Raw genomic sequence first — 56,871 nt, forward strand, 5'->3', positions numbered from 1 at the left:
AACCGGACAGAACCTCAGTTGCGGTACCGGTTGTGTCACCGGAAACAACAGTGAGTTTGCCTTTCTGTCCTTTAATTGCGGCGAGTTTATCAGAGAGCAGCTTTTCAGCTTCATCCCAGGAGATAGACTCGTATTTGCCTTCCGCGGTTTTCTTCATAGGACCGTTAATGCGGGAAGGACTGTACATGAGCTGAGGGCCGCTGGCGCTGACAGGGTCAACCCCGCCCTTGCTCATTTCGTTTTCAGCATTTCCTCTGGTGAGATAGGGGCTTCCACCCACGGATTTTACAATCTCCGCGCAGGGAGCTGTGCCGAATTTGGCAACAGAAGCCTGCTCAGTAATTGCACCATATTTCAATCTGGGAATCCAGGGCCAGTTCTGGGACCAGATGGAAGCGTCATCCAGAGATTTCCAAATTACAGGGGTGAAGAGCGAACCAACAACACCACCTGTTACCAATTGAATAAAAGTTCTGCGATCAATACCCATTGCAGTCCCTCACTTACTTATGGCAGACGTAACATGCGTTGCTGGTACCAACTTCCGCATGACAGCGTTCACACTGCCACATCTTCATGGTCTGCTTGCTGTAACCGCTGATTCTGTTTTCGTAATACGTAGGCAGCGTGTCGCTATTGCCTACGTCGGGATGGCAATCCGTACACTCGAAGCCTTGGTGTGCCATGTGCGAAAAGTAAACATTATCAGGCTGATACTGATAAACCAGCCAGGGAACTTCCACACCCTTCTGCAGATACTCGGTCACGAAAACTTCTTCTGCTTCGGAATCACCGAGAACGTCTTCGTGACACTCAGCACACTGCTCGTTGGAAGGCAGCCCCGCAAAGGAACCATCTTCCAAAAACATGTGACATGACTCACAGTCCATACCTTCGCCTTCAACATGAACCTTGTGACTGAATTCGATCGGCTGAGTCTTCTGGCTATAAATAACCTGCGGGAAAACCCACCAGCCGACGATCAGGCTTGCAAGGACACCGATGAAGAAAGGAAGAACTCCTCCACACTGCTTCGATGTTCTTTTTTCCTCCATAACCTCGCCCCACTACTCCTTAAGTTTTGTGAAACATAAACTAACCAATTAACGCCACTTCTTCTAAAATAGAGTATCTTTCTATGTCAAGAGAATATGAAACTTTTCACAAACTCCGCATAGCTGAGATGTGCTCTATTATCCCGAAAAAAGGGGTACGGAAAATATTATTCTGTATACTTTCCGTTATTCATCTTAAAACTCGAATGGCGAGTCAAACCCGGCCAGAGACGGAAGTTTTTGGTCCTTGTCAGAAAGCACCGCTTCTTTTGTCTTCCAGTCGATACCAAGCTCTGGATCATCCCACCTGATCCCGGCTTCGCTACCGGGAGCATATTCGCAATCGACTTTGTACATGAACTCGTTTTCCTCGGTCAGGGTTTCATATCCATGGGCAAACCCTTTAGGGATGAACAGCCTTAGAAAATTTTCTGCAGATAGTTCAATTTTGAACGATCTCCGATATGTCGGGGAACCTTTACGAAGATCCACCACCACATCGTTAACCGCCCCCCTTATAACCCATACAAGCTTAGCCTGAGCATACGGAGGCATCTGCAGATGCAGACCTCGAATGACGCCAAGGCCGGATGAATAAGCATGATTATCCTGAACGAAATCAGTTGGTAATCCGTTTTCAGAAAAGACTTTTTTATTAAAGCTTTCCAGAAAAAAACCCCGTCTATCCCTAAAAACCTTAGGCTCAACAACCACAAGTCCGGGAAACCCCGTCTCAATCAATTTCATGCATATACTCCAAAGCCGGGTAATCCAGTTCCTGACTTTAAAAACTATTTCCCCAAAAATTAAATGAGAATTACCTGAGATCGCCAAATGACACAACCTCATTCTTCACATGATTGCCATATTTTTTATTATTTTTGAGTAGGTTCATGATATTCACTTTTCTTTTGCGGTCTGATACTCTTGGAACTTATATTTTCGTGGTTAGGCTACATGCGGAGTTCGCGCATTTTTTCACAAACATCAATATCAACGGAATTCAGTATGCAAACATCTGGAATAGCCCTTAACGCGCTGGATATAATTTTGATTGTAATTGCGGGGGGCCTGATCTTCAGGGGCCTGCTACGTGGAATAGTCCGTGAGGCTATTTCCGTTTTTTCATTAATTTTAGGATTTTATCTAGCAGCCAAATATCACTACAAACTGGCACCATACTTTGAAACCTTCTTTGACGGTCCAGGAACAGTTAAAGCTTTCAGCTACCTTTCCATAATTGTAGCTACCCTCTTTGTGGCTTTCCTGGTCGGAGTCACCATTAAAAAGATTTTGACAGTAAGCATGCTTAGCTGGGCAGATCAGGTCCTCGGCGGAATTCTCGGTTTTGTCGAGGCAATTATTGTCGGCGGCATCATTATAGTTGTACTGAACAGCTTCACTCCCAACACTGAGTTCCTGACCAAATCAAGACTGGCCCCGAAAGTGATGGCGACCGCGAGTTTCTTCATCAGTTTTGCTCCGGACGATGTGCTTGATTCACTGGACATTAAATCTATGTTTCCCGACCGCTCAGAACTCACCAACCCTCTAAATGACACCATCTAAAAATGAGCTCTAAATCTATTGAAAAGTTAAAAAATGTTATTGCAGCCTTAATCGCCCCGGACGGCTGTCCGTGGGATAAAGAACAAACCCCTGAATCACTGTGCGATTCCGTCATCGAGGAAGCGTTTGAGCTGGTTGAAGCCATTCGCGCTGATGACCGCCAGGAAGCCATGGAAGAGCTGGGCGACGTTATGTTCCTGCTGCTGTTCATCGCTAAGCGCTACGAAGAACAAGGCGCTTTTACTTTTGCCGATGCAGTGGACTCCAGCGCCGCAAAAATGATCCGCCGTCATCCCCACGTATTCGCTGACAGTAAAGTTGAAGATCAGGAAGAATTACTGCGCAACTGGGAAAAAATTAAAAGAAGCGAAAAGAAAGGCGACAAAAAGATTTTTGATTCTCTGCCTGAAGGCTTGCCGCCGATGCTCAAAGCATACCGCATCAACTCAAAAGCAGCACGTAGCGGATTCACCTATGAGTCCGATGAACAGTGTCTCGGTCAACTCGACAGTGAATGGAAAGAATGGCAGGAAGCACTTGAATCAGGTGACAAAGAAGCCATTACCGAAGAATTCGGTGATTACCTGTTCACCCTTATTGAGCTTGGACGCCGCAATGGAATAAAAGCTAACAGCGCTCTGGCAATGACCAACCACAAATTTCTGGAACGCTTTGCCAAGATGGAAGACCTCGCCAAAGAACAAGGTAAGGATATTTCCGATATGAGCCTGATTGAACAAAACGAGCTCTGGGAACAAGTAAAAAAATAGCCCTCTTCTCAAAAATTGATAATCCCCGCCTTCATTAACTGAGGGCGGGGATTTTTTTATTCATCATTAATAACATTTGAATAACCGGCCACGAATATTTTCAGTTTTACCCTAAAGAATTTCAGCTTTCGACCGATTAAACTGATAGGCGCGTATTTTACCCTTTTTCGGGAGGGGTTTTTATGGACGTAACAGGAATCAGTTCAACAATGGATGCCGCACCTGCGGTAAGTGACAAGCAATTGTTCGGGGCTCAGGTTGTAACCAAAACACTTGATTACATGAATTCCGATCAATTCAGTTCTTCAACCAATAGCGACTATGATTTCCAGAAAAGCGTTCTCAGTGCCGCATACTCCGGCGTTGGGACAATCGCCAACACTATAGCCTAAAAGGGTAGTCCGTGCGCCTGACATATAAAACCCGGCCATGATAGCCGGGTTTTATAACGTAATTTATCCGATGCACAAAAACGGGAATATCTATTCTAGAGTAAATCCAAATTCACTCTGCCCTTTGTCTTTCTTTGCGGACTGTCCGTTGCACCCCTTGCCTTTGATTTTACCGTAAGCACTCATGGCTGTACCGACCATGGAAGCTACATCCCCGGCTTCGGCCGGTAGGATGAGTGTTGTGGATTCACGGGCCAAACCCTCAAAAGCCTCTACGTAGCGCTCGGCAATCCTAAGAGAAGCCGCATCTGCCCCACCGGTTGTATTGATGGCTCCACCTACTGTGTTCAAAGCCTTGGCTGTAGCATCCGCTACAGTTGTGATGGCTTCCGCTTTACCGCGGGCCTCGTTCATTAATCTTTGCCGTTCCCCCTCACTCTTAAGGACTTCATCAAGTTTGGCAGCTTCAGCTTTATTGATTGTGGCCTGCTTTTCTCCTTCACTGCGAGCAATGTCCGCGCGCTTCTGACGTTCGGCAATCATCTGAGTTTCCATGGCCGCTTTCACGCTTTCCGGCGGGGTGATATCCTTAATTTCATAGCGCAGCACTTTTATTCCCCACGAAGCAGCGGCAGCATCTATGGCCTCAACCACCTGTGCATTTATGGAGTCGCGCTCCTCAAAAGTCTTATCCAATGCAAGCTTACCCACGCATGAGCGAAGCGCAGTCTGGGCCAGCTGTGATGCAGCATACCTGTAGTTATCTATTCCGTAAGCTGCGGCTTTGGCATCCTGCACTTCTATAAATATAAGTCCGTCCACCACAACACTTACATTATCACTGGTAATACAGGTCTGGGGCGACGTATCAAGAGCCTCTTCCTTCAGGGAAAATTGATAGGCAACCCGGTCAATAAACGGAAAAAGGAAATGAAATCCCGCTCCGAGGGTCACCCGGTATTTGCCCAGTCTTTCCACGATAACTTCTGTCTTCTGCGGAACAATACGTATTGACTTTATAATAATTAAAACCAGAACCAGCGCAGCAAAAATCACAGCAATCAATCCGGGAGTCATAGCCCCTCCTCACATGTCATATTTTTTTTACTAAAAATGTTGTCTTACTTTTGTCGGTCCAATCAATGATACGGACCTTATCACCTGCGGCAAGAATATAACCTGAATCTGAAACAGCTTTCCAGTAAGAGCCCCGGTACTTGATCTGACCATACCCATCAGCGGAAAAATCTTTACAGGCTTCAGCCAGCGCACCTTTTGGACCGTCTTCGTACCCGTCACTTTCGGTCTCGGAAATCTGCCCCTGAAACCAGCTTATGAATAATCTGCGTAAAACAAGCAAAGAGATAACCGACGCCACGCAAAAAGTTACAACCTGCAGGGTAAGCGCCTCGCTAAAAAAATAAGCGACAGAAGCGGCGAGCAAACAACCGAAACTGAAAAAAATCAAAATCATTCCAGGCGCCGCAAGCTCAAGTAACGCAAGAGCAAGACCGGCTCCCAGCCAGATCAGCCAGAGCGGAAATCCATTCACACGCAACTCCTTGGATTCAACGTAATTCACACATTAAAACAATACCGGCCAACACAAAATTAATATCATAATTTGAACATTTAATTCAATATAATTAACTCTTACAGCAACGTATATACAGATCAACATCATTAATTGGAATGTAATTTGCTTATTTAGTACAAATATGCCACTTGTTTGGCATGGTGGCAATCATTCATGCTCGAAAAAACAGTAAACCGGAATCCCCGTATGAAAAATATCATCTGGATTGTAATTGATACCCTCAGGTCGGATATGCTGGCCTCCTGCCTTTCCCCAAAAGCCGTCCCTAATGAAATTGATGACGTTATGGAGCAGGGTTATTTATTCACAGACGTTATGACCACCGGCGGCTCCACTCGAAACAGCGCCCCGGCATATTTTTCCGCCATGCGGCCCGGTTTAACGGGGATGGCCTCCTCCTCAGTCCAATCCATCCGGTATTTTAAAGATGATGTCCTCACCGTCACCGAACATTTTAAACATCACGGCTACCGGACTTTCCGCTGGTCGGACAGCAGCCTCGACTCCTGCCAGCCTAAACGAGGATTTGATGTTTTCGAGGCAGGATACCCGAACATCAACTTAACTCCCGACAAGAGCTATGACAATGAAAAACGTAATAATTTCATTAATATGGTACGCAAAAGTACGAAGCCTTTTTTCGCATATTTCCACCTTTATTATATCCATGACTTCGGCGGCAAAAAGAAATCCAGTTGGACCACCGATGATTACCTCTATATAATTTCTCAACAAGCCAAAGACTTCAAATCACTTTGGGATAAAGTCGCCCCCGGTCAGAATGATATTGCAGTAGTGACCTCTGACCACGGCTGTATTCTTAACGAGAATTATGTCGAGTACGACAAAGTTAAACCTTGGAGATTTGCAAATAATAAAACCCGTGTGCCCGCATCTTTTATAGCTGAAGGACTTACGCCGCAAAAAAATCATGACCTGATCAGGTCAATTGATATCGCGCCGACTCTTCTCGATTTGGCTGTAGGCGGGGAAATGAAGGCGCAGGGAGTCAGCTTAAAATCTACCTTGCTGGGTGGCCCTACCCCCGAATTAATAGGAATAGCCGAACGCAACCACTATCAGAATTTTGACATCATAACTGATTTCGCATGTGTACGAAAAAAAGACTGGGCCCTGTATTTGGATAAAGGTGTTCCCAAAGCCCTTTATGATTATTCCGAGGGAGAATTTGCCACCGATCATTTAGGTGATGGACTTAAAATTGAGCATGAATTGAATGAATTTTACAGACAGACAGCCATCGATGGTCCAAAGACTGCCCAGAAACTATACGAGCAAAACGGTCTGTCCATTGATGAAATCAGGGGCAATATCGAAGTAAGCATACTGCTTCCGGTTTTTAATTGGTCGGAGGACAGTAGACTGGCAATTGAAGCGCTGCTGGACCAGCTGTTATTGACAGAACTGATCCTTCTTGACGCTGACGAGAGCGGCGAAACGGCTGAAATGCTCAAAGAAAAATACAGTGACCGGCTTTTACTTAATTACATCAATGCCAAAGGAATGAATCTCCAGCAGATGCTGAACCTCGGCCTTGATCAGGCAAAAGGAGCGTATACGGTCACTGCCACGCCGAACAGCCAGTACACAGAAAACTTCTGCTACTCACTGCGCGAACATTTTCTTGAAAATTCTGCCACTGTGCTCAGCTATCCGAACATGAAACGTATGATCGCCGACAGACGGGACATGGAATACATCGGCAGTGACAGCTGCTTTGATGAAATCATGTTTTCAAGACTTGGAAGTTTATTTGACCACAAGGCCGGGACAGCAGCAATTTCTCTCCCCCAATTCAACGAAATCGGAGCCTGCGCAATGTTCGAAACAGAAACACTGCGTAGCGAAGGCGGCTTTAGCGAGAGCGTGAATGATGTGTTGGGCAAGACATGGTTCAAACTCAATAAAAAAGGAAAGGTCTCCCACGTAAACAAGGGGCTGGTAATATCAAAAGAGAAAAATACCCTCAGGCCGCGCATGCCAGAATCACCGAGAGGAGAGAAGCTGAAAATCAGCATCCTCGTTCCTATGGAAAGCATTGCGGAACACAGGAAGCTTCCTGTGTTTCTAAATATGATCTCCAAACAAACTGAAAAATCATTTGAAATCATACTCCTCAACTCTTCAGAGCAAAACGACCTGATTACCGCAGTTTCACGTGACTTTCCCGAATTGAAAATAAAATTACTCAGCCCTCAGAAAAATATAAGCGAATTATACAATACCGGACTTTTTGCATCCCAAGGCGAGTTTTTATTCTGGGCTGACATATCCGATAAACTTCTGCCGCATACACTTTCTGAGCTGCTGAAAAAAATCGAAGAGGAAGATGACGCTATCGCAATAAAATGCGGACATGTTTTATACGGGGCGGAAAACACAGCACAGGAAGTAAAGCCATTAGCGCAGGCCCGTGAAATGATCTGCGAGATTTGCGACCTTAGGGGGCTGCTATATAAACGCAGGTTGCACAATGAAGTGGGGACATTCAGGTCCACTGCCGAGCAGGAAATGGGGTGGGACATGTGTGTACGCCTGGGTCTGGTCCGATCGTTCAAGGTCATTGAAGAACCTCTGGTCATAGCGCAGAAGCCCTATCAATTCACCATGAATCCTGACATAACATCTTATCACCGGATACTGCGCAGCACTATCAATTCCATGGGCAATACTATTGATCTCGTAAGACTTTACGAAGACGATTTCCGCAGACATCAGGCCGACCGGGCCAGATACATTCTTGAGGATGAAATGATGGTGACCCTTGAACTTATCAACAAGAGCGGCATAAATTCCGCAGCACTGCTCAGGGTTCCTAAAACGCACTACATTAATTAAAACAACTGAATATCCGCAGTCCAACAAGTCAGAATTCATACACCCAACCTGATTACCGCACACTTAGCAAATTTAAAGGTAAACACATTCTACACCGGTCCCTTGCGGGACCGGTGCTCTTTTTAGATCGACAGCTAAAAACTAGCGCGGAATTTCCTTACCATCCTTATAAACAGGATACACATATCCCCCCTTGAGAAAATCAACTTTGCTCTTAAGCAACTCTTTATATAGATCCGGTCTGCGGTCTTTCAGATAATAGTAATCCTGTTCCGGGTGAGTCGCTCCGTAATATTCCGGCACAATGTCGGCGATCAACATAGTATCCTGCTGATGCCCGGCCTTAACAATCACGTCGCCATGGGGGCCTATAATTATGCTGTTTCCCCGGTAATGCCACTCACCGGTTTCCCGTCTCTCATACCCGGCCCGGTTGCTGTAAGCGTAAAAGACATTATTGGCATAGGCGAAAGCCGGCAGCAGTAATGTTGAGATATCAGGATACGGAACGTCGCTGCGTTTACCATTAGGCATGGTGTAATAACAATCCGCAGCAGTGGGCCCTACGATGAGCTTTGCACCCTGCAAGGCAAGAGAACGCACAAGTTCCGGAAATTCATTTTCATAACAATTCAGTACGCCCACGGGAAATCCGAAAACTTTGAACATCTTAGGGGCGACATCTCCGAAAGACCAGTTATCCCTCTCCTGACCCGCGTAAAGCTGAACTTTGCGATAACTGTCCAAAAGCTTACCATGTTCATTGATGATGGCGATTGAATCAAAATACCGTAATCCGGACTTGGTTTCAGCTTTTTCAGCATAGGGTACAATCAAGGCCATTTCCATTTTCTTAGCTATGGAGCAGGCACGTGTGATGCTGGGACCGTCTTTAAACTCAGCTACTTTTCGGGCCTGTTCAGGACTCAAAGTGTATCCGGTAACATACAGTTCTGGAAAGGAAAGTAACTGAACACCGCGCTTTTTGGCCACCCCTGCCACACTTTCCAAGCGATCCATGTTCTTAGCTGAAGCTCCCGGCCCGCAATCGGCCTGAGCCTGATATACCCCAAGTCTTATGCCCTTACCCATTTCAGGGATATTGCCATAAACAGAATCCTTGAACATAAGCTTTCGATAACTATTCATAACCGTATTATCATATTCCGGACTGCAACAGTCAGGACACGGAGGACCGGCCCAAACCGAGGAACACAGCACACACAGGATCAACAGACTGAAACCGATAGATCTTCTCATCATATTCTCCCTTTAAAAGAAGCCCGCTCCCGCAAGACAATTAGAACAAAACTAAGAGGACAGTAACAGATCACCGCATTGGAAGCACTACCTAATATTGTCTGGAATTAAATGATCGAAGCGTAGAAAAGAAAGATATAAAATACACTAAAAGTAGGATGCCAAAAATATTTGATTATGCTCTTATCATCAGAGCCTTTAGCTGCTTGCATGAAACTAATATGACTCAAATGGAGAAAGATATGCTTTGGAACAACCCTCCTGTTATGACCACAGCCAATGGTGACAAGCGACATGTTGGTTTTGAGTTGGAATTCACTGGTATTGATCTTGAATCAATCGGAAATATAATCTGCGAACTTTATGGCGGAGAATTAGAGACTGCATCTCCTTTCCAGCACAAAGTTGTGAACACAGAATTCGGTGATTTTATACTGGAAGTTGATTCACAGCAGCTAAAAGAAAAGCGTTACCTTGATTTTATCAACAAGCTAGGGATCACAATCGACGAGAATGAAGAACAGCTATTAGATAATGCTATGTATGACTTATCTAAAATAGCAGTCCCTTTTGAGCTGGTCACACCTCCCATACCGATCGACCGAATACCCGAGCTATCCACACTTAATGAAGAACTTTTTAAGATGCAGGCGAAAGGAACCAGAGCTTCTTTTCTGTATGGATTCGGTATGCAGTTCAACCCGGAACTGCCAGCACTGGATGCTGAGACGATTTTAAATTACCTGCGCTCTTTCTTCCTGCTTCAGCCTTGGCTCAAAGAGGAAATCAATGTTGATGTAACAAGACGCATAATGCCCTTCATCAACAATTTCGATCATGAATACATAGCGAAAGTCCTCCATCCAGAATATGCACCGGCCATTAAACAGCTCATTGACGACTATCTGGAATACAACCCCACCAGAAACCGCCCACTGGATATGACTTGTCTATTCGCATACATTGATAAAGAACGTACTTTCAAAAAGCTTAATGACAGCGCTCTGGTCAAGCCCCGCCCCACTTTCCACTATCGCCTTCCTGATTGCCGCATTGACGAAAAAGAATGGTCTATTGCTCTTGAATGGAACCGGTGGGTCAAAATTGAAGAATTGGCATATAATAAAAAAGAGATTGAAAAACTCAGCAATAAATTCTTGAGGGAAAACAAAAACTATTTGGACAGAATATTCTCATAAGGCGATCAACCCATGGACAAACCGGTAATCGGAGTTTGCACTGCGCACAAAGGAGGGACCATCCCCTGGTTTTTCTTCCGGCTTAATATTTTCCTAGCCGGGGGAACTCCTTTGCGCATTACCCCGGAAAAGCCTTCCGCAATCGAAGCCGTGGACGGTTTAATCGTTTCCGGGGGCGCGGACATTTCAGCGGAATTATATGCCGAAAACGCAGCCACTGAAATCATTAAAAAATCGAAAGAGAACAGTCCCGATAAAAATTTATTTGAAATTATTTTCAACTCTGTCCTAGGTATCACAGCCTATCTCTTGAGAAGCATATTCGGGCTGAAGCAAGCCCCGCATGAAGCAGCCCAAAGAGATAAACTTGAGTCGCTTCTTCTTCGCGAAGCCATTGAGCATGATATTCCGGTTCTTGGCATTTGCAGAGGAATGCAGATGCTCAACGTAATTAAAGGCGGAACTTTATACCAAGAGGTGGCCGACGTTTATGAAGATGTCCACCACCCGTACACGGTACTACCCCATAAAAGAATTCTCGTTAAAGAAGGAAGCAAACTACAGGAGATATTGAAGGCCACAAACGTTCAAGTAAATGCTCTCCACCATCAGGCTGTAAATATTTTAGGAGAGGATCTGAGCATCTCAGCAACTGATGAAAACGATATGGTTGAAGCAATCGAAGCCGAAACAGGATTTATCCTCGGTGTTCAATGGCATCCTGAATTTTTGATTTCCTCAAAGCAGCAGCGCAACCTTTTCAAAAGCCTTGTCACTGCCTCTAAAAAGAGTATCGGCTCGCACTGACATGTACCTCTTTCGAGGCAGCTCTCCTCCACTCACGACATAATTACATCATGATTTTTTGATAAGCTAAAAAATATATTTCGCATTATTGACAGGCCAAAAATCTGCTTTACTAATTTATTGATGACCCTAACTTTAAACACTTTCAAGGAGGATGCTATGAGCATTTCTAAGCTGAATCCCTGGAACTGGTTCAAGAAGGAAAGCGAACACGAAAGGACCCTTCCGATTAAACAAACGGGACTGGGCGTAAGTGGTTACGCTTCTCCGATTGACCGTTTCCACGCGGACTTTGATCGTATGGTAGATTCAATGTTCTCAGACTTCGGCATGCCATCGCCAAGGCAATTCTTTGACAAAGTTGAACCGGGCTTTGGTAAGACGAGCATTAAACCCAAAGTAGATGTTTACGGAACAGATAACGAGTATGTAATTGAAGCCGAGCTTCCCGGCATTGAGGAAAAAGACTTATCTATTGATCTTAAAGATGATGTTCTGGTTCTCTCTGCCGAGATGAAGCATGAAGAAAAAACTGAAGAAAAAGGCTACTACAGAGTCGAGCGTTCATATGGCTCATTCAAAAGAGTCCTGAATGTTCCTGAAGATGCAGACAAAGAAAATATAACTGCGAAATTAAACAAGGGCATACTTCGCGTTACCATGCCCAGAACAAAACTTGTTGAAAGCAATTCGAGAAAAATCGCAATCGAAAGTTCTACTTCTCAATAACCCCCTTAATACTGTTATATGGCCCCAGTTCCGGCTGGGGTCTAAACTCATGCTACAAGGAGGACTTATGGTCCATAAATGTTTGAATTGTGGTTGGACTGGGCACTGGTATGAACTGATACACGAAACCATGTGCCCAAAATGCAGATGCAGTACTATGCGCGTAAGTGAAACTAAAGCCAGCATGCATCAAACTGAGCAAGCAGCTTTTTCCTATAAGACAGCAGGATCTCCTCCCAAAACTGCATAATAAGCTCAATACATAGCGCACATTTAAAGACACATTATTCAGCATTGCACCAGTATAACAGTGCAGAAATAAATATCAAAAGCCCTCGACCCTCTAGGAACCGAGGGCTTAATTATGGTCTGATAGAATTTTTCCGCAAAACTCAAAAGTGAAAATGATCACATAGTTCAAGTGATTTGATTCATAAATTACACCCAAACCAATCTCCGTTTGTGAATTTTGTAGAGAATAGCCGCAAAATATAAAAATGTTGTTTCAAGTCTTCGCGGGTGATATGCTAAATTGCTTACAATTTCACAACCGGAGAAAAAAAATGAAACTAAACACCAAACTTATCCTGCCGCAACTTATCGTTGTTGTTTTGCTGGGATGCATAAGTTTTTATATTATTGACCAATCATTCACAGAACTAAAAAGAATGTATGTTGAATCAAAAGTTAACAATGCATTCATATCAGTTAAGAACAGTATAAACGACTCCGCCAAGGCCGCTCAACATCTTGCCGCTTTGTTTTCGCAAAGACCGGATGTGGTTGAAGCATTCAAAATAGCCCATTCCGGAAACATCGACAACGAACGCTCACCCGAAACTCAGAGAGCTCGCGAAAACATCAGGCAAGAACTGAAATCAGAACTGAAAGGCTATCAGGCATTAGGAGAAGGAAAGATACGGCTGCATTTCCACTTGCCCAATGGCAGGAGCCTTGTACGTCTTTGGCGCGATAAACAGGCGAAAAGAAACGGCAAATGGGTAGATATTTCCGATGACATATCAAGTTTCCGCCAGACAGTTCTGGACGTCAATCAAACAGGAAAAGCCGTTGGCGGGATTGAATTGGGACGAGGCGGGTTCGCCATCAGAGGACTCATTCCGGTAAAAGATGCTTCCGGCAACACGCTAGGATCAGTGGAAGTCTTAAAGAGTTTCAAACCGGTTTTGCAGAGTGTTGAGAATGCGGGGATATCCACAATGCTCTTCATGAACAAAGATCTACTGAGCACGTCTACTTCTTTGCAAGATGAATCTAAATACCCGGTAATCAACGACTACGTACTGGTAAGCGCTACCGACAAAAATAAATATACCGGTCTTCTGAGCAAACAACTGCTGGATGAAGGAAGAACCAAGAGAATCATCCAAAACATGGACAATATAGCATTAGCTACATTGCCCATAACTGACTATCGCGGCAAACAGGTTGGTGTCCTAATCGGCGTTTTAAACATCGAGAAACTGGCTGTACTTTCAAGTACCGCCAATACATGGTTGCTGATTTGCCTCGCCGCCATTTTGATTATCCCATTAATTTTCATATACCTGAGCCTCTCAATTCAAATACTTAAACCGGTCCGGGCCATCTCAGAGAAAATAAGGGATATTAATGAAGACCGGGCCGATCTCGATAGTACAATGGAAATCAGGTTTGATGACGAGATCGGGAATCTGTGCAAACTATTCAACGACATGCTCGGTAAATTGTCAGAAATGGTTACCAGTATGCAAGTGTACGTAGATGTCGTGAATGCTGTTCCGGATCCTATTTTTGTGGTTGATAAAAAATTCAACCTGCTTCTGACAAACAAAGCTGTAGCGGATTTCTCCGGCTTAAGTGACGAGAGAATAAGCGAAAGTAAATGCTCGAACATTTTTAAAACAAAAATATGTTCCACAGAAAGATGCCCTATCGAAAAAAGCATGCGGACCGGCCGGGAAAACAAAGCTGAAATTCTATTACTCCAGGACAGTCATGGTAATGATATCCATATACAGCCAGTTGCTACTCCGCTCAAAAACTCAAAAGGTGAAACTTTCGGTTATCTTGAGGTAGCCCGAAATGTCAGTGACCTTGTAGAGAAAGAGAATGCAATTAATATCCAACTGGACAAAATTAACGAGGTTAACAACTCTACAAAAATAGCTTCAGCAAAAGTATCCGGTAGTTGTATTGACCTTGAGCAGGAAATGAAAGCAGTTGATGACTCAGTTTTCAGTCAGCAAAGGCTGCTATCCGAAACTGTCTCAGCTATGGGGCAAATGAACGCAAGCGTACTTGATGTTGCCGAAAATGCAGGCCGGGCATCCGAAAAATCTCATGAAACCCGTGACCGCGCCGAGACCGGAGCTGCGATAGTACTTAATGCAACAACCGCTATCACAGAAGTAAAGCACCAAACAGAACTCATGAGCGAGATAATGGGCAAAATGGAAGACCGAGCGGAAAGCATAGGTACAGTTCTCAACGTAATTAACGACATAGCAGATCAAACCAATCTCCTTGCCCTTAATGCCGCGATTGAAGCAGCCAGAGCAGGTGAGGCTGGCCGCGGATTTGCCGTTGTTGCAGATGAAGTTAGAAAGCTTGCAGAAAAAACCGTGGATGCCACTAAAGAGGTCGAAACTGTTATCACCGAGTTACGCGACCAGACAAGTAAATCTAAAAACATTACTGACGAGACACAAACGCTCGCAGTAAGGGCAGCTGAATATGCAGAAAAATCAGGGAGTCAATTAAAAGAGATCGTTGCCTTTATTCAAGAGTCTACCACGGACATAACAAACATTGCTGCCGCTGTTGAAGAACAATCAGCCAGCTCAGAAGAAATCAATCGCTCGATAGGCGAGGTAGACGAACTAGCCGCTGCAATTAGTGAAAGAGTCAAAGTTTCAACAGAATCTTTAAAGACCCTCGTCCAACTGTCGGAGGAGCTTGAAGACATCTCCAGTAAATAAGCCTTCTTTAGACCATCGAAAGGAGTCAGCCGATACCACGGTTGGCTCCTTTTTTATAAAAAAAGTTCTAAGAATAAAACCATAGACTAAAGAGATTCTTAACTGCCCCGATAATCCTGACTATGCCGCAACACTCGCAAAATCTCGACATCTTCATTGCAGCAGTACGCCACAAGATAGGCCCCTTTAAGCACAATCAACTCACGAGTTCCCGGCACTCTGCCAGCTCGTCCTATTTGGGGATGCTGCTCCAAACTCTTCACATTCTTTAATATGGCTGAGACTACTTTTCTAGCTGACCTTGGATCATCCTGACTTATGTATTCGGAAATTGAATCCAAATCCTGAACGGCCCGTTCAAGCCATTTAATCCTCGGCATACTTTGCCTCTAAATCTTCCTGAGAGGTCCACTTAGCTTCTGGACTTCTAGCTTCATCCAGCCCTTCCTGAATCGCTTTGACCTGCCATTCATTAACATCAAGATAACTGGAAATAGCTTCGCCAAACAAAAAGGCCTTCGATCTATTCGTTGCCTGAGCCAGCTTTTCAACACGCTCTTTCATTTCAGAAGTCATTCGAATTGTTACTACTTCGCTCTTCGGTTCTTTGCTTATCATTTTTCATGTCCTCCATTTGTATTACAACATATTACACTGTAATACGAAAGCCAAGTCTTTGTTTTTGAGATTTTCATAGAAAAGATGAAAACGGAGTCGAGAGGAATAGAAACATTTCAAACAACTCCAGCAAAAATCATTTTGCTATTCTTCGGACACTGGACTGAACGTTGACAGTTGGAAAAAGGAAGTGGCCCGGATGTTTCGTTACGGCAAAAGCAACGGAACAACTGAAGGATCTCATCGCAAAATGAAGCTCATCCAGAGGTCGGCATAGGGGTTTAGCTACTTAGAAAATTACCGTCTAGGTGTGCGGATTTTGTGCGGGTAGTCGGGAAAAAATCACGGCGGAAAATCTGATTAATCGGGCTTGCGCCCCTTTGTTTAGTGTAGACCCGTTAAGGCTTGAGTAACTTTCTAACAAAAAAACTGGTTACTCAAACTCTTACTCAATAAAAAGGTCTGTATCAACCTACCCCATGAAATCTCGTGGAACTTAGAAAACAAAAAAGCCCTGCTATTGCAGGGCTTTCGCCACTCTATGCTATCGAGTGGAATTATTAACTGGCGGAGAGGGAGGGATTCGAACCCCCGGAAGGCTCGCACCTTCAATAGTTTTCAAGACTACCGCGTTCAACCGGACTCTGCCACCTCTCCAAAAGGTGAGACAAGAATTTTCCCGAACTTGCCTCAAATGTCAACCTTTTTTTGAAAATAATTTATATATATCTTTAAAGAAAAATACCTCGGTTTTTCAACTCTTCGCCATAGGCCATGAGCTCTGCCTTTGAACGCATCCCGAGCTTCTTCATCAGATTAGAACGGTGCTTTTCCACGGTCTTGATGCTGATAACAAGCAGGTCGGCAATTTCCCGATTCTTGTATCCCGCAAGAATCTGCTTTAAAATTTCACGCTCACGCTCGGTAAGGGAATCCAGACTATCACTGCTCCTGCTTCGTTCCTTTTGTAAAAAACCTTTTGCCACCTCGGCTGATATATCCGGTGCGAGATAGACTTTGCCCTCCATCACCGTTTCTATCGCCATGACCAGTTCTTTACTGGATGAAGTCTTCAGCACGTAGCCACAGGCCCCTGCATCAAGGGCGGAATAAATATGATCAGGCTCCACATGAGCGGTCAATGCCAGAAACTTTGTCCTGACATCTCCGGTGAGTTCCTGAATGGCCTGCACTCCGCTTTTGACGGGCATAGACAAATCCATCAGTGCCACATCCGGATTCAATCTCCTGCAAAGCCGCACAGCCTCTTCCCCGTTTTCAGCCATACCAAGTACACTGATTCCGGGCTGGGACTTAAGGATCGTACTCAACCCCTCCCTGACAAGAGCATGATCATCAGCAATAACAACTTTAATCAGATTTATCATTAAGCACCTGAAGGCAGCACATAAAAGGATTTCAGTTACAAACAATAACGTAAATACTTAGCAGAAAAGCATCGTATCTTGCAACTGAGGAGGACACATAACAAGAGCAAAATTGCGGCACCGTAAAAAAAAGGCAGCCGGATACTTCCAGCTGCCTAGTACTTTCATGTGGCGGAGAGGGAGGGATTTGAACCCTCGATAGAGTTTTAAGCCCTATACTCGCTTAGCAGGCGAGCGCCTTCAGCCGTGCTCGGCCACCTCTCCGTATATGTAGTGAGAAACGCGAAGCGCTTCACTCACTCAGGAAGCGTTGTAATATCTCCGCAGGTCCTAATTGTCAACAGTATTTTAAATATTTCTACAATTATTTATGAACTATGTCTTCTTTGGCTCTGAAGGTAGACCGGAAAACAACGTTTAGCGGTGCAATCTTCACGTTCAATATCTTCCTGAGCCTGTTTTCCAGAAAACGCTGATAGGTCGGCTTAATCAGCTTCTCGTCATTGATAAAGAAAATAAACGTAGGTGGTTCTTCGTCCGCTTGTGTGACGTACTTAAACTTCGCCCTTCTGCGTTTGACCACCGGAGGCTGATGCTTTTCGACGATTTCCTTCATGATGCGGTTCAGCTGCCCAGTCGAAATACGGATCGAACACTCAGCCTTAAGCTTGCTGGCAAGAGCAAGAATCCCGCCCAGTCCGGATTTGGATATGCATGATGTATACACAACAGGGACATGATGCGCGATACGCAGGGCTCTTTCAAAGCCTTCACGCAGAGCGGTACGCTCCTGCTTGGAAACAAGATCAATCTTGTTGACGGTGATGATAAAGGGAACGGCCTCGCGCAGCAGATATTCCAGCAGACGTTTATCCTGCTTGGTAATTCCGGCAAGAGCATCCACAACCATGATGGTTACATCTGCCTTGGCACTGCTTCTTAAAGCACGCACAACGCTGAACCGTTCGATAGTATCAGTTATGTTTGTCCGACGGCGCACCCCGGCTGTGTCCACAAAAGTATACATTTTGCCGCCGCTGGCAAAAGTAACATCCACGCTGTCACGGGTGGTTCCGGCCACGTCACTTACGATGACACGCTCTTCACCGGTCAATGCATTGACCATGGAGGACTTACCGGCATTGGGTCGACCGAGCATTGCGATCTTGAGACCTTTGGCCTCCTCATCTTCTTCGTATTCAATCCCGGTGGCAAGGGCCATATCCGCGACTTTTTCACGAAGTTCCAGAAGATTGAAGCCGTGCTCAGCGGAAACAGGCATTATTTCAAAACCGAGAGAATGGAAATCAGCAGTGGCCTGTGCTTCCATCTCGGCACCGTCAACCTTATTAACCAGCAGCAGAATAGGTTTGTTGCTCTGGCGAATATATGCGGCAACCTGCTCATCAAGCGGAGTGAGACCGATACGCCCGTCAACAACAAGAATAAGGGAATGCGCAGACTCAATAGCTTCACGGGCCTGTTCAAAAATATCACTCTGAAACTCTTCAGAATCATTATCACTTTCCATGACCAGACCGCCGGTATCGATCAGGGCGTAATGAGTGCCGTTGTAGTGGCCCTCAGCGTAAATACGGTCACGGGTGATACCGGGCATATCATGTGTGATAGCCCTTTTTTTTCTCAACAACCTGTTGAATAATGTGGACTTTCCTACATTAGGTCGTCCGATAAGTGCGATGGTTGGCAGCATGGCCGTCCTCCGAAAAATGAACGTGAACAAGCCGAAAAATTATAATATCCGCACTGCTCACTATATATCAAAAAAAGCGGGAAGACATCTGCTTCCCGCTATTAAAATCTTCCTAAAAAAGTCATATGGCACAAGGAGTATAGAACTGTAAAGGTTTATTGTCGTCCTGAATGCTAAGATTAAGATCAGGACTGAATTCAGAGCTGATCTATACAGTATATACAACCGCGTTCCAGCAGCTAATCCTCTTCAAAAAGTTTTTTGATCGCCTCAGTGTATGGAGGTCTCAATACACCTTTTTCGGTGATGATCCCGGCAATGAGTTCATTGGGAGTCGGGTCAAATGCGAAGTTAAAGACTTCCACGCCTTCTGGAGTGATGCGATGATCGCCGATGTGAGTTACTTCGGTTGGTGTACGGTCCTCGATAGGGACGTCATCACCGGTGGGAGTTTCGGGATCAATGGTGTAAACCGGGGCCGCAACGTAGAACGGAATTCCAAATTCACGGGCAAGCAGAGCTACTCCGTAGGTTCCGATTTTATTCACGGCATCGCCGTTGGCTGCGACACGGTCAGCACCGACCACAACTTTCTGGACAAGACCTTTTTTCATGAGCAATGCACAGGCGTTATCGCAGGCAACCTTTACCGGAATTCCGTCACGGTGCAGTTCGTAAGCGGTCAGCCGTGCGCCCTGAAGAAAGGGACGGGTTTCGTTTGCGATTACGGAAACTTTCTTTCCCTGATCAACCGCGCCGCGCACAACTCCCAGTGCGGTGCCGTAACCGGCGGTAGCCAGTGCACCGGCGTTACAGTGAGTCATAATGGTATCGCCATCGTCCATCAATTCGCCGCCGAACTTACCGATGTCTTCACACATGCGGATGTCGTCCGCGTGAATTTCTTTTGCCCGCTTCAGCCAGATATCACAGAGAGCATCAAGGGAAACATCACCAGATTCTGCCCAGACCCGTTTCATTTCAAGCACGGCCCAACGCAGGTTAACTGCTGTGGGGCGCGCATTTTCAATCTTATCAAGGTTCTTTTCCAGCTCAGCTTTCCAGTCCGCGCTTCCGGCTACCTCGCGACCGGCGAGATAACATCCGTACGCGGCAGTCACACCGATTGCCGGAGCGCCGCGAACAACCATAACCACGAGAGCTTCTACGATATCGTCAGTGGTCTTGCAGTCGAACCAGTCCTCACGATTTGGCAGGTAACGCTGATCCAAAAGTACAAGGGCATCTTTCTCAGCTGAAAACTGAATATGCTCGGTCATTATCTATCTCGCTTAATTTAGGAAAGTTTTTCGGAAATCATTTTGCTGACCATGCCGGGGTTGGCTTTACCTTTGGTCTCACGCATAATCTGCCCCATAAAGAAACTCATAAGTTTCTTCTTGCCGCCTTTAAAGGCTTCGACTTCGTCCGGGTTGTCCGCAAGCACTTTATCGACCACGGCTTCAAGTGAAGAACTGTCCGAAATCTGGACCAGTCCCTTGTCTTTTACGTATTTTTCAGGATCAAGTCCTTCGGCAAAAACATCACTGAAGATATCCTTACCAATTTTGATGCTGATTACGTCTTTATCGACAAGCTGTATCAACTTGGCCATCATTTCAGGCTTAAATTTGCACTCTTCCACTGTCAGCTCTGACTGGTGAAGTTCACGCAGGAAGTCGCCTTTGATCCAGTTAACTACTTTTTGAGGCTTATCATAAGCATCGAGAACGGATTCAAAATAATCGGCGATGTCCTTCTCGGAACTGATCAGCTCGGCATCATCCTCGCTGAGCTCCATCTCATCAATGAAACGGGCTTTGCGTTCCGCGGGCAGCTCGGGCAGAGAAGCCTGCCACTCACCCAGCCATTCATCTTCAATGACCACGGGAACAAGGTCCGGGTCTGGAAAATAGCGGTAGTCATGAGCTTCTTCCTTACCGCGCATAGAATGGGTGGTACCCTTATCCGCATCGTAAAGTCTGGTTTCCTGAATAATCTTTTCGCCGTCCTCGATGAGATCGATCTGGCGCGCAACCTCGTAACGAATCGCTTTGTGGATGTTACGGAAGGAGTTGATGTTCTTCAGCTCGGCGCGGGTACCGAATTCCTTCTGGCCTACGGGACGCACGGAAATATTTGCATCACAACGGAAAGAGCCTTCTTCAAGGTTTCCGTCACAGATTCCGAGGTAGAGCAGAATAGAACGCAGGGCTTTAAGATACGCAACAGCCTGATCGGCACTGCGCATATCAGGTTCACTGACTATCTCAATCAGCGGCACTCCGGTACGGTTCAAATCTACAAAACTTGCGTTTTCCGCTACGGAGTGAATATTTTTACCGGCGTCTTCTTCCATATGGATACGGGTGATGCCGATGCGCTTATTCTGTTTTTCTCCATCCGCATCTTCCCATGAAATATCAAGATGACCGTGCTCGCAGATAGGCAGGTCGAACTGTGAAATCTGGTAGCCCTTGGGCAGGTCGGGATAAAAATAGTTTTTACGGGCGAAAATGGATTTCTGGTTCACGGTACAATTGGTGGCGAGTCCCATCTTGGCAGCGTATTCCATGACCTTTTCATTAAGAACAGGAAGTACTCCGGGCATACCGGAACAGACTTCGCAGACATTATCGTTAGGGTCCTTACCGAATTCAGTGGAACAACCGCAGAAAATCTTGGTTTTGGTCTTAAGCTGGGCGTGAACTTCAAGCCCGATCACTGTTTCAAATTGAGTCATTATATATAAGCTCCTTTTGCCTCCGGCGGCTTAAACCCTTTTGCAAAAGGGTTTAAGAATCCCAAAACCTTTTACTCTGGCTTCGCCGCGGGTAACATTAAATTATTCTTTTAAATATAATCTATCTACGCAGAGCAGATTTACTTATCAATAAATATACAGGCACATGCGTTTTTAGGTGATGTGCGGGATATTTAAATTCATTACCTGTCCCGATGTAGTAGTCAAGGCGTGTGCCTCTGATGGCTTTACCTGTATCCTGAGCCAGCCCCACTCCGTTAATACGACGAGCGGGACGCCCTCTTTCAGGATAAATATCCGTACGGAACCCCACGATGGAGCCAAGTGGAATCAGTTTAGGGTCGCTTGCCAGACTTATCAGTGACTTAAGAGGCTTACCAATAGCCGCCTGCGGTTGACCTCGGGTTACCTTGAAAAAAATGTAGCTTTCATTATTAGCCATCAGCTCCCACATCTGTTTAGGATGCTTGAGCAGCCAGGCTTTTATCTTGCTGCGGGAAAGCTGACTTTTCTTGAGCACTCCGCTGTGGAGCATGATGCTGCCCAGACCTTTAAAAGGACGTCCATTACTACCGCTGAAAACGGCTGTACGCAATCGCCCGTCAGGAAGACGCAGAACTCCGCCCCCCTGCACATGCATATAGAAAAGATCCACAGGGTCCTTAAGCCATGCAACTTCTAACCCGCGTCCGGCGAGAACTTTATTTACATCGATAGCACGGCGGGAATGATACGGCAGTATCTTACCGTTTTCAACCCGGTAAGCCTTGCGCAACTGTTCCGACCAGGGATGGGTCTGTCCCGGACGTGCTTTGCGAAGATCAGGGGGCAACCTGTAAACAGGATATTTATACGGTCCTTTTTTAGTCAGGCTGGCCTCTATAACCGGGGTATAATATCCGGTCATTTCCGCACCGGACTGAAGTTCATACCAGACAAAATACTTGCCAAGCAACTCCGGATTCCGGTCAAGGCGGGGTAACAGTCTTTCGAGGTCTTCAAGGGATCTACGCAATTGCCCCCATGTCAAACGCAACTCCTTGCGTTTCAGGGCCAGCCCCCCGGACGGGTTGCGCTGCACGTATTCGATTGATTTGCGAATCTGCGGCCCCATATCGCGCCATGTACGCAAACTCTGATTTTTTGCAGATATCCGGCGCGCGGCAATGGTAGCCGATTGTCCGGAAAGCATGGAATAGCGAACCGGACCGGCAACAAACTTTCCGCTGTCCCTTTTACTTTTCCAGACTCTGGTCTTTGTATGCTGATTTGCAGGCCGCTGATTGGACACAGGGCCGATCTTGGCAGCACAACCGCAAAGCAGCACTGAAAACAGACAGATGACCGCCAGTGTTTTAAAGATGGAAACTTTATTCTTCATATAGATTTTTACGGCTCAATAACCACATCACTGAACCGCCCGACTCCGTATTCGCGCCGTCTCAAAAATTTATCCGGCCCTGGGCCGATGATCTGCAATTCACGATGGCGGCGCTGTACGTCCTGCGCTATGTGCATTTCCTTGGTACATCCAGTGGAATACGTTGAGTCCTTACCCGCCCATACGGGGGGAACTTTTTCACCCATAAGTTCAAAGCTGGTTTCAATATCGTCATAAGTCTGAAAACGCCAGATTGTGATATATCCGCTACGCTGCACTTTTTCCCACATGAACATAAGATCGTCAGCATCCATGCCTTCTTCAAAATGCTCGGCCGGGTTGATGATGTATGTGTCTGCCAGCCTGTCGCGCAGATATGCTACAAAGGTATTAAGGACCTTTATAGCCGTATCCACCTGGCCTGGAATACTGCCCACAACGGCACTGTAAAACATAACTGCCTTACGTTCACTTCTCGCCTGCTGCATTTCGGCGATAATCTCATCGGCCTTGGCGGAAATTCCGGCTTCAGTAAATTTATGGACTGTTGGCGATTTGGCCTTGAATTCAAGTTTAAATTCACCTTCAAGATTACGGTAGAAACAGATAATATCGCGGGTAAACAGATTTGTATTTCCGATTAGCCTGCGCCTGTTCCCCCAGCCTTTGGAAAGAATCAGGTCCGATTCCTTCCATGCACGCGCAAAAGTAACACTGCAGCGTATGAGATTAAGCCTTTCACGGGTTCCGTCGGAAATAACGACAAAAGGATTTTCGCGCAGGTGCGACAATAAATCATTTTTTGAAATGCGCTCTTCAGTTATGAACAGCGCATCCTTAAGGGACTCGGCCAGCAGGGAATTGTTCTCCCTGTCCCAGAATGTCGGGGAATCGAACCAGAATCCTTCTTTCAGCGAAAGGATGACGTTATGACCTTGGCGCAGCAGGGATCTGATCATCAGCAGGTCGGCCATCAGGCCCCCGGTATCATCCGGAATATATAAGATTTTAAGCCCGCCGCTATTGCCGTGAAAAACATTGCGGACCGCGCTGAAATCGACCTCATCGCGTGCATACATTTTTGAATAAAGCTGATAATCCCCGCCGAATAGAGCCTGACTCCATTGATCCGGCAGGCTGGAAAGCCGAAAAATACGCTCCAGCTCAATCATATCCAGCTCAAACCGCATATCCGCCAGATTTTCACACTCAGGGGCAGGATAGGGGCAGGATTCCATGGCCTGTTTGAAAAACTCACTTTCCACGTAGGCTTTGCCCCTGCTGAAAAGCAGCTCCTTGCGATTTCGATATGGATCATCCAGCCCGCTGCGGGAAAGAAAAATGGTGATCATGTTTTTGAGCAGCCGCATAGGTATCATAATAGAAGAATCAAGGGCCTGCCTGAATTTGTGGCGGCAGAGATTCAGGATCAGCTTACGCTGATAGTGGTCTGACACATGATTTCTAACCAGCTTGACTAAAGTCCGCCAGACATACACATAAACATCCAGCAGATCAGCAGCCAGCCCGGGAGTAACCAACCTGTTAAACTGCCAGTCGGAACAAGGCGCGAAGACCTGATTCTCATCCAGCGCGACCATGAACCGCAGCTGTTCGGGAGAGGCGTTTTTGACCGGGTCAATTATGCTTTCCAGATGGTTGGCTGTCATAAAATGCAGCAACCATGCATCAAAAACCGGGTCCTCACCGTATTTAAGATCTTTAATGGCCGTAAAATCAGGCAGAGTGCTCACTGGTATTCTACTCCGTAAGGAAGCCCTTGCTTCTCAATTTTTCAAAAAAAGTATTGCTGCGGATACGGGCCAGCATAAGTTCCTTTTTGTGACGTGAGATCACAATCCGGTACCCCTCGCTCAAAGGATATGGCACACGTCCGTCTTCGGTAAGGTAGACATCTCCCGAAGTTTCGCCCACATCTACGGTCAGCGGGGTATCCACCGGCAGTACCATCGGTCGTATTCCATTAAGAAAAGGACAGACCGGAGTCACACACATGGCGGCAAGTTCGGGATGGACCAGCGGTCCTCCGGCAGAAACGTTATACGCAGTGGAACCGGTGGGAGTAGCGATAATCAAGCCGTCGGCCCGCAGATTTTTTATCCACTGCCCCTTCTGGCCGATATCCAGAGAAATAATTCTTGCTACAGTTCCACGGGAAATGACCAGATCGTTGATAGCTACGCCCCGGGCCACAATTCCGTTTCCACGCTGGACTTCGTAGTCAAAAGCGGTTCTAAGGGATATATCCAGTTCATTTTTAAAAAAGTTATCCAGCGCTGTTTCCCAATCATCCGGGAGGACTTCAGCCAGAAACCCCACACGGCCATGATTAATGCCAAGCACCGGCACTTCCCAATCGAGGACATTTCCGGCTACACTTATAAAGGTGCCGTCACCGCCAAGCACAAGCACAAGGATGGTACTTTCCCGGTAAGCTGAGACATTTATACGCGCAGGGGGGCTAGGGTGCTCGACAATATCCGAATCCACACCACGCAAACTGAGCCAGCGGGCGATATCACCGCCCAACTCGGATGCTGCGCCCCCGCCGGACTTGGTAACAATTAAAACAGAACCTTGACTATCTGACATAGATAATTCTCCTATTAGAAAGAGGCCCAAGATTCAACTGTTTGCTGCCTAAAAAACTCGAATAATAAAAAATTTGCCATTACTCTTTTTTTTGGATCACATATTTTAACTTTTTTTGATACGAACTTAACACGCTGTAAAAAAAAGGTATCTTTTATATATTTTTTTAACATTAACCCTAAAGAATGTATTGGAACGTGCCGATATTGTAAATGAGGAGGATTATATACCGTGGCTCACAACCCTGCTGAAATGAGAAACATGCTGCAAACTTACGGAAAGCAGCTGACCAATGCCAAGCGACTGGCCCGATTCAGGCGTGCCCTGAAAAGGTCCGAGTCTCCTGACACGGTTACTATCTCACGGCAGGCAAGGCGTCGCGAGCTTGTGGAAAAAGTTTCCCGGGAAATTATCGAAAATCTCATCATCTCGGGTAATGAAAATCCGGTAGTGTCCGATATATTAGAACAGCTGGAGCTTGATTTTGGTGATCGCTTTGTTTTCGAGTATCCTCTCGACGGAAGCGACGTGCAAGTTCTGAAAGAAACCCCGGACGGTGTTATTGACCTGCCGCGCAACGAAAAGGCGCAGGTTATGAACCGCCTCTGGGAAATCACGCTGGACAAGGTAGACCGGACCATGCTCTGATGCCGGCCGTTGCATATAACCTCAAACAATCGTCAATTTGGTAACCCCGGAGGGGATTATGAAGATTAATCAGTATAACCAAACCCCTCTCAAGGCCTACTCTGACAACCGGGTGAACAACGCTGCGGACAAGACACAAAGCCAGCAGCAAAGTTCGGCCCCAAGTCGTGATGTTGTTAATGTTTCGACTCAGGCAAAGCTCCTCGGTACCGCACGGCAAACCGCCACCGAGAGCCCGGATACCAGAGAACAGAAGGTAAGAGAACTCAGGGAACAGGTGCGTTCAGGAACTTACAAGCCGGATATTCGTAAGACGGCCATGAACCTTGTTCGCGATGAAGTTGATTTTTTAAGCTGAACAAAATGAAAAACGGCGAAATCCGATGAAGGACTGCGCCGCTTGAAAGACTATATAAATCGGGTTTTACCCACACTCTATCCCCGGCAACGCCTTGGACAGGAGGTATAAAACGATAAATTTTATACCCCTGATTAAGCTAAGGATCAATCGTTAGCCGGGCGGAAGTGTGTCGGATACTTTGTGTCTACTTGAGGCACCTGCATACCGCGTCTGGCCTCGGAGTTGATTACGATGGGGCCACCAAGATTTAAAGTGGTCTCATTCGGCCTTCCCGGAGGAATGGTGACAGTGACCAGCACAGCCATCTGGCGAACATTCTCCACCCTTAAAATTCTTTTCTCAGCTTCACTTAAGCGGACTTCGTAATCGTCCATAAAACTGTATGGATCAGCCACCAGCAGACCAAGGCCCGGATCTTCGAGACTCTGCAGCAGGAGAAAAGGAGAGTCTTCGCTGAGCTGGATCAATGCGAAATCCCTTTTATCGTCAAAGCCGATCAAACCACGAGAAAAATAGATAATACCTTCATCGGTAATTTCTCTTTCCCCGATACGGGTCCTGATTATTTTTTTTCTTTCTTTTGCCATAACTCGGTCGCAGCAAGAAGGTCCTGCTCTGTGTTTTCAAGCGCCAAACGGTTCTGTTCTTTAATCTTGAGGTAAACCTCTTCCCTATAGACAGTAGTATCACCCGGTATATCAAGGCCCAGCTTAACCTGCCGTCCCTGCACGCTTAATACCGTGATCTTTATGTTGTCATCCAGGTAAAGAGCTTCCCCCGGTCTCCGGGTCAAAATAAGCATATCAATATGTTTGTAAATAATCCTTTTGGATTGTTTCTGCTTTGATTGAAAACAGCCTCCACCGTGGAGAATATTTTCAGCACTGAGAATGTCTTAGCTCAAGAAAGCCCCTGCGGGCAAGCACAACCATCTATATTTTAAAATTTATACATAGTTAAGCAGATTCATCTTCATAATCATGGAAGAGCTCTTAAGGACAGCCTCGTAAACTATCTGCTGCTGGGAGAGCTTGGTCATCAGTTCACCGACATCCACGTCTTCGATATGTGAAATGCGGTCCTTCTCGTTCAGCTCAAGACTGGAGAGAACCTGATCAGCTACGGCGAGTCTGTTTTCCCTGCCACCTACATCGGCGGCTCTGGTCAGAACATGCTTTTGAGACTCATTCAGGTTTTCCAGACACTGCTGTACGCCGCTTTGGTTGTTCGTCTCCAGGAAGGCCACAAGATTACCCATGGTTTCAAACATGTTCTGGGTGGTCCCGGCCCCGTCTCCCAGAAGCATACTGTTGCCATTAAAAACAACACTGGCTCCGGAATCACCGGGTTTCTTGTAAATCCCGCCAAAAAGATCCTTACCGATGTCATTGATCTGAACAAATTCATTTTCCTGAATCTGAACATCCATAGCAGCGCTATCGGGATGGATCAGGAATTCCGCTCCGTTTGTCAGAGTCCCGCCGTTATCAACCAATGTGAATGTTCCGCCCGGCAGAGGAAGTACAGCGGAAGTTGCCCCGGCATCGAGAGGTTTCACATTACCTTCATTCCAGGTAACACCGCCGTCCGAGCTGTAGGAGTAAGTGATCTCATCGTCGATGGCACCGGTTGTGGAATCGATCCTCACAACTACATTCTCGGTGAAAGAACCATCGGCTGAGACATCAGCAGCGGGAAAATTAGTATTCAAACCGACAACATTGATATCGTCCGCATCATCGCCCATATACTGAGCAGTGGGACGGACCCACATCCATGTCCCGGAGGTATCATTTGTATTATCGGGATCATTTGCAACAACAGGAATATTGGCAGCAGGAGTTCCCAGGTCGAAATCCATGGTCACACCATCCAAATCAAGCTGTGTGTCAGGAGAAGTAAGAGTCTTGGTAATAAAAGTCTTCCCGCCGTCCTTGGAATAGCGATAATCAATGTCGTCTGGACCGCCGATATCACCGGATTCAAGGAATTGAACAACTATAGTTGTATCCGCATTACCGGTAATGGTAAAATTTCGAGAAGATACATTGGCATCATTTGAAGTCATCCAGAGCTTTTCAGCAAAGGCGTTTTCATTAACCTTGTGTCCGGCGTAAATACTTTTGCCTTCATATTCAGTATTAGCAAGGGCAACCAGCTGCTGGAAGAGCTGACGGGCTTCGTAACTGATCTGCTCTCTATTTTCTTCTTGAAGGGTTCCGGAAGCACCCTGCTCGGCCAGTTCCTTGGCACGGGTCAGGATAGTGGAAACCTGAGTCAGCGTGGAATCCGAAAGGGACAACCACCCCTTGGCGGTATCCACATTATCCCGGTACTGCTTAACTGTGGCAAGCGTTTCACGATGGTCGAGAATACGGGCCATGCCCACAGGATCATCAGAAGGCTTATTCACCTTCTTCTGGGTCTGTGACTGAATATTGGTCTCTACCAGATCAGTCAGAGACCTATTCATGTTTGACACATATGTGTTAAAAAGCATTTGCTGTGATACTCTCATAGCCTTTCTCCCTCAGCCTTATTACAGCTCACCTTAATTCTTCATCCCGAGCAGGGTCTGAAGCATCTGGTCAGCGGTTGTGATCAGCTTTGCCGCAGCAGTGTATGAGTGCTGATATTTGATCAGGTTACTCATTTCTTCATCTATATTTACACCCGATATTTCCTGCTGCTTATCATTAAGATCGGATGCAAGTGTTTCCTGAAAGTTCTTATTAAACTTTGCGGTTCCGGTATCCGCGCCCACAACGGCAACAGTGCCGTCGTAATACTCAACCAGAGTCTGGTTGGTTGTTCCGTCGAAAGAAGTGGTAATGTTCACATTGGTCATTCCCATTTCCTTCATTTTAAGCGCGTTGGTGTTATCACCTTCGTTGTATTCACCGGCACCGTTAACATGCCCGGCGTTGATAAAATCGATATCCCCGTTAACATCGCCGTTCACCGAAATACTCGCAGCACTTGATCCTTCAAAATACGTATTCAACCCAAGAGCCGCGTAGATCCCGCTGGTATCGGTACCGAGCTGAAACTCATAACCGTCATCAGCTGTCACCTGCAGTTTATGGTTTACTATTTTAGCGGTTATACCTGTCTGAGCGTCAAAAGCGTCCCGGACATCCTCAAGGGTATGGGTGGCCGGATCAAAAGCATCAACCACGCCCGGAGTGGTCGGATCAAAATCCAGCGGACCGGAAGATTCCAGAGCACCGGTGGTTGAATTATAAATGTAAATCATGCTGTTGCCTGACTCGAGCCTATCCGCAAAAGGCAGGCCGGAAGAGCCGCTTCCCAAAGCGCGGGTATCGGATTCCACACCGTAAGTGCCTTCCATGAAGGTATGGGCTTTGAGCCCCGCACCCTGTGAATGGATACGGTTGGTCTGCCATATAATTTCCTTGCTCAGGGCATCCATACGTTCTTTGTATCTGCCCACCGCGTTATCGCGGAAGTTGAGATTACCTGCCAGCGAACCGCCGGTAAGTCTTCTGGTATTATCCTGCCCGGCAAAGTTGATCTGCGGGGTGATGTTCTCCTTGTTGGAAGTATTCTCGACCCAGTAGAGCGCGCTTTTGGGCACGATGGTAAATTTGTCACCTTTGGCAATACCGTTGCTCGGCGTGGCGGTAGAATCCGTCGGAGTACCGAACCAGATTTTCAAATCGTCAACCTGAATGGCTCCTGTATCGGTACTGGCGGCAAATGTTCTCTCATTCCCGTCACTATCCTTGAGCCATGTAGTTCCACCATCAAGGGAAACCCTGTACTTTGCAGCCGTAGCACCACCGCTCACATCACCAGCGGTCACGCATTCCACAGTATATTCAAATTCACTGGATCCTTCGAAATATGCCTTACCGTCAAAATTTGAACCGGGACTCAAACTATTCGTGCTCTGCGGTCCGTCATATGAAAGGCTGAAATGCTTATCTCCGTCCACCAGGGTCTGCCCTGCTCCGGTGGTAATGGTGATATTACCCTTCCCGTTATCGATCATCTTGGTATCCATGATCTCGGAAAGATTACGGATCAGTGTGGCCCGCTCGTCGTAGAGGGCATTCGGATTGTTCTGACCGTCAACCTGATTAACATTGATGCGCTGGTTGATCTCGGAGATACGAACCATAATATCATTGGCTTTGGCCACATCCTGCTTGATGTAATCATCTACCTGCTGCTGATAGCGGGTCAGGTCATTCTGCATGGAATGCAGGGAATTGACGAGACTGGTGGTATCGCTGAGCAACTGCTGGCGGGAAGCTGCGTCATTCGGACGCTGGCTGAGATCCTGCCAATCATTGAAAAATTTAGTAAGGCTGGAGTTGAGTCCGTAACCCTGGGATTCATTAAAAAGTGATTCAACACTGCTCAGAGAATTGTAAAGATTATCCCAACGTTCGCGCATAGTGGCTTTATCGTTGTAACTATTCTCCACAAACTGGTCGAAATTGCGGTATATTTCAGCAGCACGTACACCGGTGCCGATCTGGCCCGGATTGTAGTTAATGCTCATGTTCTCTTCGAGACGAACATTACGGCGGGAGTAACCTTTGGTGTTAACATTTGAAATGTTGTCACCGGTTACGGAGATCGCCGACTGCGAGGCAAACAGGGCTCCTGTGCCCAGATTCAGTAGAGAATTAACACCGGGCATTACAGTCTCCCGTTAATTAATGAAGCCTGAGGCTTGGGATTGAAATAACGTCCGCGAGCGGAATACACATTCTGCTCCTTGGGTGTGATTTCCTTATGCAGGAAATCCAGCATAGAAGAAGACTGCTCAAGCAGAGCCTGCGCCATCTGATGATTCTTGCTGGCCTGCACTCCACACTTCTGCTCATGCTCGTCAATCCTTGCCAGCAATTTCTCAATTTCCTTGCGCTGCCCATCCTCAATGGCGGGGAGAACCTGCCCCAGCCGCTGGGCGGAAGGGTCAAATTTTTGAACAAACAATCTCAGCGACATGCGCTCCGCTGAAATCTGCCGCATAAGCTCCTGTATTACCAATTCAACACTGGTAACGCCCTGGGGGTCTTTCTTCATAAGCAAGGAAAATTCTTCCTGAAGCAGCATGGAGAGCAACAAGACCGCCTTTGACTGCCTGTCAAGATTTGCCTTTATGAGTTTAATCATTTTCCCTCTCCTTACTGCTTAACGACTTGTTTTTTAAAGTATTTTTATATCTTAAAGATATTTATCAACAAAACTTTACTTATATACCAGCAAGTTTCTTGCCAATTTCTTCAGCCGTTGCACCCTGCACATAAACTTTTGTATTATGTTCCCTCTCAATGCTGCGGGCCAACTCTTCAATTCTCGCCATGGCCTCTGTTCTGCTCAGGGGGGCCTGCGCCTTTGAATTCGCCATGGATTCCTGAGCATTATTGCGGGCTGTCTGACGCTCCACGCGTTGCTCGAAAGTAAAATCCTCGTCTTCAAGGGAGATCCCGGGCTTGGGAAGCGGGATTCCGGGCAGACCATTTGCCTTACGATCATTAAGGGCTGTCAGGTGGGTTCCATGCACGGACCCCTTACCGCCGACTTCATCGAGAGTTTTAAGTGCTGTGGAGTTGCCTGTGCCGGGCAGAGTAGATTTGCTGGCTTTATCCAGCTTAGAACGCAGTTGATCATAGAGCATATCACCCAGACCGATACCGCCGCCCTCAGCCAGTTTTTCGGAAAAATCCTTATCGAACATGGCCGTATACTGCTGCTCGTATCGATTACTCAGGTAACCGCTTTTGGGCACGTTTTTACGCATCTGCTGCCAGATCTTGCCCATAAAAACAGCTTCAAATTTTTTGCACGCATCACGCAGGGACTTTTCAGTATCCTTCCCGCCGGAAAGACGATCATTCAAACTGCTGAGCTTATTTTTGAACCCTTGCAGTTCCTTGCTTTCAGCGCGGGCCTGTGCTTCGGCGGTATTCATTGCGCTATCTATCATTTTGCTTCCTCCGGTTCATGCACGATCCTGACTTTTGATAAAATTCAGAATCACTTTCCCCTCTTACAGCAAATACCGTACCGTACTCCGCAAAGTCCCTGTTCATCAGCATTGCCATTAACTTTTCAATTCTCCACCGCACCAAACTCCATGCAAGGTCAAGAGTTTGACCGCAGCCCAAAAACATTGAGCATAAAAAAAAAGAAGCCCGGCAGCTAACTACCGGGCTTCATGTGATTTCATCACGCTTTATGGCTGAGACTAACCTTGATTAAATGACCTCCAGATCGGCATGCAGGGCTCCGGCAACCTTCATTGTCCTCAGTATGGATATCAGGTCACGGGGGGTAGCGCCGATGGCATTAAGCCCATCAACCAGTTCCTGCAAGGTAGCACCTTCAACCAGCATCAATCTGTTATTGTCTTCCTGAACCTGAAGATTGGTTTCAGGACTTGCCACAGTCTCCGCTCCTTCAGGAGCAAAAGGACCGGGCTGGCTTACATCAGTACTTTCCGCAACGACCACTTGCAGGTTACCGTGTGCAATTGCGACTTTGGTCAGGCGAACATTACGCCCGAGTACCACTGTTCCGGTCTTTTCATCGACCACGACTTTGGCCTTGGTATCCGGTGAAATTTCAATATTCTCCAGAGCGGCCATCAACGGGACCATGTTGCCCCGGAAATTTTCGGGAATAGCCAGATCAACGGTCGAGGCATCAACCGGAGTGGCATAGGAGCCGCCCACAACATTATTAATCCGTTTCACAACCTGCATAGTTGTTCCGAAATCGGAAAGACCAAGGTTAATTGTGATTTTCTGCTGCCGGTTAAATTTGAAAGGAACGGAACGTTCAATAGTTGCGCCGGAAGGGATACGCGCTACGGTGACCACGTTTTTGGAAGCTGTGGAGGCTTCACCACCGGCGGAAAAACCGCCCACGGTTAATGCACCCTGCGCCAATGCATAGACATTTCCATCAATACCTTTGAGCGGGGTCATCAGTAAAACACCGCCGAACAAAGATTTACTGTCGCCGATGGAGGAGACTGTAACATCAAGAGGCGATCCCGGCTTGGCGGAAACAGGCATCTTAGCGGTGACCATGACTGCGGCAACGTTCTTGGGCTTAATGGAAGCACGGTCAACCTGAACACCCATTTTTTCCAGCATATTGATCATGGAGGTGATGGTGAATGCGGAGTTGGTTCCGTCCCCCGTTCCCGAAAGGCCGACAACCAGACCGTATCCGACCAGATCGTTGTCACGCACGCCGCTGAAAGAAGATATATCCTTCAAGCGGACCGCTTCCGCGGGCTGCGCATACATGAGAACGATAAACACAAACATTAAGGCCGCCGCAAGCCCTGCTGATATGTTGTTCATTCTGTTATTGAATTTCATCCTTTCCTCCATTGATCACTGTGACTCATATAAAACCTTACAGATACCCAGCCCTGTAGACTAGAAGGGCCATACATTGTCGAGAATTCTTGAAAGCCATCCGGGTCTCTGCTTGTCAGCGAGAATGCCGCGTCCGTAGACTTCGATATGCGCATCAGCAAGATAATTGGAGGCCACGGTGTTGCTGGGGCCAATGTCACGCTGACGCAACAAACCCCGCACAACCAGAACCTGCGTTTCATCATTGATGCGTACCTGACGAGCACCCTCTACCTGCATCACGTTGCCAGGAAGGATGCGGACCACCCTGCAGGCTACTGACGCGGTTAATGTAGACTCGTTCTTGGTCTCACCGGTGCTTGAAAATTTATTTGATGTGGACGAACCGATCATCGGAGTATCCCCGGCGCCGCCTTTCATATTGAAAGGATCAATAGCAGTGGCAGCACCAGCGCTAAAAGCCGTTACCCCTAGGCTGGTTGTATTTTCTTTTTCCGCCTTGGAGTCGGAGGTATGTTTGCCCTTGCTTGTTTCGGAAACAGTAACAACCACGATATCACCTATACGCCGGGCCCTGTTATCATCAAACAGGTACTCGGAATCGGTGGAAGCGAAAAGCGAGCCTGGATTATTCATCGGCTCCGGTTCGTACTGAGCTGGCGGAGTCATGACCGGCATGGGAGTAGGAGCCTGCTTGGCCGGAGAACACCCCGCGCAAATGGCTGATAACAACAGAACTGCCAGTATTGATTTTTTCATTTTATTCATTCCTCCGCTTAATTACTTAACCTGAACGGTCTGGGCGTTGATAACAGTCGCTATCACTTTCCGTTTACTTTGCAAATTACGTACCGTAACGGTCTGACCTACTCCGCCGTCCTCAAGGGATTCTACGGGAACTGTCAGCTTCAGATGCTCACTCCTGAACATGAGAGTCACCTTATCGCCCCGGGCTATGACCGGTGCAGGCTCAATGGACGAACGCATAATAGGCTGCCCGGTTCCTACAGGAATCTTGACCCGCCATGGTCCGCCCTTGCCGTCCCAGACACGATTCCCCAGATGTGCCATATTTTTACTTTTCCAGGTAATTAAATCAGGTGTGATCAATTCCTTGCGATTGATGGGACGAACCGGACAGGGAACCGGTTTCCATAAATCCACAAATACTGTGCCGGACACACGCCGAAGCACCCGCCCGTCCACACTGACGACTTCCATCCTGAAATTGTTATTTCCGGGTTCGAGAGCCTGGGGAAATTTAACCCTGAATCCATCCATGACATCTTTGAAAAAGAGATAATCCGGAAGTTGGAAATCTCTTAGCTTATAATCGCCGTCCATGCGTTCAGCCTGCGAAGTCAATACTTTGACCACTGCTCGCTTGAGCTGCTCCTGCGACATTACCTTTCCGCCGGACTGCATGGTCAGGCTAGAAGGGATAATGCAGTTACGAACCATTTCGCCAAGATAATGCTGAAGAATAACCCTTAACTTATTGCGGTTCACCCGGACAGGCTTACGCTTGCGGGACGGGGCATTCCAAAGTTCAACAGCTGACAAGTCGGCCTTGGTCTGCTTAGGCAGATCACCGTAGAATTCGGCGATATCACCCAGCGTAACCCTCGGCCCGGAGACGACTGCTGCAGACTTAATCTTGATGCGCCAGTCGGAATTCTGCTTTGCAGCCGAAGCCGGGATAATCGCGAAAACAGTCACCCCGACAACAACCGCAAGCATCAATGCGAACCTGCGAAACATATTGATAAAATCTGCCTTAGTCATAATAAAAACCGTCCTTGATACCCCCGGAGACCAGAAACCCCGCTCTCAGGAAAATATCTCTTCAAAGTATATCAGTTAATCAATTATCTTTTAACGTTAATAGCAGTCTGGAGCATTGAGTCGGAAGTGGTGATAGCTTTAGAGTTTGTCTCGTAAGCTCTCTGCCCGACAATGAGTCCGACCATTTCATCAACCAGCTCGACGTTTGAACCTTCGAGATAACCCTGTGCGAGGGTTCCGAAATTATCATCGCCCGGAGTTCCCTGAATAGCCGCGCCTGAAGCTTCGGTTTCGAGGTAAAGGTTTTTACCAACAGCATTAAGCCCGGCTTCGTTGATGAAGTCGTAAATGGTAATATCAGCACTGGAAAGCTCAATACCGTTTTTATCGAGAGCCGCAATGTGACCGTCTTCCGAAACAACCACGTTCACAGCTTCGGCAGGCACGGTGAACTCCGGCTGCAACGGGTAACCATTGGAAGTAACCAGACGTCCGTCGCTGTCGAGCTTAAAGGCTCCAGAACGGGTGTAAGCATCTTCGCCGTTACGGTCCACTAGGAAAAATCCGTTACCTTCGATGGCTACATCAAGAGGGTTGCCGGTACTTTCAAAGGACCCCTGACTGAAGAATTTATGAATACTTACTTCCTTAACCCCCATACCAATCTGCATACCTGTCGGCAGCTTGTTGCCGCCCTCGGTTTCAGATCCGGCAATCCTCATGGTCTGATACATGAGATCTTCAAATTCAACCCTGCTTTTTTTGAACCCCTGTGTGTTCACGTTGGCAAGGTTGTTGGAAAGAACATCGATGTGAGTCTGCTGAGCAACCATTCCTGTGGCTGCTGTCCAGAGTGAGCGCATCATAATTATATCCCCCTGTTTTTAATTTATTATGTTGCCCGTCCGACCTGCTGAATGACCTTCTGGTCAAGCTGGTCGGTGGTGGTAATCATTTTCTGGTACATTTCAAAACTGCGCTGGCATTCAATCATAGACACCATTTCATTAACGACCTGCACATTGGATTTTTCTATGTACCCTTGTACAATTTCGCCATCTGCGGGGATTTCACCGCCCCCGTTGGCGAAAAGATTCTCACCTTCTTTCTTGAGATCACGCATATCCGCAGGCTGAACAAAATCGAGCCTGCCGACTTCCTGACCGTCAGCGAAAATCACGCCTTCTCCATCAACAGTCACGTTTGATCGCGGAGGCAGAGTAACCTCCCCGCCATTTGCCATGACCGGATAACCCTGCTCGGTTACAAGCATGCCATCAGAGGAAAGAGTGAAAACACCGTTTCTGGTAAGGTAAGTGTCACCGTCTTTCTGAACTTTAAAGAAGCCGTCACCACGGACGGCCAGATCCAACGGATTTCCGGTCTTTTGAAACGACCCTTGAGATAAATCAATGACCTCTTCAGAAAGTCTGGGGCGAGCCATTATTTTTGCTTCAGGCAAAATATCTTTGTCTCTTAAATATGGTTTTGCATCCGCGACATAGTCATGGGCGAATCTGACAAACGTGTCCTGAAAAGCACAGTTGTCGCGTTTAAAACCGGTTGTATTGACGTTCGCCAAATTATTGGCGCTGATATCAATCCGGTGTTCGTTTGACATTGCCCCGAAGAGAGCACTGAAAATACTGGATCGCATGTCTTTTCTCCTGAAAGAGGATTTACTTTGCATCAGTTGCTGCACCTCAACTTGCAAACTGCAGGCCAAAATCGAAAGAGCAAAAAAAAGTCCCGGCCAAGCGCAAACTTGACCGGGACTTTCTAATTTATGATTGGATACTTATCAGACTGAAGCGTACACAATTCCTCCAACCCTTATCTCAGGAACTACTCCCTGCGTGGCGGAAACTGTTATAAAACCCATGGTAGCATCGGTCACCTCAAAGGCAACCGTAGCATCAACACTCTTCACACCCTGCGTTGCAGGCTGAATTTCCACGTGTCCTGCAGGACCAGGATCAGTTGATCCTGCCGGCCCCGCACTGAACGTGGCGGAAGGAGCGGCGGTTACGTGCCCAGCGGGCCCTGCGACTATACTGTCAGTTAGTACCGGCATATTAAATCCTGTTTATAATGTTCCATCTAAGATAAAGATAAATCCGGAACGATATAAGTCAAATCTAACTGCATAAAAGCTTAAAGTCAAAATATACTGTACTTGCGGACATAATAGGATAATGATATTATGAAAATAGTACCGAACCGGAATTCCTCCGGCTGTTTCCCCACTCCATGCCCTAACTGCGCATTCTGGACTTGACATTGATTCCGGTTATGCCTAAGTTGCTGAACTCGGTGCGGGTGTATCTCAGTGTTCCCAACGGGTATGCATATTGACTCTTGAAGTTTCAGGCAGACCTCACTTATTCGCATCGGCCTCAATTTTATAACCTTTCGTTGGGTTAAGATGCTGAGGTGGGCCTTTTTCAGGTCCACTTTTTTTTGTTTTATCAGCCTGAAAAGCAGAAACACGGGGTAAGTCGTGGAACAGGGCTCATTAGCCAAAAAAATAAGCCAGTTCGTGGAGCCTCCCATTGAATCAATGGGGCTGACCCTCTGGGGTGTGGAAGTTACTTCGGCAAACCGTCCGGCTGTCATCATTTATATTGACAGCGATTCCGGTGTAAGCATTGATCAGTGCGCGGAAGTAAGTAGAGACATAGGACTTATGCTCGAAGTTGAGGAAATCATCGACAGCGCATACATCCTCGAGGTCTCTTCCCCGGGACTGGAAAGAAAATTTTTCAAACCGGAGCAGATGTCCACATACATTGGTAGAAAAGTGGATGTCGCCCTCGTTTTTTCCATCGAAGGACGCAAAAAATTCAAAGGAATCCTTCAGGAAACCGATGAGGAAGGTCTCCTTCTCAAACTTGAAGATCAGGAAGATCCCGTCAAAATAGAATGGGACAGAATAAAAAAAGCAAAACTCGTCCACGAGTTTAAATAAATTAATAAGGCAGTCATTCGGCTAGCCGGCACAGCCCCTTGTGCCACGGAAATTGTGCCGAAGTGGAGGAGCGATATGGGTTCTGAACTCAAAAAGGCGATTGACCAGATAAGCAAAGACCGCGGTATTGACAGAGATCTACTCATCGATACCCTTGAAGAAGCGGTGCGTTCTTCTGTGGCCCGCAAATACGGCGACGCCATGGATATTGAGGTCAACTTCAATGAAGAAGCCGGTGAAATCGAGGTCTATCAGTTCAAAGTAGTTGCTGAAGAAGTTGAAGACGAAATTAGCGAAATTACCCTCGAGGAAGCAAAAGAGCATGATCCTAACGTACAGATCGATGACGAAATGGGCTTCAAGCTCAAAGTCGAAGATCTCGGCAGGATCGCCGCCCAGTCAGCCAAGCAGGTAATCATCCAGCGTATGCGCGATGCGGAACAGGAAATCATCTACGATGAATTCAAGAACCGCATGCATGAAATCGTCAGCGGTATCATTCAGCGCCGTGACCGCACAGGCTGGATTATCAACCTCGGACGCACCGAAGCTGTACTGCCCAAGAATGAACAGATTCCCCGTGAGAGATATAAACGCGGAGATCGTGTCCAATCTTTTGTTATTGATGTGCAGAAAGAATCCCGCGGTCCCCAGATCGTGGTTTCCCGTTCACATCCCGACTACATGACCGCACTTTTCAAAAGAGAAGTTCCTGAAGTGGATGATGCCACTGTCAAAATCATGGGTGTTGCCCGTGATCCGGGTCTGCGCGCCAAAGTTGCCGTCAACTCGCTGGACCGTGATGTTGATCCGGTCGGCGCATGTGTAGGTATCCGAGGCTCCCGTATCCAGAACATCGTTCAGGAACTGCGCGGCGAACGTATCGATATCGTCGTATGGAGTCAGGACATCGCCAAATACGCTCAGAATGCCCTCTCTCCTGCGGTCATCACCAGAATAGCTGTAGATGAAGATGAAAAGATTCTTGAAGTTGTCGTTCCCGATGATCAGCTGACTGTTGCCATCGGCCGTAAAGGACAGAACGTAAAACTGGCATCTAGACTGCTCGGTTGGAAGATCGACGTTTTCACCGAAAGCCGCTACGGCGAAATGAATGCCTCCAGTAAAGGCATGGATCAGGTCGCAAGCGTTGCCGAGATTCCTGTAAGCAACTTTATTTCCGCAGGTTTTGAATCCGTCAATCAGGTTGCCAATGCATCTGAAGAAATCCTTATGTCCATTTCCGGAATGACTCCGTCCAAAATTTCCGACATCAAGTCAGCCATTATGCTGCTTGGTATAGGAGATGCCGAGGAAGAAGTTACGGAAGTTACTGAAACTGAGCTTCCCGAAGAAACGGATGAGCAGATTGAAGTAAGCGTAAGCGAAGAAGACGACCAGAAGAATGATGAAGAAGCTGAAACTCCGGCTTCTGACGAAGAAGAATAATAAACTCCGGGGGAAACCCCGGAGACTCAATAAAGGCTATTGTATTTGACCGGAAAGGACAGCACAGAAAAACACGGCCCCACAAGGTCGTGTATCATTTGCAGGCAGCGTTTTGCCAAGGAAGAACTGTTCAGGTTCGTTGTGGGCAAGGGGGCTTCCGACAGCGAGCTTATTCCGGATAAGAAAAAGGTAATGCAGGGCCGCGGATACTATGTCTGCAGCGATGAAAAATGCATTGAAAGATTAAAATTTTTTCGGCCACGGAAGAAGAACTTCAGGGGGTAGTAACATATGGCTTCAAAAATCAAAGTAAAGGAATTGGCCACCGAACTCGGTGTCAGTGCCAAAGACATCCTTCAAAAACTCCGCGAACACGGCGTACAGGCTAAAAGCACTGTTGCCGCGGTTGATGCGGATCAGGCAGATGCCATCCGCAAGGAACTTTCCGGCAAATCCGGAAACGTTGAACAGCGTGAGGTTCAGCCTGGCGTAATCGTGCGTCGTCGCAAGGGCGGACGCAAAAAAGCAAATGCCGACGAAGCTGAAACAACAGCCGAGGCTCCAGCTAAAGAAGAGAAAAAGGAAGCTCCTGCGAAAGAAAAGAAGGAAGCTCCCAAGGAAAAGGCTCCTGAAAAGAAAAAGCCCGCGAAAAAGGCTCCCGCGAAAAGCGAGAAGCCGATGGTAAAAGTTATCAAGCCTGAAGACATAGAAAAAAAAGAAGAAGCCCCCGCAAGCGAAAAGACCGAAGCTCCTGAAGTGGAAACTACCCCCGCCGCCAAGGTAGCTGACGAAAAAGAAACCGTGAAAGAAGGTCCAGCACAAAAAGAAGCCAAACCTGAAAAGGAAAAGGCTCCTGAAAAGGCCAAAGCCGAAGATAAAGCTGAGAAAAAACCTGCTGCAGAAAACGGTAAGGCTAAAGATGCTGAACCCAAAAAGAAAAAGCGCAAAAAGAAAAAAGAAGTAGAAGCGCCTAAAGTAAAAATTATTTCCAGACCTGATCCCAACCTTCAGGCTGCACAGCGTGCTGCCGAAGGCCCGGGTGGAGCACGGCGCCGTCCTTCTGAAGATGGTCCCGGTGATCGTCGTGGCGGTAGACCCGGCGGCGGAAGACCCGGTGGTGGCCGTCCAGGCGGTCCTGGTGGCGGAAGACCCGGAGCCCCCGGTGGTGGAAGACCTGCCGGTGGACGTCCTAGTGGTCCTGGTGGTCCCGGTGGCGGTAGACCCGTTCCCGGCGCACCGGCTCCCGGTAATGATCAGAGCAAGAAGAAGAAATTCAAAAAAGATAAGCGCGTTGTTGAATTCGGTAAAGACTACCGTAAAGACAACGAGAGAGAACTTGAGAAGAAGTTCCGCGGCAAGAAAAAGGGTAAGAAGAACAAAGTCCGTTCCGATCAGGCTCCTGTTCAGCAGAAGCCCCTTAAGGCCGCCAAACGCAAAATCAAGTTCAACGAAGCCATACGTCTCTCCGATATGGCTCACCAGATGGGAGTTAAAGCTCAGGAACTTATCAAGGCTCTGTTCGGTCTCGGTGTGATGGCAACCATCAACCAGTCACTTGACCTTGATACCGCTACCCTGCTCGCATCTGAATTTGAATACGAAATTGAGAACGTATCGTACTCCGAAGAAGATCTGCTCGTACCCAAAAGCGATGTAGATAAAGACGAAAATCTTAAACCGCGTCCGCCCATCGTAACCATCATGGGTCACGTTGACCACGGTAAGACATCACTTCTTGATGCCATCCGCCACAGTGCGGTTACCGACGGAGAAGCAGGCGGCATCACCCAGCACATCGGTGCGTACCACGTTTCCACCGACCGCGGAGAGATCGTATTTCTCGATACCCCCGGTCACGAAGCGTTTACCACCATGCGTATGCGTGGAGCACAGGTTACCGATATCGTAATCCTCGTTGTAGCTGCCGATGATGGTGTCATGGATCAGACCCGAGAGGCTATCAGTCACTCCAAGGCTGCCGGTGTTCCCATTGTCGTTGCCGTCAACAAAATGGATAAAGAAGGCGCTAACCCCGAAAGAGTTCAGCGTGAACTTGCAGACTACGATCTCGTTCCCGAAGATTGGGGTGGCGACACCATGTTTGTTCCGGTTTCAGCCAAACAGAGAACTGGTCTTAACGACCTTCTCGAAATGGTCCAGCTGCAGGCTGAAGTCCTCGAACTTAAAGCCAACCCGGATAAAGCCGCACGCGGTAACATTGTTGAAGCAAAACTCGACAAAGGCCGTGGTCCCGTGGGAACCGTCCTCATTCAGGAAGGTACCATCAATCAGGGCGACCCCTTTGTCTGCGGACTCTATCACGGTCGTGTACGTGCTATGTTCGATGACCGCGGACGCAAGATCGAAACTGCCGGTCCGGCCTTCCCGGTCGAGATTCAGGGTTTTGACGGCATCCCCGAAGCCGGTGACGAATTTATCTGCGTTGCAGATGACAAAGTCGCCCGCCGCATCGCTCAGGAACGTAAACTGAAGCACCGTGAGCGCGAACTGGCAGGTAAGTCCAAGGTTACCCTTGAATCCTTCCTCGCCACCAAGCCGAATCAGGAAGTGCAGACTCTTAACGTTGTCCTCAAGGCTGACGTACAGGGTTCACTTGAAGCTATCAATGAAGCCCTTGCCAAGCTCGCTACCGATGAAATCAAAGTTGACGTCATCCACGGCGGCGCAGGAGCGATCACTGAATCAGATATCCTGCTGGCTTCCGCATCAGAGGCAATCATTATCGGCTTCAACGTAAGACCGACCGTAAAAATCAAGGATGTTGCAGAGCAGGAAGAAGTTGAAATCCGCTTCTACGACATCATCTATAAACTGGTTAATGAAATCAAAGACGCAATGGGCGGTATGCTCTCTCCGGACATCAAGGAAGAGTACCTCGGTCAGGCCGAAGTTCGCCAGACCTTCTCCGTTCCCAAAGTCGGTGTTATCGCCGGTTGTATGGTTGCAGACGGCAAGCTGACCAGAAATGCTCAGGTTCGACTGCTGCGTGACGGCGTAGTTATCTACACCGGAACCCTTACTTCACTGAAACGCTTCAAAGATGACGCTAAGGAAGTGGCCAAGGGCTACGAATGCGGTGTTGGACTTGAAAGATTCAACGACATTAAAGAAGGAGACTTCATTGAAGCCTTCGAAGTCGTAGAAGTAGCAAGAACCCTGGAATAAAAACTCACTGTCAGGGGCGGATTAAGTTCCGCCCCTGATTTATAATTAATATGATAATCGGCGTACTCTCACTGGAATTCAGATTACACGGAAACAGATCTCTCAAGGGTAAACGTAAAGTCGCCCTCAGTCTCAAACAGAAGCTGCGTAACAAATTCAATGTCAGTGTTTCCGAAGTTGAAGCTCAGGATGTTCATGAAAAACTGGTTCTCGCCGCAGTGACCGTCGCCAATGAAACACGCAAGGTTGAATCAACCTTATCCAAAGCACTGGCAATGATCGAAGCCATGGCACCGGCTGAATTGATTAATTGCGAAACAGAAATTTTCAGTTCCTGACCTTCAAGGTCAGGACTACTTTTTTGAAAGACATTTTATGATGCGCTTCGCGCTTTTTGATGAAAGATTTTGCCTGCAGGAAGCTTACCGAAGGCATTAAGGATACAAAGATATGAAGACTTCTACATCACGCCGTTCCGTTAAAATGGGCGACCAGATTATGCGCGAGATCGCGACAATGCTGATTGAAGAGATTGCCGATCCACGCCTTGAGATGGTTTCCATCAGCGGTGTACGTATGAACAAAGATAATAAAATTGCCGAGGTGATGTTCACCATGGCCGGGGATCAGGACAAAATTGCTGCTGCGGTAAAAGCGCTGGATAAAGCCAAAGGCTTCATCCGCACCAAGCTGAGCAAACGCATCCGTGTCCGTCAGATTCCCGAGCTCAGGTTCGTGCACGACAACTTCCTTGAGGAGATGGTTTATGGAAGCTCAACTGAAAGAGATATGTCGGATTCTTAAAGAGGAAGACGACTTTCTCGTTGCAGCGCACTTTAATCCGGACGGGGATGCCTTGGGCTCCACCGCCGCCATGGGATACATTCTCGAAAAACTTGGCAAACGCTACCGCCTGTATAATCAGAGCGGCAAGCCTGAAGTTATGGACTGGTTCGAGACTCCATCCCCTATCCTGACCGAAATTCCTAAAGGATTCGAGGGCTGGTACATCATCCTTGATTGCGGTGATGCGCCACGTATGGGCGAAACGCTCATGAACGCCATAGACCCTGAGAAATCCATAAATATAGACCACCATATGGGAAACAGCGGCTTTGCTGCCGTAAACTGGGTAGAAACAAACCGCCCGGCTGTGGGCGAAATGATTACACTTATCGCCCGCGAATTTAACATTTCCCTTTCCGGCAAACTCGGAGAGTCTATTTACCTTTCTATCGCCACTGATACCGGTTTTTTCACCTACAACAACACTAAGCCCGAGACCCTTGAAATTATTGCAGACATCCTGCGCTACGGTCTTGATCTGGGTGAATTTGTACCTAAAATACGTAATCAGTGGACCATGAAACGCATCAACCTCTGGGCCACCGCGTTAGGCAAGGTAAAGATGCACCACGACGGGCAGACCGCCATGCTCTTCATCCCGCAGGAAATGCTCGATGAAACAGGCGCCACAGGAACAGACTGCGAAGGTTTGGTCAGCTTCATTCTGCGCATAAAAGATGTGCGTGTCGCCGTCCTTATCCGCGAAGACAGCCCCATGCGCTACAAGTTCAGCCTGCGTTCACAATCCCGGGATAATGTTCAGGCCGTAGCCTCGCTTTTCGGAGGCGGCGGACACAAGAACGCTAGTGGCGGGCTTATTGAAAATACACCGGATACCGTCCGTGAAAGACTGATCGCCGCCATTGGCGATAAAATAATGAAGTAATTGAAAGGCATTGCATAAATGGGTAGAAAACCGAAAAAAAGTCCTTTTCAAAAACATGGCGTTCTGGTCCTGAATAAACCTTCCGGGCCGACATCAACCGATTGCCTGAACTCCATCAAGCGCGAATTGAAGCAGTACAAGATCGGCCATGCCGGTACACTCGATCCTCTGGCAGAGGGTGTGTTGCTGGTCATGCTTGGTCAGGCCACAAAGTTAGGGCCTTATCTGCTTGGACATGATAAGGTATACACCGGAAGTTTAAGTATCGGCAGAACTACAGATACTTACGACATTCAGGGAACAGAAACATCCACTGCTGACATTTCCGGGATCACGGAAAAAATGGTGGAAAATGAAATTTTATACTGGAATGACTTGACTAGTCAGGAAGTTCCTGCCTATTCGGCTGCAAAGCATAAAGGCAAACCGCTCTATGAATTGGCCAGAAAAGGGGAAGAAACCCCGGTCAAAATCAAGAGCATTGAAATATTTGACGCAGAACCGCTGGAAGTGAGTCTGCCAATTGCCCGTTTCCGGGTTGGGTGCTCTGCCGGCACCTACATTCGCTCCCTGGTCCATAGCTTGGGGTCGCGGCTCGGATGCGGCGCGGTAATGGAATCACTTAGGCGTGAAGAAAGCCGGCCTTATCGGCTTAGTGAAGCGCACAACCTCGATGAGGTTCTCGCCGATCCAGATGGATTTGAGGCACGGATTATCCCCCTTGCGGATGCCCTGCCTCACTGGCACAGGTTTACCGTTTCGGAAGACATGTCCAAAGCCATTAAGAACGGTACCAGAATACCTGTCGGGGATGTAGCTGTTGATCAGGAAATTATCGAAGGTGAAAGGGCTATGTTCCTTGATACCGACGGTACGGCTCTGGCTCTTATGGAGACAAAGCAGGTTGACGGTAAACTTCTCTGGGTAATTCTTCGCGGCCTGTGGGGCTGATTCCCCGCGGGAATTTCAACTTCCGGCACAAACTAAACATTCACGCTCAACCCGTGAATTGGAGGATAACGCTATGGTTATGACTGCTGAAGACAAGGCAAAAGTAATTGAAGAATACCAGACCAAACCTGGTGACACCGGCTCCCCTGAAGTACAGGTTGCTCTTCTTACCGCAAGAATCCAGTACCTGACTGACCACTTCAAAAGCCACAAGAAGGACTTCCACTCCCGCACCGGCCTGCTGAAAATGGTCGGCCAGCGCAGGAACATCCTTAAGTACCTGAAAGCTAAAGACGTTCAGCGTTACCGCGATCTTATCGCAAGACTCGGTCTGCGCAAATAAGCAGTTTCAGGGGAGGGTTTACCCTCCCCTTTTTTTTATAAAAATACACATGTATGTATTTTCATCTGACTTTACATCATATTGATGTTAGTTAGATTTAATTGAACAACGGAATCCGTGCTCTCCTGCTATGGATTTTTAGTTGGCTGAGGAAAGGGTTCATATCAGCAATGAAATCTTCCCTTAGCCGGCTGGAAAATTCGGACAGCACCGGGTTCCCCCATTACAACTTATTTAATGAGGAATTTTAATGTTAGTACCTTTTGAACCCACTTCCGTAACCGGTCAAGTCGGCAACCTCGACATCACACTGGAAACCGGACGCATGGCTAACCAGACCAACGGAACCGTATGGATTCAATCCGGCGGCACTGTTGTGCTCGTTACAGCCGTAGGCATGCCCGCAGACGGGCCCCGCGATTTTTTCCCCCTTACCTGCAACTATCTTGAAAGAACTTACGCCGCAGGACGCATCCCCGGTGGTTACTTCCGCCGCGAAGTAGGCCGTCCTTCCGACCGCGAAACTCTTGTTTCCCGTCTCATGGACCGCCCTATCCGCCCCATGTTCCCTAAAGGTTACCGCGATGAAGTTCAGGTAATCGCTACCGTTCTTTCCGCTGATACCGATACCAACCCCGATGTACTGGCTATGACCGGCGCATCCGCAGCTCTGCATATCTCAGACCTGCCTTTCAACGGTCCTGTTGCAGCAGCACGTGTCGGACTCGTAAACAATGAATTCGTACTCTACCCCACATACAAAGGTATTGCTGAACAGAGCGAGCTTAACCTCGTCTTCGCAGCTACCCGCGACGCAGTGATCATGGTTGAAGGCAGCTCTCAGTTCGTGCCCGAAAACACCATTGCCGAAGCACTGGAATGGGGTCACGAACAGATGGCTCCCATGTTCGACCTGCAGGACGCACTGCGTGAGAAAGTAGGCCGTCCCAAAATGGAAGTTGCCGAACCGGTAAAAGACGAAGAAGTTATCACTCTCGTAACCGAAAACTTTTCAGACGAACTCGATAAAGCTCTGACCATTCCCGGCAAGCTCGACCGTAAGGGTGCCAAATCTGAAGTCAAAGCTAAAGCCAAGGCTATGGTCGAGGAAAAATTCCCCGAAGAGCCGGAAAGAACCAAGGCTGTCGGCGATGTAATGGGCGACCTTGAAAAGAAAATCGTCCGCAAACGCATTGTTGAACAAGGCGTACGCATCGATGGTCGTGACCTGACCACTGTTCGTAATCTTTCCATGGAAGTCAGCAACCTGCCCATGACTCACGGTTCCGCCCTGTTCCGCCGCGGTGAGACATCAGCTCTCGCTGTCTGCACACTGGGCTCTTCACGTGATGAGCAGCGCTTTGAAACACTTATCGGTGAAGACACCAAACGTTTCATGCTCCATTACAACTTCCCCCCGTACTGCGTGGGTGAAGCCAAGTTCCTGCGTGCTCCTTCCCGCCGTGAAATCGGTCACGGAACTCTCGCAGAACGTGCTCTGACTCCGGTCCTGCCTAAAGCAGAAGATTTTCCCTTCACCATGCGCGTAGTTTCCGAGGTAATGGACTCAAACGGTTCTTCCTCCATGGCTACTGTATGCGGCACCACCCTGTCCCTCATGGACGCAGGTGTACCCATCAGCGCGCCTGTTGCCGGTATCGCCATGGGTCTCTGCCAGGAAGGCGACGAATACTATGTTCTCACAGACATCCTCGGTGACGAAGACGCTCTGGGCGACATGGACTTCAAGGTAGCCGGTACTGAAGACGGCGTGACCGCTATCCAGATGGATATCAAAATCAGCGGTATCCCCGCGGATGTTCTGCGCAATGCGCTCGGTCAGGCTAAAAAAGCCCGTCAGGTCATCCTTGATGATATGAAGAAGGTAATGCCCGCACCGAGAGCAGAACTTTCCGTGAACGCACCGCAGATGGAAGTACTGCAGATCAATCCTGAAAAGATCCGCGACCTCATCGGACCCGGTGGTAAAAATATCAAGGCGATTACTGCTGAAACCGCTGCCGACATCGACATTGAAGATTCCGGTAAAGTTTCCATCTTCGCTCCCACACTTGAGTCCCTCAAGAAAACTGTGGAAATGGTCCAGTACTACGACCAGACCGCAGAATTGGGCAAAAACTATGTGGGTACTGTTAAAAAGATCCTCGAAATCGGCGCGATTGTTGAAATCCTGCCCGGTCTTGAAGGCTTACTGCACATTTCTCAGATCGACGTTGAACGCATCGCTGAAGTTACTGATGTTGTACAGCTCGGTCAGGAAATCACCGTTAAGGTTGTTGAAGTACAGCCCAACGGACGTATCCGTCTTTCCCGTAAGGCATGGCTCATGGAGCAGGCCGGACAGGAAGTCGATCTTGAAAAATTCAAGATGGGCGCAGGACGTCCCAGCGGCCCCAGAGGCGGACGTGACGGTGGTCGTCGTGATGACAGACGTGACGACAGACGTGGTGGCGGACGCCGCGACGACAGACGCCGCAGATAAGCTGCTTCATAGCTTAGAATTATTAAAGCCGCCCGGTTCACACTGGGCGGCTTTTTTAGTACAAAAAGAGGGGATGCCTAGCGACATCCCCCGATTATTTATTAAGATCTTTCATCGAACACGCGCTTGGTCTTGGCAAAACTTCTGGGGAGAAATCCCGGCTTGAGAATTTCCACATTGGCACGCACGAGAATAAATTTCTTAATCTCATCGCGGATTGCATTGGCGAGATTTTCATCATTACCTTCGGAAACTCCGGGCTTGCGCTCCACACGCACGGACATATGATCCAGCCCGTTGCGCCTTTCCAGATAAATCTGGTACTCAGAACTGGCTTCCGGGAATGATTCCAGCACAGAAGCAATCTGACCGGGGTAAATATTAACTCCGCGGAAAATAAACATATCATCACTGCGACCGGAGATAAAATCATGCCGGGGCATTGAGCATCCGCAGGAACATTCACCGGGAATGATCCGGGTCATATCACGGGTGCGGTATCTTATCAGCGGAGAGGCTTCTTTATGCAGGGAAGTAACTACCAGCTCACCCACTTCGCCGTCAGGCACGGGCTTTAAAGTCGCCGGATCGATAATCTCGGCAATGTACTCATCTCCCCAGTAGTGAATGCCTTCGTGGGCGTTGCATTCAATCCCAGCACCGGGACCGTAGAGTTCGGTCATGCCGGTAATATCGTAGCTGCCTTCAAGTCCGAGAGATTCCTCAAACTGCTTACGCATTTTGGGAGAAACGGATTCGCCACCAAAGATACAACGCTTAAGTTTCAGACGGTCAGTGATCCCGGCCTTCTGAGCTTCTTCGCCAAGCAGCAGAGCCATAGAACCCGTGGCGCAAAGGCAGGTGGTTCCGAGATCTTCCAGAATCTGAAGCTGAATCTCAAGCATTCCCGGCCCCACCGGCAAAGTCATAGCCCCGAAATGTTCTGCACCGAGCTGGAAACCGGACCCGGCAGTCCAGAGGCCATAGCCCACACAGACCTGAACACGGTCAAGAGTAGTTAAACCCGGCAGCTCATAACAGCGGGCAAACATATTTTTCCATGTCTCAATATCATTACGGGTGTAGGAAAGAATTTTACGTTTACCGGTTGTTCCGCTGGACCCGTGGATACGAACAACATCCTCTTCGGGCACTGAGAGCAAAGGTAAGGGATAACCTTCTTTAAGATGATCGGCAGTGGTGAACGGCAGTTTTTGCAAATCATCAAGGGATTTAATATCTCCCGGTTCAACGCCCTGTTCCTTATACCGCTCCTGATAAAAAGGGCTGTTGGCAGCAGTATGCGCGACAGTCCATTTTAACCCTTCCAGCTGTTTTTCAGCCACTTCATCCGCGGTAAGTTCCGGTATAAATCTGTATTTGCCGCCCATTTTATGTCTCCGTAGAAAGCTTGTTCAATTATCTTATGTGTCGTATCCACGAATGGATCAATTGTTTTGCAGGGACACCCTAAATCTTCAAGTTATCCAAGGTCAATATGCATATAATTTCAATTAATATTTTCCAGATCGCGGTCTCGGCCCTGATCGGGGCAGCTCTAGGCAGTTTTTACGCTTGCGCCGTATTCCGTTACATCAACGGACAAACGCTGACCAACCCGCGCCGCTCAACATGCCCTAATTGCGGACACACCATCCGTTGGTACGAAAACATCCCGATACTCAGCTACCTGCTGCTGCGCGGTAAATGTTCATCCTGCAAAGGAAAAATAAGCGTCCTTTACGCGGTCATCGAGCTGGTTTCCGTTTTCTGGGCAGTACTGCTGATGATCACTTTCGGCCCTTCAACACAGTGGCTGGTCTATATGTTTTTCGGCGGACTCATGATTATCGCCTCATTCATCGACCTGCAAACCTTCATACTGCCCGACATAATCACCATCCCCGGTTCAATAGCGGCAATTCCCTGCGCGGCTCTACTCACCCCCGTAGGCTGGGAAGAAGCACTGCTGGGCGCAGGCATAGGCGGAGGCCTGTTCTGGTCTTTGCGGCTGCTCTACCGTGGTCTTAAAGGCGTGGAAGGACTAGGTCTGGGAGATGTAAAAATTATGTTCATGATCGGCGCACTGGCCGGACCGCAAAATCTGCCTCTGGTCATTACCGTTTCTGCGTTTACCGGACTTCTGGCCGGTCTGATCATGATGCTGCTGGATAGAGAGCAGGAATACGGATCAATGATCCCTTTCGGCCCGTTTCTGGCGCTGGGATCAATGCTGACAATTCTTTACGCCGAACCATTCTGGAACTGGTACCTGATATAATAAAAGGGAGGATGCCAAAAGCATCCTCCCTTTTGTACCGTCAAAACGGATAATATCTATTATACTCCGAACGGACCGAACTTCTTGACGTATTCCTGAAGTTCTTCCCAGAGATGCTCGGAGAATTTGTCATATTTTTCTGCTGCGCTGTCATAGCTTTCCAGCTTTTTAACAACATTTGCAGCTTTCTGGTAAACAGATTTGAATTCAGCCTCATCCATTCCAGCCATCTGCATAGCTTCATCTTTGGAAAGGTGACCTGTATGGGCAAAAACCGCAGACAGAACGCCCATCATATTTTTTACGTTCTTTTGAGCCATCTAATACTCCTTAATAAAATGAAAAAATTATCAACACCTCACTTCCTCAGCCTCAATTAACACTATTTAATTCATAATTGCAAGCAGTTCCATGTGACAGATAGCGCTTTAGCCGGAATCGTACAAATATAAGAAATGCCCTCAACATTGCTTTTTACTGACCGCAAACGTACTATCCTGTTTTTTAAACATCAGGTTGAACAAAATTTATGAAATCCGTAATTCACTCAGCTTCATGCTGATTATGAGATAAAATATGAATAATAACACCATCTGGATTAACGCGGGCGAGGCCTCCGGTGATATGCACGGAGCAAAGCTGGCTGAAGAACTTATGAAACAGTCACCCGGGCTGAAAATCATGGGCATGGGTGGATCGGCCATGGAAAAGGCGGGCTGCGACATCCGCTATCCCATGCAGTTGATATCACTGGTCGGGCTGACCGAAGTACTGCCTAAACTTCCCCGGTTACTGAGACTTTTCGGCCAGATAGAGGATATTCTGAAAAAGGAACGTCCCAAAGCGATCATATTGATCGACTGCCCGGACTTTAACTTCCGACTGGTTAAAATCGCCCGTAAGCTGGACATTCCGGTATATTATTACATCACACCGCAAATATGGGCATGGCGGCAGGGCCGGGCAAAATTCCTGCAGAAAAACGTGCGAAAAATTCTCTGCATCCTGCCTTTTGAGCAGCAATTTTTCAAGGAGAGAGGTGTTGACGCCCAGTATGTCGGTCATCCGCTGCTGGACCTTATGCCGCTTGAGGAGCTCGATGCCATTGAACCGGACCCCAATCTCGTTGGTATCCTTCCGGGAAGCCGCAGCAAAGAGATATCATCCCTGCTCCCGGAATTCGCCATCGCGGCAGAACGGCTGCTCAAAGACTTTCCCGAGCTGAAATTTTCCATTGCCCGCGCACCGGGTGTAAAAGAGGAAAAACTACGACGCTTTTGGCCCAGCCACATTCCGGTGACCATCAATCAACCGGAAAACAGATATCGGCTGATGCGCAATTCCAACGTAATCATGGCCGCTTCCGGTACTGCTACACTTGAATGCGCCCTGATCGGTACACCGACGCTGGTAGCATACAAGATGTCCGCCCTCAGCGGATTTCTGGCCAAGAAAATTCTCAAAATAAAATACGTCAGCCTTGCCAATATTATTCCGGATCAATTAATTCTCCCGGAATACCTGCTGGAGAATGCCACGGCCGATAATTTCTATAAGCAGATCCACCAGTGGGTGAAATCCCCTGAATCAGCTCAAAAAGTGCGTGAACAATTGGGCGAACTGCGTAGAATGATAGGTGCTCCGGGCGTTGCCATCCGTACTGCAGAAGTCATTTTAAACGACATAAATAACGGCTGATCCCAAGAGGATGTCAGACTGAATACTATGATTAAAATTTACCTCATATTAGCTTTACTGACCACACTCATCCTCTGCGGCTGCGTTGCCCGCAAGACCGTGGGGAGACACGGTTTTTATTCCAGCAAGTCTCCTTCTCTAACCATAAATTTCAACAACCTTGAATACATGGGAGAATCCAAAGAGACAGAAGGCACAGCCAATGTGCGTACCTATTTCTACTCCGACGGAAAAGGTGATGAAGGCGCGTTCGTGGAAATTATCAACCTGCGGCAAGACTGGAAATTACGGCCCCGGAAAGTGCCGGGAGAAGAACTTCCCAACACCGGCATCTATACACGCGAAATAGCGGGAGAGAGATTTTATTGCCGAACGTTCCTCATCCCGCCCGAATCCGGTAAAAGTGGTCTGGCATCCCTGCCCGTATACACGGCGGTGCGAGTTTGCTGCAAACTTATATCCCCGGCACAAAAAATCTCAATAGGATATGCCGGAAGAGTTGATCTCGCGCAGGCCGAGCGACTGTTCACTTCTCAAAACTATGGCGAATTGACTCAGAAGCAGAAAGATTTTTTTGCTGCCTTTGAGGAACGGGCAGATAAAGCTCTTGATATGAAAACTTACCGAAAAGGCGATGTAAGCGAGAAAGTAGAAACTACCAAAACATTGGAAAATCCATGGTATAAGTTCACGGACTTTCTACCCTTTAAAAGCCAAATCGGGAAATTGCCGCGCTGACCTTCCTGATTCGCCCTTCTCTTTTCTGAAAATTACGATCATTTAAACAAAAAAAACCCCGGAGCCGATCCCCGGGGTTTTTCTGACTTTGGACTCGCTGTGAAACAATCACCGTGACTGCTTCACAATTCACAAACTGATTAACTTATAACTATACGCAGCCGGTAGGCTTGGGCAGACCAGCCATTTTACAAGCTCCCTTACCGGGACCGGAGGGGAACAGCTCATAAATGTGTTTAAGTTTGAATCCGGTAACCTTGGAAAGGATGCGGACCATGGGTGCGATACCGTTCTTCTTGTAGTAGTCCTGCAAGAAGTCGATAACTTTCTGGTGCTCTTCATTCAGTTCTTTGATGCCTTCGCCTTCTTTACAGAAGTCAACCCACTCGGGGCACCAGTCTTCGAACTTAAGCAGGAAACCGTCTTCGTCTACGTCAAAACTTTTTCCCTCAAATTCAACGATTGCCATGTAAAAACCTCCTAAAAAAATTAATCGTAAAAGCGTATCTGACGCTTTAACAACAGGATATAGTGAATTTCCCGAAATCCAATTTCGGAGAAAATTTCTCACTCACCCAATGTGCCAATTAAAACCTTGGCAAAAAAAATTCAAGTGAAATATTATATGAGTTTGCATATTTCACACAAAAATGTCCAAACAATGAGCTGAAAGCTACTACTTTCAACAAATTCCACCATCTAAAATAAAATTCCCCTTAAGTGCAAAGCGGAAAATCTTTACATTTCTTTTGCATCCACAATCAAAAGCACACGGCATATTTATCCCTACACAAACACATAACATACTACAAAAAAAGATATTTTTTCCATAGGAACGGTTCCTGCTTGCGTCTTTTTATAAAATCAGGAGGAACAAAAATGGAAATCAGCTTTGCCAACGAATCAGTAAAAGCACCTCTGCAAAAAGAGCATACCCGCCACGCCCCGGCTTCCGAAGTCACCCGCGAGCACAAATTAGACTCTATTTCGGGCAACATCAGAGCCGGCCTCAACTCCCGCGCAGAAGATCCCGACCAGCTTCTGGAGCAGACCGTGGAAGCCAGCGCAAACGAGGGAGCCATTGATGGAGCACACGATTTCAACATGGCCAGAGTCATGGAACTTCTTTCCGACCCTCTGTTGCAGAAAGATATTCCTTAGTCGCCGGATCAGAACCAAAAACGTTTTTCACAGGACAAAGCCGTTTTTCAGTTTATATTCTGGCAGATTGAATGTAGTTACATGCAGATAACAGAAGCTGGCAGACTGTGACTATATATGCGGGTACAGAAATTGTTGTAACACCGCTGAAGATCTCTTTTTATCAGTCTGAGGCAAAGGCCCGGAAACATTATTTCCGAGCCTTTGCCTTTTCACGTTCAAAATGATACCAAAAAGAAGATTCAGGCCACAACCGATCACGGCAACTTTCTATGAATAAAATCAACTTGATAAAAACCCCGGATAAACGAACCCCCGGCTACCCTCCCATGGAGTCTACCTTGACTCCCCCACGGCCGGTGGAAATCGATCCTGCGTGGGCAGTTCCTTCCGCCAGCCAATGTATGAGCTGGTGGGATGACTATAAGATGCTGGACAACATCAAAGCCCACAGTATGCTTGTTGCCAAAGTTGCGGTTCAGGCCGCTACCCTTGCGGTAGAATCGGGGATAAAACTGGATATCCCCACCATTCAGGCTTCCGCCCTGCTGCACGATATTGCCAAAAGCTACTGCATCCACCACAGCGGCAACCACAGCCAGATAGGCGCCGCATGGACAATACAGCTCACCGGCAACCCGGCTATAGCCATGGGCGTTCTGCATCATGTCTTCTGGCCCTTTGAACCGGATGCTGACAAATATTTCCTTCCGCTGGTTATAAGTTACGCTGATAAGCGCGTAATGCATGACACATTCACCACACTTGAAAAAAGATTCAATGATTTGAAAGTGCGCTACGGCAGGACTGAAAAAATCAAACAAAGAATTCACAAAACTTTCGAGCAGGCCCTGACTCTTGAAGAGCGGCTCGGCAAACTAATCGGAGTTGATCTCAATGCATGTTCTCTTGATTGCGGGCGGCTGGTCTGACGAACGGGAAGTATCTCTGAGCGGAGCTAAAGGGATTGAAAAAGCGCTTCTGGAACTCGGACATGACGTAGAGTTTGTAGATCCCGCAAAAGATTTTAAAAATATCCTGCTTTTGGCAGAACATGCTGATTTCGCCTTTATCAACCTGCACGGTTCTCCGGGCGAAGACGGTCTTATCCAGGCCATGCTCAATCAAGTCAACTGCCCCTATCAGGGAGCTGAGCCTGAAAGCTCTTTCCTGACTCTGAACAAAGCGGCAACCAAAACCGTATTTGACCATCACTCAGTCCGCACTCCACGCTGGGATCTGTACTGTGCGGCTAAGGGCTGCAAAGAATCCAGTAATATCGAACCCCCGGTATTCATCAAACCGAATACAGGCGGCTCCAGCCTCGGCATGACCTTTGCCCGTACCCGTGAAGAGCTGGAGAACGGCTTGGAAACAGTCTTCAAGCTAGGAGACAGCGCACTGGTGGAAGAATTCATCGACGGAGTTGAAGTCACCTGCGGCATTCTCGACGGAGAACCGCTGCCGCTGATCATGATCAACCCACCGGAAAATGCCGAATTCTTTGATTACCACAGTAAATACGCCCTTGACGGGGCGGAAGAGATATGCCCCGCTCCCATTTCCGCCGAGCTGACTGAAGAGATTCAGCAGATTACGGCCAAGGTCCACAAGCTACTGGGCTTAAGCGATTACAGCAGGGCTGATTTTATAATTTCTGAAGGGGTGCCTTACCTGCTGGAAGTAAATACTCTTCCCGGCATGACCCCTACAAGCCTTGTCCCGCAGGCCGCTCAGGAAGCCGGCTATCCGTTCAATGAACTGATTGCAAAACTCATTGAGCTGGGACAAAAAAAGCGGAAGTAACTTTTTCAAACGGAAACGTCAGGATCAACACATGTCAGCATCGCTCAAACTCAAAACTGTTTCATTCCTCTACAGTCTCGGCTGGAAGGCCGCCATTCCTTTCCTTAAGAAAAATGACAGGTTAAAGGAAAACTTTGATCGCAGGACCCTGAAACACAGCCTGCCGCCTCGCGCGGATGTCTGGATTCAGGCCGC

Annotated in this window: 58 protein-coding genes and 2 tRNA genes (2 of these 60 running past the window's edge); 28 read left to right on the forward strand and 32 right to left on the reverse strand. The window is 47.6% G+C overall.

Annotated elements, in window-relative coordinates:
* The 3 genes from qrcB to rfbC all read right to left on the reverse strand — a co-directional run.
* Window positions 1-490 carry the beginning of a menaquinone reductase molybdopterin-binding-like subunit QrcB gene (qrcB, locus tag ACKU35_RS18395; protein ID WP_319761618.1) on the reverse strand. Its footprint begins 1,580 nt before the window's first position, so 490 of the gene's 2,070 nt are visible here — the first part of the coding sequence; its start codon is at window positions 488-490; the stop codon falls past the left edge of the window.
* A 13-nt stretch (window positions 491-503) separates the two neighbouring features.
* A complete protein-coding gene (gene qrcA / locus ACKU35_RS18400; protein ID WP_319761620.1) occupies window positions 504-1,055 on the reverse strand; it encodes a menaquinone reductase multiheme cytochrome c subunit QrcA in 552 nt (183 codons plus the stop codon).
* A gap of 195 nt (window positions 1,056-1,250) precedes the next feature.
* Complete coding sequence (rfbC, locus tag ACKU35_RS18405; protein WP_319761622.1) at window positions 1,251-1,802, reverse strand: dTDP-4-dehydrorhamnose 3,5-epimerase; 552 nt, start codon at window positions 1,800-1,802, stop codon at window positions 1,251-1,253.
* A gap of 261 nt (window positions 1,803-2,063) precedes the next feature.
* Between rfbC and ACKU35_RS18410 the strand changes: the two genes are divergently transcribed.
* The 3 genes from ACKU35_RS18410 (at window position 2,064) to ACKU35_RS18420 (ending at window position 3,786) form a co-directional block, all read left to right on the forward strand.
* The gene (locus ACKU35_RS18410) at window positions 2,064-2,624 is read left to right on the forward strand and encodes a CvpA family protein (protein WP_319761624.1); all 561 of its coding nucleotides are present in this window, start codon (window positions 2,064-2,066) and stop codon (window positions 2,622-2,624) included.
* Between the two features lie 2 nt (window positions 2,625-2,626).
* Window positions 2,627-3,394, forward strand: a complete 768-nt coding sequence (gene mazG / locus ACKU35_RS18415; protein ID WP_319761626.1) for a nucleoside triphosphate pyrophosphohydrolase — start codon at window positions 2,627-2,629, stop codon at window positions 3,392-3,394.
* A 182-nt stretch (window positions 3,395-3,576) separates the two neighbouring features.
* Window positions 3,577-3,786, forward strand: coding sequence for a hypothetical protein (locus tag ACKU35_RS18420; protein ID WP_319761628.1), 210 nt, complete (start codon window positions 3,577-3,579; stop codon window positions 3,784-3,786).
* Window positions 3,787-3,876: 90 nt separating this feature from the next.
* Here the strand turns inward: ACKU35_RS18420 and ACKU35_RS18425 are convergent, their stop codons facing one another.
* Both ACKU35_RS18425 and ACKU35_RS18430 read right to left on the reverse strand, forming a co-directional pair.
* A complete protein-coding gene (locus ACKU35_RS18425; protein ID WP_319761630.1) occupies window positions 3,877-4,863 on the reverse strand; it encodes an SPFH domain-containing protein in 987 nt (328 codons plus the stop codon).
* Window positions 4,864-4,879: 16 nt separating this feature from the next.
* Window positions 4,880-5,338, reverse strand: coding sequence for an NfeD family protein (locus ACKU35_RS18430; protein ID WP_319761632.1), 459 nt, complete (start codon window positions 5,336-5,338; stop codon window positions 4,880-4,882).
* Between the two features lie 231 nt (window positions 5,339-5,569).
* Here ACKU35_RS18430 and ACKU35_RS18435 point away from each other — a divergent pair, with 231 nt between their 5' ends.
* On the forward strand, window positions 5,570-8,242 hold the full coding sequence (locus ACKU35_RS18435; RefSeq protein WP_319761634.1) for a sulfatase-like hydrolase/transferase: 2,673 nt from the start codon (window positions 5,570-5,572) through the stop codon (window positions 8,240-8,242).
* A gap of 141 nt (window positions 8,243-8,383) precedes the next feature.
* Here ACKU35_RS18435 and ACKU35_RS18440 read toward each other — a convergent pair whose 3' ends face one another.
* Window positions 8,384-9,502 (reverse strand): carbon-nitrogen hydrolase family protein, encoded by a 1,119-nt coding sequence (locus tag ACKU35_RS18440; protein WP_319761636.1) that lies wholly within the window; start codon window positions 9,500-9,502, stop codon window positions 8,384-8,386.
* 242 nt (window positions 9,503-9,744) lie between these two features.
* Between ACKU35_RS18440 and ACKU35_RS18445 the strand changes: the two genes are divergently transcribed.
* From ACKU35_RS18445 to ACKU35_RS18460, 4 genes are all read left to right on the forward strand, one after another.
* Window positions 9,745-10,701, forward strand: coding sequence for an amidoligase family protein (locus tag ACKU35_RS18445; protein WP_319761638.1), 957 nt, complete (start codon window positions 9,745-9,747; stop codon window positions 10,699-10,701).
* Window positions 10,702-10,713: 12 nt separating this feature from the next.
* The gene (locus ACKU35_RS18450; RefSeq protein WP_319761640.1) at window positions 10,714-11,508 is read left to right on the forward strand and encodes a gamma-glutamyl-gamma-aminobutyrate hydrolase family protein; all 795 of its coding nucleotides are present in this window, start codon (window positions 10,714-10,716) and stop codon (window positions 11,506-11,508) included.
* A gap of 159 nt (window positions 11,509-11,667) precedes the next feature.
* Window positions 11,668-12,237: an Hsp20/alpha crystallin family protein gene (locus ACKU35_RS18455; RefSeq protein ID WP_319761642.1), complete on the forward strand. Its 570-nt coding sequence runs from the start codon at window positions 11,668-11,670 to the stop codon at window positions 12,235-12,237.
* Between the two features lie 563 nt (window positions 12,238-12,800).
* The gene (locus tag ACKU35_RS18460; protein ID WP_319761644.1) at window positions 12,801-15,218 is read left to right on the forward strand and encodes a methyl-accepting chemotaxis protein; all 2,418 of its coding nucleotides are present in this window, start codon (window positions 12,801-12,803) and stop codon (window positions 15,216-15,218) included.
* Between the two features lie 98 nt (window positions 15,219-15,316).
* On the opposite strand, the gene ACKU35_RS18465 is transcribed toward ACKU35_RS18460, so the two are convergent.
* Together ACKU35_RS18465 and ACKU35_RS18470 are read right to left on the reverse strand one after the other, a co-directional pair.
* Window positions 15,317-15,598, reverse strand: coding sequence for a type II toxin-antitoxin system RelE/ParE family toxin (locus tag ACKU35_RS18465; protein ID WP_319761646.1), 282 nt, complete (start codon window positions 15,596-15,598; stop codon window positions 15,317-15,319).
* Window positions 15,585-15,836, reverse strand: a complete 252-nt coding sequence (locus ACKU35_RS18470) for a CopG family ribbon-helix-helix protein (protein WP_136672775.1) — start codon at window positions 15,834-15,836, stop codon at window positions 15,585-15,587. The genes ACKU35_RS18465 and ACKU35_RS18470 overlap by 14 nt, the downstream gene beginning before the upstream one ends.
* A gap of 163 nt (window positions 15,837-15,999) precedes the next feature.
* Between ACKU35_RS18470 and ACKU35_RS18475 the strand changes: the two genes are divergently transcribed.
* The gene (locus ACKU35_RS18475; protein ID WP_319765436.1) at window positions 16,000-16,113 is read left to right on the forward strand and encodes a transposase; all 114 of its coding nucleotides are present in this window, start codon (window positions 16,000-16,002) and stop codon (window positions 16,111-16,113) included.
* Between the two features lie 288 nt (window positions 16,114-16,401).
* Here ACKU35_RS18475 and ACKU35_RS18480 read toward each other — a convergent pair.
* The 9 genes from ACKU35_RS18480 to ACKU35_RS18520 all read right to left on the reverse strand — a co-directional run bounded on the left by ACKU35_RS18480 (window position 16,402) and on the right by ACKU35_RS18520 (window position 25,696).
* Window positions 16,402-16,493, reverse strand: a tRNA-Ser gene (locus ACKU35_RS18480).
* A 74-nt stretch (window positions 16,494-16,567) separates the two neighbouring features.
* The gene (locus ACKU35_RS18485; protein WP_319761649.1) at window positions 16,568-17,224 is read right to left on the reverse strand and encodes a response regulator transcription factor; all 657 of its coding nucleotides are present in this window, start codon (window positions 17,222-17,224) and stop codon (window positions 16,568-16,570) included.
* Between the two features lie 169 nt (window positions 17,225-17,393).
* Window positions 17,394-17,488, reverse strand: a tRNA-Ser gene (locus tag ACKU35_RS18490).
* Between the two features lie 100 nt (window positions 17,489-17,588).
* Window positions 17,589-18,938, reverse strand: a complete 1,350-nt coding sequence (gene der, locus ACKU35_RS18495) for a ribosome biogenesis GTPase Der (protein ID WP_319761651.1) — start codon at window positions 18,936-18,938, stop codon at window positions 17,589-17,591.
* 239 nt (window positions 18,939-19,177) lie between these two features.
* A complete protein-coding gene (gene mtnA, locus ACKU35_RS18500; protein ID WP_319761653.1) occupies window positions 19,178-20,218 on the reverse strand; it encodes an S-methyl-5-thioribose-1-phosphate isomerase in 1,041 nt (346 codons plus the stop codon).
* Between the two features lie 17 nt (window positions 20,219-20,235).
* A complete protein-coding gene (gene gatB, locus ACKU35_RS18505; protein ID WP_319761655.1) occupies window positions 20,236-21,681 on the reverse strand; it encodes an Asp-tRNA(Asn)/Glu-tRNA(Gln) amidotransferase subunit GatB in 1,446 nt (481 codons plus the stop codon).
* Between the two features lie 121 nt (window positions 21,682-21,802).
* Window positions 21,803-23,083, reverse strand: coding sequence for an MltA domain-containing protein (locus ACKU35_RS18510; protein ID WP_319761657.1), 1,281 nt, complete (start codon window positions 23,081-23,083; stop codon window positions 21,803-21,805).
* Between the two features lie 8 nt (window positions 23,084-23,091).
* On the reverse strand, window positions 23,092-24,837 hold the full coding sequence (locus ACKU35_RS18515) for an ARMT1-like domain-containing protein (protein ID WP_319761659.1): 1,746 nt from the start codon (window positions 24,835-24,837) through the stop codon (window positions 23,092-23,094).
* Window positions 24,838-24,844: 7 nt separating this feature from the next.
* Complete coding sequence (locus ACKU35_RS18520) at window positions 24,845-25,696, reverse strand: NAD(+)/NADH kinase (protein ID WP_319761661.1); 852 nt, start codon at window positions 25,694-25,696, stop codon at window positions 24,845-24,847.
* A 231-nt stretch (window positions 25,697-25,927) separates the two neighbouring features.
* Between ACKU35_RS18520 and ACKU35_RS18525 the strand changes: the two genes are divergently transcribed.
* Complete coding sequence (locus tag ACKU35_RS18525) at window positions 25,928-26,344, forward strand: DVU0524 family FlgM-associated protein (RefSeq protein ID WP_319761663.1); 417 nt, start codon at window positions 25,928-25,930, stop codon at window positions 26,342-26,344.
* Between the two features lie 58 nt (window positions 26,345-26,402).
* Complete coding sequence (gene flgM, locus ACKU35_RS18530; protein ID WP_319761665.1) at window positions 26,403-26,702, forward strand: flagellar biosynthesis anti-sigma factor FlgM; 300 nt, start codon at window positions 26,403-26,405, stop codon at window positions 26,700-26,702.
* Between the two features lie 146 nt (window positions 26,703-26,848).
* Here the strand turns inward: flgM and fliW are convergent, their stop codons facing one another.
* The 12 genes from fliW to ACKU35_RS18590 form a co-directional block, all read right to left on the reverse strand.
* Entirely contained in the window at window positions 26,849-27,292 is a 444-nt protein-coding gene (gene fliW, locus ACKU35_RS18535; RefSeq protein WP_319761667.1) for a flagellar assembly protein FliW, read from the reverse strand.
* Window positions 27,268-27,507 carry a carbon storage regulator CsrA gene (gene csrA, locus ACKU35_RS18540; protein WP_319761669.1) on the reverse strand — a complete coding sequence of 80 codons (240 nt, stop codon included), beginning with the start codon at window positions 27,505-27,507 and terminating at the stop codon, window positions 27,268-27,270. The genes fliW and csrA overlap by 25 nt, the downstream gene beginning before the upstream one ends.
* 144 nt (window positions 27,508-27,651) lie before the next feature.
* The gene (gene flgL, locus ACKU35_RS18545) at window positions 27,652-29,223 is read right to left on the reverse strand and encodes a flagellar hook-associated protein FlgL (RefSeq protein WP_319761671.1); all 1,572 of its coding nucleotides are present in this window, start codon (window positions 29,221-29,223) and stop codon (window positions 27,652-27,654) included.
* 33 nt (window positions 29,224-29,256) lie between these two features.
* The gene (gene flgK, locus ACKU35_RS18550; protein WP_319761673.1) at window positions 29,257-31,377 is read right to left on the reverse strand and encodes a flagellar hook-associated protein FlgK; all 2,121 of its coding nucleotides are present in this window, start codon (window positions 31,375-31,377) and stop codon (window positions 29,257-29,259) included.
* A complete protein-coding gene (flgN, locus tag ACKU35_RS18555) occupies window positions 31,377-31,856 on the reverse strand; it encodes a flagellar export chaperone FlgN (RefSeq protein ID WP_319761676.1) in 480 nt (159 codons plus the stop codon). The genes flgK and flgN overlap by 1 nt, the downstream gene beginning before the upstream one ends.
* Window positions 31,857-31,935: 79 nt before the next feature.
* The gene (locus ACKU35_RS18560; RefSeq protein WP_319761678.1) at window positions 31,936-32,670 is read right to left on the reverse strand and encodes a rod-binding protein; all 735 of its coding nucleotides are present in this window, start codon (window positions 32,668-32,670) and stop codon (window positions 31,936-31,938) included.
* Window positions 32,671-32,941: 271 nt separating this feature from the next.
* Window positions 32,942-34,075 carry a flagellar basal body P-ring protein FlgI gene (locus ACKU35_RS18565; protein ID WP_319761680.1) on the reverse strand — a complete coding sequence of 378 codons (1,134 nt, stop codon included), beginning with the start codon at window positions 34,073-34,075 and terminating at the stop codon, window positions 32,942-32,944.
* A 60-nt stretch (window positions 34,076-34,135) separates the two neighbouring features.
* Window positions 34,136-34,834 (reverse strand): flagellar basal body L-ring protein FlgH, encoded by a 699-nt coding sequence (locus ACKU35_RS18570; protein ID WP_319761682.1) that lies wholly within the window; start codon window positions 34,832-34,834, stop codon window positions 34,136-34,138.
* A gap of 21 nt (window positions 34,835-34,855) precedes the next feature.
* On the reverse strand, window positions 34,856-35,860 hold the full coding sequence (gene flgA, locus ACKU35_RS18575) for a flagellar basal body P-ring formation chaperone FlgA (protein ID WP_319761684.1): 1,005 nt from the start codon (window positions 35,858-35,860) through the stop codon (window positions 34,856-34,858).
* Window positions 35,861-35,943: 83 nt separating this feature from the next.
* Window positions 35,944-36,726, reverse strand: a complete 783-nt coding sequence (gene flgG, locus ACKU35_RS18580; protein WP_319761686.1) for a flagellar basal-body rod protein FlgG — start codon at window positions 36,724-36,726, stop codon at window positions 35,944-35,946.
* Window positions 36,727-36,752: 26 nt separating this feature from the next.
* On the reverse strand, window positions 36,753-37,517 hold the full coding sequence (gene flgF, locus ACKU35_RS18585; protein WP_319761688.1) for a flagellar basal-body rod protein FlgF: 765 nt from the start codon (window positions 37,515-37,517) through the stop codon (window positions 36,753-36,755).
* Window positions 37,518-37,661: 144 nt separating this feature from the next.
* On the reverse strand, window positions 37,662-37,934 hold the full coding sequence (locus ACKU35_RS18590) for a hypothetical protein (RefSeq protein ID WP_319761691.1): 273 nt from the start codon (window positions 37,932-37,934) through the stop codon (window positions 37,662-37,664).
* Window positions 37,935-38,360: 426 nt separating this feature from the next.
* Here ACKU35_RS18590 and rimP point away from each other — a divergent pair, with 426 nt between their 5' ends.
* The 10 genes from rimP (at window position 38,361) to pnp (ending at window position 48,992) form a co-directional block, all read left to right on the forward strand.
* Window positions 38,361-38,828: a ribosome maturation factor RimP gene (gene rimP, locus ACKU35_RS18595; RefSeq protein ID WP_319761692.1), complete on the forward strand. Its 468-nt coding sequence runs from the start codon at window positions 38,361-38,363 to the stop codon at window positions 38,826-38,828.
* A 75-nt stretch (window positions 38,829-38,903) separates the two neighbouring features.
* The gene (gene nusA / locus ACKU35_RS18600) at window positions 38,904-40,277 is read left to right on the forward strand and encodes a transcription termination factor NusA (RefSeq protein WP_319761693.1); all 1,374 of its coding nucleotides are present in this window, start codon (window positions 38,904-38,906) and stop codon (window positions 40,275-40,277) included.
* A gap of 39 nt (window positions 40,278-40,316) precedes the next feature.
* The gene (locus tag ACKU35_RS18605) at window positions 40,317-40,562 is read left to right on the forward strand and encodes a DUF448 domain-containing protein (RefSeq protein WP_319761695.1); all 246 of its coding nucleotides are present in this window, start codon (window positions 40,317-40,319) and stop codon (window positions 40,560-40,562) included.
* A gap of 6 nt (window positions 40,563-40,568) precedes the next feature.
* Window positions 40,569-43,463: a translation initiation factor IF-2 gene (gene infB, locus ACKU35_RS18610; protein ID WP_319761697.1), complete on the forward strand. Its 2,895-nt coding sequence runs from the start codon at window positions 40,569-40,571 to the stop codon at window positions 43,461-43,463.
* Window positions 43,464-43,513: 50 nt separating this feature from the next.
* Window positions 43,514-43,801: a DUF503 domain-containing protein gene (locus ACKU35_RS18615; RefSeq protein ID WP_319761699.1), complete on the forward strand. Its 288-nt coding sequence runs from the start codon at window positions 43,514-43,516 to the stop codon at window positions 43,799-43,801.
* 112 nt (window positions 43,802-43,913) lie between these two features.
* Entirely contained in the window at window positions 43,914-44,267 is a 354-nt protein-coding gene (rbfA, locus tag ACKU35_RS18620; protein ID WP_319761701.1) for a 30S ribosome-binding factor RbfA, read from the forward strand.
* Entirely contained in the window at window positions 44,230-45,195 is a 966-nt protein-coding gene (locus ACKU35_RS18625; protein WP_319761703.1) for a bifunctional oligoribonuclease/PAP phosphatase NrnA, read from the forward strand. The genes rbfA and ACKU35_RS18625 overlap by 38 nt, the downstream gene beginning before the upstream one ends.
* 18 nt (window positions 45,196-45,213) lie before the next feature.
* Complete coding sequence (gene truB / locus ACKU35_RS18630) at window positions 45,214-46,146, forward strand: tRNA pseudouridine(55) synthase TruB (protein WP_319761705.1); 933 nt, start codon at window positions 45,214-45,216, stop codon at window positions 46,144-46,146.
* A gap of 73 nt (window positions 46,147-46,219) precedes the next feature.
* Window positions 46,220-46,489 carry a 30S ribosomal protein S15 gene (gene rpsO / locus ACKU35_RS18635; protein WP_319761706.1) on the forward strand — a complete coding sequence of 90 codons (270 nt, stop codon included), beginning with the start codon at window positions 46,220-46,222 and terminating at the stop codon, window positions 46,487-46,489.
* Between the two features lie 250 nt (window positions 46,490-46,739).
* Window positions 46,740-48,992, forward strand: a complete 2,253-nt coding sequence (pnp, locus tag ACKU35_RS18640) for a polyribonucleotide nucleotidyltransferase (protein ID WP_319761708.1) — start codon at window positions 46,740-46,742, stop codon at window positions 48,990-48,992.
* Between the two features lie 101 nt (window positions 48,993-49,093).
* On the opposite strand, the gene ACKU35_RS18645 is transcribed toward pnp, so the two are convergent.
* Window positions 49,094-50,383, reverse strand: coding sequence for a phenylacetate--CoA ligase (locus tag ACKU35_RS18645; protein ID WP_319761710.1), 1,290 nt, complete (start codon window positions 50,381-50,383; stop codon window positions 49,094-49,096).
* A 107-nt stretch (window positions 50,384-50,490) separates the two neighbouring features.
* Between ACKU35_RS18645 and ACKU35_RS18650 the strand changes: the two genes are divergently transcribed.
* A complete protein-coding gene (locus ACKU35_RS18650) occupies window positions 50,491-51,273 on the forward strand; it encodes a prepilin peptidase (RefSeq protein WP_319761712.1) in 783 nt (260 codons plus the stop codon).
* Between the two features lie 59 nt (window positions 51,274-51,332).
* Here the strand turns inward: ACKU35_RS18650 and ACKU35_RS18655 are convergent, their stop codons facing one another.
* A complete protein-coding gene (locus tag ACKU35_RS18655) occupies window positions 51,333-51,593 on the reverse strand; it encodes a hypothetical protein (RefSeq protein ID WP_319761714.1) in 261 nt (86 codons plus the stop codon).
* A gap of 256 nt (window positions 51,594-51,849) precedes the next feature.
* Here ACKU35_RS18655 and lpxB point away from each other — a divergent pair, with 256 nt between their 5' ends.
* The gene (lpxB, locus tag ACKU35_RS18660; RefSeq protein ID WP_319761716.1) at window positions 51,850-52,971 is read left to right on the forward strand and encodes a lipid-A-disaccharide synthase; all 1,122 of its coding nucleotides are present in this window, start codon (window positions 51,850-51,852) and stop codon (window positions 52,969-52,971) included.
* Between the two features lie 27 nt (window positions 52,972-52,998).
* The gene (locus ACKU35_RS18665; RefSeq protein WP_319761718.1) at window positions 52,999-53,709 is read left to right on the forward strand and encodes a hypothetical protein; all 711 of its coding nucleotides are present in this window, start codon (window positions 52,999-53,001) and stop codon (window positions 53,707-53,709) included.
* 151 nt (window positions 53,710-53,860) lie between these two features.
* Here the strand turns inward: ACKU35_RS18665 and ACKU35_RS18670 are convergent, their stop codons facing one another.
* Window positions 53,861-54,178 (reverse strand): TusE/DsrC/DsvC family sulfur relay protein, encoded by a 318-nt coding sequence (locus ACKU35_RS18670; RefSeq protein ID WP_319761720.1) that lies wholly within the window; start codon window positions 54,176-54,178, stop codon window positions 53,861-53,863.
* 410 nt (window positions 54,179-54,588) lie between these two features.
* On the opposite strand from ACKU35_RS18670, the gene ACKU35_RS18675 reads away from it, so the two are divergent.
* The 4 genes from ACKU35_RS18675 to ACKU35_RS18690 form a co-directional block, all read left to right on the forward strand.
* Window positions 54,589-54,870, forward strand: coding sequence for a hypothetical protein (locus ACKU35_RS18675; RefSeq protein WP_319761722.1), 282 nt, complete (start codon window positions 54,589-54,591; stop codon window positions 54,868-54,870).
* A 272-nt stretch (window positions 54,871-55,142) separates the two neighbouring features.
* Window positions 55,143-55,802, forward strand: coding sequence for a phosphohydrolase (locus ACKU35_RS18680; RefSeq protein ID WP_319761724.1), 660 nt, complete (start codon window positions 55,143-55,145; stop codon window positions 55,800-55,802).
* Window positions 55,768-56,676 (forward strand): D-alanine--D-alanine ligase, encoded by a 909-nt coding sequence (locus ACKU35_RS18685; protein ID WP_319761725.1) that lies wholly within the window; start codon window positions 55,768-55,770, stop codon window positions 56,674-56,676. The genes ACKU35_RS18680 and ACKU35_RS18685 overlap by 35 nt, the downstream gene beginning before the upstream one ends.
* Window positions 56,677-56,707: 31 nt before the next feature.
* A protein-coding gene (locus ACKU35_RS18690; RefSeq protein WP_319761727.1) for a glycosyltransferase N-terminal domain-containing protein crosses the window boundary here: on the forward strand, window positions 56,708-56,871 show its 5' portion. It continues 1,111 nt past the right edge of the window; 164 of the gene's 1,275 nt are visible here — the first part of the coding sequence; its start codon is at window positions 56,708-56,710; its stop codon lies off the right edge, out of view.

The organism is Maridesulfovibrio sp., assembly GCF_963676065.1.
GTDB lineage: Bacteria > Desulfobacterota > Desulfovibrionia > Desulfovibrionales > Desulfovibrionaceae > Maridesulfovibrio.

Excerpts from the sequence above, each read along its gene's own strand:
- qrcA (WP_319761620.1), bottom strand. The coding sequence starts at position 1,055 with ATGGAGGAAAAAAGAACATCGAAGCAGTGTGGAGGAGTTCTTCCTTTC.
- rfbC (WP_319761622.1), bottom strand. The coding sequence starts at position 1,802 with ATGAAATTGATTGAGACGGGGTTTCCCGGACTTGTGGTTGTTGAGCCT.
- ACKU35_RS18410 (WP_319761624.1), top strand. The coding sequence starts at position 2,064 with ATGCAAACATCTGGAATAGCCCTTAACGCGCTGGATATAATTTTGATT.
- mazG (WP_319761626.1), top strand. The coding sequence starts at position 2,627 with ATGAGCTCTAAATCTATTGAAAAGTTAAAAAATGTTATTGCAGCCTTA.
- ACKU35_RS18420 (WP_319761628.1), top strand. The coding sequence starts at position 3,577 with ATGGACGTAACAGGAATCAGTTCAACAATGGATGCCGCACCTGCGGTA.
- ACKU35_RS18425 (WP_319761630.1), bottom strand. The coding sequence starts at position 4,863 with ATGACTCCCGGATTGATTGCTGTGATTTTTGCTGCGCTGGTTCTGGTT.
- ACKU35_RS18435 (WP_319761634.1), top strand. The coding sequence starts at position 5,570 with ATGAAAAATATCATCTGGATTGTAATTGATACCCTCAGGTCGGATATG.
- ACKU35_RS18440 (WP_319761636.1), bottom strand. The coding sequence starts at position 9,502 with ATGAGAAGATCTATCGGTTTCAGTCTGTTGATCCTGTGTGTGCTGTGT.
- ACKU35_RS18445 (WP_319761638.1), top strand. The coding sequence starts at position 9,745 with ATGCTTTGGAACAACCCTCCTGTTATGACCACAGCCAATGGTGACAAG.
- ACKU35_RS18450 (WP_319761640.1), top strand. The coding sequence starts at position 10,714 with ATGGACAAACCGGTAATCGGAGTTTGCACTGCGCACAAAGGAGGGACC.
- ACKU35_RS18455 (WP_319761642.1), top strand. The coding sequence starts at position 11,668 with ATGAGCATTTCTAAGCTGAATCCCTGGAACTGGTTCAAGAAGGAAAGC.
- ACKU35_RS18460 (WP_319761644.1), top strand. The coding sequence starts at position 12,801 with ATGAAACTAAACACCAAACTTATCCTGCCGCAACTTATCGTTGTTGTT.
- ACKU35_RS18465 (WP_319761646.1), bottom strand. The coding sequence starts at position 15,598 with ATGCCGAGGATTAAATGGCTTGAACGGGCCGTTCAGGATTTGGATTCA.
- ACKU35_RS18470 (WP_136672775.1), bottom strand. The coding sequence starts at position 15,836 with ATGATAAGCAAAGAACCGAAGAGCGAAGTAGTAACAATTCGAATGACT.
- ACKU35_RS18485 (WP_319761649.1), bottom strand. The coding sequence starts at position 17,224 with ATGATAAATCTGATTAAAGTTGTTATTGCTGATGATCATGCTCTTGTC.
- der (WP_319761651.1), bottom strand. The coding sequence starts at position 18,938 with ATGCTGCCAACCATCGCACTTATCGGACGACCTAATGTAGGAAAGTCC.
- mtnA (WP_319761653.1), bottom strand. The coding sequence starts at position 20,218 with ATGACCGAGCATATTCAGTTTTCAGCTGAGAAAGATGCCCTTGTACTT.
- gatB (WP_319761655.1), bottom strand. The coding sequence starts at position 21,681 with ATGACTCAATTTGAAACAGTGATCGGGCTTGAAGTTCACGCCCAGCTT.
- ACKU35_RS18510 (WP_319761657.1), bottom strand. The coding sequence starts at position 23,083 with ATGAAGAATAAAGTTTCCATCTTTAAAACACTGGCGGTCATCTGTCTG.
- ACKU35_RS18520 (WP_319761661.1), bottom strand. The coding sequence starts at position 25,696 with ATGTCAGATAGTCAAGGTTCTGTTTTAATTGTTACCAAGTCCGGCGGG.
- flgM (WP_319761665.1), top strand. The coding sequence starts at position 26,403 with ATGAAGATTAATCAGTATAACCAAACCCCTCTCAAGGCCTACTCTGAC.
- fliW (WP_319761667.1), bottom strand. The coding sequence starts at position 27,292 with ATGGCAAAAGAAAGAAAAAAAATAATCAGGACCCGTATCGGGGAAAGA.
- csrA (WP_319761669.1), bottom strand. The coding sequence starts at position 27,507 with ATGCTTATTTTGACCCGGAGACCGGGGGAAGCTCTTTACCTGGATGAC.
- flgL (WP_319761671.1), bottom strand. The coding sequence starts at position 29,223 with ATGAGAGTATCACAGCAAATGCTTTTTAACACATATGTGTCAAACATG.
- flgK (WP_319761673.1), bottom strand. The coding sequence starts at position 31,377 with ATGCCCGGTGTTAATTCTCTACTGAATCTGGGCACAGGAGCCCTGTTT.
- flgN (WP_319761676.1), bottom strand. The coding sequence starts at position 31,856 with ATGATTAAACTCATAAAGGCAAATCTTGACAGGCAGTCAAAGGCGGTC.
- ACKU35_RS18560 (WP_319761678.1), bottom strand. The coding sequence starts at position 32,670 with ATGATAGATAGCGCAATGAATACCGCCGAAGCACAGGCCCGCGCTGAA.
- ACKU35_RS18565 (WP_319761680.1), bottom strand. The coding sequence starts at position 34,075 with ATGAAATTCAATAACAGAATGAACAACATATCAGCAGGGCTTGCGGCG.
- ACKU35_RS18570 (WP_319761682.1), bottom strand. The coding sequence starts at position 34,834 with ATGAAAAAATCAATACTGGCAGTTCTGTTGTTATCAGCCATTTGCGCG.
- flgA (WP_319761684.1), bottom strand. The coding sequence starts at position 35,860 with ATGACTAAGGCAGATTTTATCAATATGTTTCGCAGGTTCGCATTGATG.
- flgG (WP_319761686.1), bottom strand. The coding sequence starts at position 36,726 with ATGATGCGCTCACTCTGGACAGCAGCCACAGGAATGGTTGCTCAGCAG.
- flgF (WP_319761688.1), bottom strand. The coding sequence starts at position 37,517 with ATGCGATCCAGTATTTTCAGTGCTCTCTTCGGGGCAATGTCAAACGAA.
- ACKU35_RS18590 (WP_319761691.1), bottom strand. The coding sequence starts at position 37,934 with ATGCCGGTACTAACTGACAGTATAGTCGCAGGGCCCGCTGGGCACGTA.
- nusA (WP_319761693.1), top strand. The coding sequence starts at position 38,904 with ATGGGTTCTGAACTCAAAAAGGCGATTGACCAGATAAGCAAAGACCGC.
- infB (WP_319761697.1), top strand. The coding sequence starts at position 40,569 with ATGGCTTCAAAAATCAAAGTAAAGGAATTGGCCACCGAACTCGGTGTC.
- ACKU35_RS18615 (WP_319761699.1), top strand. The coding sequence starts at position 43,514 with ATGATAATCGGCGTACTCTCACTGGAATTCAGATTACACGGAAACAGA.
- rbfA (WP_319761701.1), top strand. The coding sequence starts at position 43,914 with ATGAAGACTTCTACATCACGCCGTTCCGTTAAAATGGGCGACCAGATT.
- ACKU35_RS18625 (WP_319761703.1), top strand. The coding sequence starts at position 44,230 with ATGGAAGCTCAACTGAAAGAGATATGTCGGATTCTTAAAGAGGAAGAC.
- truB (WP_319761705.1), top strand. The coding sequence starts at position 45,214 with ATGGGTAGAAAACCGAAAAAAAGTCCTTTTCAAAAACATGGCGTTCTG.
- rpsO (WP_319761706.1), top strand. The coding sequence starts at position 46,220 with ATGGTTATGACTGCTGAAGACAAGGCAAAAGTAATTGAAGAATACCAG.
- pnp (WP_319761708.1), top strand. The coding sequence starts at position 46,740 with ATGTTAGTACCTTTTGAACCCACTTCCGTAACCGGTCAAGTCGGCAAC.
- ACKU35_RS18645 (WP_319761710.1), bottom strand. The coding sequence starts at position 50,383 with ATGGGCGGCAAATACAGATTTATACCGGAACTTACCGCGGATGAAGTG.
- ACKU35_RS18650 (WP_319761712.1), top strand. The coding sequence starts at position 50,491 with ATGCATATAATTTCAATTAATATTTTCCAGATCGCGGTCTCGGCCCTG.
- ACKU35_RS18655 (WP_319761714.1), bottom strand. The coding sequence starts at position 51,593 with ATGGCTCAAAAGAACGTAAAAAATATGATGGGCGTTCTGTCTGCGGTT.
- lpxB (WP_319761716.1), top strand. The coding sequence starts at position 51,850 with ATGAATAATAACACCATCTGGATTAACGCGGGCGAGGCCTCCGGTGAT.
- ACKU35_RS18665 (WP_319761718.1), top strand. The coding sequence starts at position 52,999 with ATGATTAAAATTTACCTCATATTAGCTTTACTGACCACACTCATCCTC.
- ACKU35_RS18670 (WP_319761720.1), bottom strand. The coding sequence starts at position 54,178 with ATGGCAATCGTTGAATTTGAGGGAAAAAGTTTTGACGTAGACGAAGAC.
- ACKU35_RS18675 (WP_319761722.1), top strand. The coding sequence starts at position 54,589 with ATGGAAATCAGCTTTGCCAACGAATCAGTAAAAGCACCTCTGCAAAAA.
- ACKU35_RS18680 (WP_319761724.1), top strand. The coding sequence starts at position 55,143 with ATGAATAAAATCAACTTGATAAAAACCCCGGATAAACGAACCCCCGGC.
- ACKU35_RS18685 (WP_319761725.1), top strand. The coding sequence starts at position 55,768 with ATGCATGTTCTCTTGATTGCGGGCGGCTGGTCTGACGAACGGGAAGTA.